The 56,277-nt window shown below is 72.0% G+C and carries 52 protein-coding genes (2 of these 52 running past the window's edge); 26 read left to right on the top strand and 26 right to left on the bottom strand.

Annotation, left to right across the window (positions count from 1 at the left end):
• The 5 genes from NNW99_RS35705 to NNW99_RS35685 form a co-directional block, all read left to right on the top strand.
• On the top strand, nt 1-885 hold the 3' portion of the coding sequence (locus NNW99_RS35705; RefSeq protein WP_215123307.1) for an ABC transporter substrate-binding protein. The gene continues 447 nt to the left of window position 1, outside the view; 885 of the gene's 1,332 nt are visible here — the last part of the coding sequence; the start codon falls outside the window, past its left edge; its stop codon occupies nt 883-885.
• A gap of 2 nt (nt 886-887) precedes the next feature.
• Nucleotides 888-1,808, top strand: coding sequence for a carbohydrate ABC transporter permease (locus tag NNW99_RS35700; protein ID WP_215123306.1), 921 nt, complete (start codon nt 888-890; stop codon nt 1,806-1,808).
• Nucleotides 1,805-2,629 (top strand): carbohydrate ABC transporter permease, encoded by an 825-nt coding sequence (locus tag NNW99_RS35695; protein ID WP_215123305.1) that lies wholly within the window; start codon nt 1,805-1,807, stop codon nt 2,627-2,629. The genes NNW99_RS35700 and NNW99_RS35695 overlap by 4 nt, the downstream gene beginning before the upstream one ends.
• An 88-nt stretch (nt 2,630-2,717) precedes the next feature.
• Nucleotides 2,718-5,183, top strand: coding sequence for a CBM35 domain-containing protein (locus NNW99_RS35690; protein ID WP_215123304.1), 2,466 nt, complete (start codon nt 2,718-2,720; stop codon nt 5,181-5,183).
• Between the two features lie 94 nt (nt 5,184-5,277).
• Nucleotides 5,278-6,282, top strand: coding sequence for a sporulation protein (locus NNW99_RS35685; protein WP_215123303.1), 1,005 nt, complete (start codon nt 5,278-5,280; stop codon nt 6,280-6,282).
• A 184-nt stretch (nt 6,283-6,466) separates the two neighbouring features.
• On the opposite strand, the gene NNW99_RS35680 is transcribed toward NNW99_RS35685, so the two are convergent.
• Nucleotides 6,467-7,546 (bottom strand): M56 family metallopeptidase, encoded by a 1,080-nt coding sequence (locus NNW99_RS35680; RefSeq protein ID WP_215123302.1) that lies wholly within the window; start codon nt 7,544-7,546, stop codon nt 6,467-6,469.
• A 6-nt stretch (nt 7,547-7,552) separates the two neighbouring features.
• Nucleotides 7,553-7,939 carry a BlaI/MecI/CopY family transcriptional regulator gene (locus tag NNW99_RS35675; protein ID WP_215123301.1) on the bottom strand — a complete coding sequence of 129 codons (387 nt, stop codon included), beginning with the start codon at nt 7,937-7,939 and terminating at the stop codon, nt 7,553-7,555.
• A gap of 189 nt (nt 7,940-8,128) precedes the next feature.
• Between NNW99_RS35675 and NNW99_RS35670 the strand changes: the two genes are divergently transcribed.
• The 3 genes from NNW99_RS35670 to NNW99_RS35660 all read left to right on the top strand — a co-directional run bounded on the left by NNW99_RS35670 (nt 8,129) and on the right by NNW99_RS35660 (nt 9,690).
• Nucleotides 8,129-8,704 (top strand): TerD family protein, encoded by a 576-nt coding sequence (locus NNW99_RS35670; RefSeq protein ID WP_215123300.1) that lies wholly within the window; start codon nt 8,129-8,131, stop codon nt 8,702-8,704.
• A gap of 81 nt (nt 8,705-8,785) precedes the next feature.
• On the top strand, nt 8,786-9,448 hold the full coding sequence (locus NNW99_RS35665; protein ID WP_215123299.1) for a hypothetical protein: 663 nt from the start codon (nt 8,786-8,788) through the stop codon (nt 9,446-9,448).
• Nucleotides 9,436-9,690 carry a twin-arginine translocase TatA/TatE family subunit gene (locus NNW99_RS35660; RefSeq protein ID WP_215123298.1) on the top strand — a complete coding sequence of 85 codons (255 nt, stop codon included), beginning with the start codon at nt 9,436-9,438 and terminating at the stop codon, nt 9,688-9,690. The genes NNW99_RS35665 and NNW99_RS35660 overlap by 13 nt, the downstream gene beginning before the upstream one ends.
• A gap of 24 nt (nt 9,691-9,714) precedes the next feature.
• On the opposite strand, the gene htpG is transcribed toward NNW99_RS35660, so the two are convergent.
• From htpG to NNW99_RS35645, 3 genes are all read right to left on the bottom strand, one after another.
• Complete coding sequence (htpG, locus tag NNW99_RS35655) at nt 9,715-11,613, bottom strand: molecular chaperone HtpG (protein ID WP_215123297.1); 1,899 nt, start codon at nt 11,611-11,613, stop codon at nt 9,715-9,717.
• An 86-nt stretch (nt 11,614-11,699) separates the two neighbouring features.
• The gene (locus NNW99_RS35650; RefSeq protein ID WP_215123296.1) at nt 11,700-12,401 is read right to left on the bottom strand and encodes a class F sortase; all 702 of its coding nucleotides are present in this window, start codon (nt 12,399-12,401) and stop codon (nt 11,700-11,702) included.
• 134 nt (nt 12,402-12,535) lie between these two features.
• Entirely contained in the window at nt 12,536-13,099 is a 564-nt protein-coding gene (locus NNW99_RS35645) for a hypothetical protein (protein ID WP_215123295.1), read from the bottom strand.
• Nucleotides 13,100-13,349: 250 nt separating this feature from the next.
• Between NNW99_RS35645 and NNW99_RS35640 the strand changes: the two genes are divergently transcribed.
• Nucleotides 13,350-13,850 (top strand): hypothetical protein, encoded by a 501-nt coding sequence (locus tag NNW99_RS35640; protein ID WP_215123294.1) that lies wholly within the window; start codon nt 13,350-13,352, stop codon nt 13,848-13,850.
• A gap of 56 nt (nt 13,851-13,906) precedes the next feature.
• Here the strand turns inward: NNW99_RS35640 and NNW99_RS35635 are convergent, their stop codons facing one another.
• Complete coding sequence (locus tag NNW99_RS35635) at nt 13,907-14,194, bottom strand: DUF3040 domain-containing protein (RefSeq protein WP_215123293.1); 288 nt, start codon at nt 14,192-14,194, stop codon at nt 13,907-13,909.
• Nucleotides 14,195-14,532: 338 nt separating this feature from the next.
• Here NNW99_RS35635 and NNW99_RS35630 point away from each other — a divergent pair, with 338 nt between their 5' ends.
• The gene (locus tag NNW99_RS35630; protein WP_215123292.1) at nt 14,533-15,498 is read left to right on the top strand and encodes a HAMP domain-containing sensor histidine kinase; all 966 of its coding nucleotides are present in this window, start codon (nt 14,533-14,535) and stop codon (nt 15,496-15,498) included.
• A complete protein-coding gene (locus tag NNW99_RS35625; RefSeq protein ID WP_215123291.1) occupies nt 15,495-16,151 on the top strand; it encodes a response regulator transcription factor in 657 nt (218 codons plus the stop codon). Before NNW99_RS35630 ends, NNW99_RS35625 begins: the two co-directional genes overlap by 4 nt.
• Before the next feature lie 112 nt (nt 16,152-16,263).
• Here NNW99_RS35625 and NNW99_RS35620 read toward each other — a convergent pair whose 3' ends face one another.
• The 3 genes from NNW99_RS35620 to NNW99_RS35610 form a co-directional block, all read right to left on the bottom strand.
• Entirely contained in the window at nt 16,264-17,559 is a 1,296-nt protein-coding gene (locus NNW99_RS35620) for a cation:proton antiporter (RefSeq protein WP_215123290.1), read from the bottom strand.
• A gap of 243 nt (nt 17,560-17,802) precedes the next feature.
• Nucleotides 17,803-19,269 (bottom strand): L-fucose/L-arabinose isomerase family protein, encoded by a 1,467-nt coding sequence (locus tag NNW99_RS35615; RefSeq protein ID WP_215123289.1) that lies wholly within the window; start codon nt 19,267-19,269, stop codon nt 17,803-17,805.
• Between the two features lie 31 nt (nt 19,270-19,300).
• Nucleotides 19,301-20,557, bottom strand: a complete 1,257-nt coding sequence (locus tag NNW99_RS35610; protein ID WP_215123288.1) for an MFS transporter — start codon at nt 20,555-20,557, stop codon at nt 19,301-19,303.
• Between the two features lie 207 nt (nt 20,558-20,764).
• On the opposite strand from NNW99_RS35610, the gene NNW99_RS35605 reads away from it, so the two are divergent.
• Nucleotides 20,765-24,733 (top strand): glycosyl hydrolase, encoded by a 3,969-nt coding sequence (locus NNW99_RS35605; RefSeq protein WP_215123287.1) that lies wholly within the window; start codon nt 20,765-20,767, stop codon nt 24,731-24,733.
• Nucleotides 24,734-24,737: 4 nt separating this feature from the next.
• Here the strand turns inward: NNW99_RS35605 and NNW99_RS35600 are convergent, their stop codons facing one another.
• The 9 genes from NNW99_RS35600 to NNW99_RS35560 form a co-directional block, all read right to left on the bottom strand.
• On the bottom strand, nt 24,738-25,757 hold the full coding sequence (locus tag NNW99_RS35600) for a LacI family DNA-binding transcriptional regulator (protein ID WP_215123286.1): 1,020 nt from the start codon (nt 25,755-25,757) through the stop codon (nt 24,738-24,740).
• 118 nt (nt 25,758-25,875) lie between these two features.
• A complete protein-coding gene (locus NNW99_RS35595; RefSeq protein WP_215123285.1) occupies nt 25,876-27,054 on the bottom strand; it encodes an exo-alpha-sialidase in 1,179 nt (392 codons plus the stop codon).
• Complete coding sequence (locus tag NNW99_RS35590; RefSeq protein ID WP_215123284.1) at nt 27,051-27,842, bottom strand: HpcH/HpaI aldolase/citrate lyase family protein; 792 nt, start codon at nt 27,840-27,842, stop codon at nt 27,051-27,053. The genes NNW99_RS35595 and NNW99_RS35590 overlap by 4 nt, the downstream gene beginning before the upstream one ends.
• Before the next feature lie 35 nt (nt 27,843-27,877).
• Complete coding sequence (locus NNW99_RS35585) at nt 27,878-28,858, bottom strand: aldo/keto reductase (protein ID WP_215123283.1); 981 nt, start codon at nt 28,856-28,858, stop codon at nt 27,878-27,880.
• On the bottom strand, nt 28,855-29,667 hold the full coding sequence (locus NNW99_RS35580; protein ID WP_215123282.1) for a dipeptide/oligopeptide/nickel ABC transporter ATP-binding protein: 813 nt from the start codon (nt 29,665-29,667) through the stop codon (nt 28,855-28,857). Before NNW99_RS35580 ends, NNW99_RS35585 begins: the two co-directional genes overlap by 4 nt.
• The gene (locus NNW99_RS35575) at nt 29,664-30,497 is read right to left on the bottom strand and encodes an ABC transporter ATP-binding protein (RefSeq protein ID WP_215123281.1); all 834 of its coding nucleotides are present in this window, start codon (nt 30,495-30,497) and stop codon (nt 29,664-29,666) included. Before NNW99_RS35575 ends, NNW99_RS35580 begins: the two co-directional genes overlap by 4 nt.
• Nucleotides 30,494-31,408 carry an ABC transporter permease gene (locus NNW99_RS35570; RefSeq protein WP_215123280.1) on the bottom strand — a complete coding sequence of 305 codons (915 nt, stop codon included), beginning with the start codon at nt 31,406-31,408 and terminating at the stop codon, nt 30,494-30,496. Before NNW99_RS35570 ends, NNW99_RS35575 begins: the two co-directional genes overlap by 4 nt.
• Before the next feature lie 2 nt (nt 31,409-31,410).
• The gene (locus tag NNW99_RS35565) at nt 31,411-32,340 is read right to left on the bottom strand and encodes an ABC transporter permease (protein WP_215123279.1); all 930 of its coding nucleotides are present in this window, start codon (nt 32,338-32,340) and stop codon (nt 31,411-31,413) included.
• Between the two features lie 3 nt (nt 32,341-32,343).
• Nucleotides 32,344-33,957 carry an ABC transporter substrate-binding protein gene (locus NNW99_RS35560; protein ID WP_215123278.1) on the bottom strand — a complete coding sequence of 538 codons (1,614 nt, stop codon included), beginning with the start codon at nt 33,955-33,957 and terminating at the stop codon, nt 32,344-32,346.
• A 219-nt stretch (nt 33,958-34,176) separates the two neighbouring features.
• Here NNW99_RS35560 and NNW99_RS35555 point away from each other — a divergent pair, with 219 nt between their 5' ends.
• The 3 genes from NNW99_RS35555 to NNW99_RS35545 all read left to right on the top strand — a co-directional run bounded on the left by NNW99_RS35555 (nt 34,177) and on the right by NNW99_RS35545 (nt 37,344).
• A complete protein-coding gene (locus NNW99_RS35555) occupies nt 34,177-35,415 on the top strand; it encodes a four-carbon acid sugar kinase family protein (RefSeq protein ID WP_215123277.1) in 1,239 nt (412 codons plus the stop codon).
• A complete protein-coding gene (pdxA, locus tag NNW99_RS35550) occupies nt 35,412-36,467 on the top strand; it encodes a 4-hydroxythreonine-4-phosphate dehydrogenase PdxA (RefSeq protein ID WP_251058018.1) in 1,056 nt (351 codons plus the stop codon). The genes NNW99_RS35555 and pdxA overlap by 4 nt, the downstream gene beginning before the upstream one ends.
• Before the next feature lie 67 nt (nt 36,468-36,534).
• On the top strand, nt 36,535-37,344 hold the full coding sequence (locus NNW99_RS35545; RefSeq protein WP_215123276.1) for a DeoR/GlpR family DNA-binding transcription regulator: 810 nt from the start codon (nt 36,535-36,537) through the stop codon (nt 37,342-37,344).
• Nucleotides 37,345-37,442: 98 nt separating this feature from the next.
• On the opposite strand, the gene NNW99_RS35540 is transcribed toward NNW99_RS35545, so the two are convergent.
• Nucleotides 37,443-37,874 carry a helix-turn-helix domain-containing protein gene (locus tag NNW99_RS35540; protein WP_215123275.1) on the bottom strand — a complete coding sequence of 144 codons (432 nt, stop codon included), beginning with the start codon at nt 37,872-37,874 and terminating at the stop codon, nt 37,443-37,445.
• A 103-nt stretch (nt 37,875-37,977) separates the two neighbouring features.
• On the opposite strand from NNW99_RS35540, the gene NNW99_RS35535 reads away from it, so the two are divergent.
• From NNW99_RS35535 to NNW99_RS35525, 3 genes are read left to right on the top strand one after another with little or no spacing between them, the layout of a single operon-like run.
• Nucleotides 37,978-38,838: a class I SAM-dependent methyltransferase gene (locus NNW99_RS35535; RefSeq protein ID WP_215123274.1), complete on the top strand. Its 861-nt coding sequence runs from the start codon at nt 37,978-37,980 to the stop codon at nt 38,836-38,838.
• Nucleotides 38,839-38,889: 51 nt separating this feature from the next.
• Nucleotides 38,890-39,600, top strand: a complete 711-nt coding sequence (locus NNW99_RS35530) for a ThuA domain-containing protein (RefSeq protein WP_215123273.1) — start codon at nt 38,890-38,892, stop codon at nt 39,598-39,600.
• Nucleotides 39,570-40,691: a Gfo/Idh/MocA family protein gene (locus NNW99_RS35525; protein WP_215123272.1), complete on the top strand. Its 1,122-nt coding sequence runs from the start codon at nt 39,570-39,572 to the stop codon at nt 40,689-40,691. Before NNW99_RS35530 ends, NNW99_RS35525 begins: the two co-directional genes overlap by 31 nt.
• A gap of 18 nt (nt 40,692-40,709) precedes the next feature.
• Here the strand turns inward: NNW99_RS35525 and NNW99_RS35520 are convergent, their stop codons facing one another.
• On the bottom strand, nt 40,710-42,188 hold the full coding sequence (locus tag NNW99_RS35520) for a glutamate--cysteine ligase (RefSeq protein WP_215123271.1): 1,479 nt from the start codon (nt 42,186-42,188) through the stop codon (nt 40,710-40,712).
• A gap of 97 nt (nt 42,189-42,285) precedes the next feature.
• Here NNW99_RS35520 and NNW99_RS35515 point away from each other — a divergent pair, with 97 nt between their 5' ends.
• Together NNW99_RS35515 and NNW99_RS35510 are read left to right on the top strand one after the other, a co-directional pair.
• Nucleotides 42,286-43,503 carry an MFS transporter gene (locus NNW99_RS35515; protein WP_251058017.1) on the top strand — a complete coding sequence of 406 codons (1,218 nt, stop codon included), beginning with the start codon at nt 42,286-42,288 and terminating at the stop codon, nt 43,501-43,503.
• 61 nt (nt 43,504-43,564) lie between these two features.
• Nucleotides 43,565-44,293 carry a maleylpyruvate isomerase family mycothiol-dependent enzyme gene (locus tag NNW99_RS35510; RefSeq protein WP_215123270.1) on the top strand — a complete coding sequence of 243 codons (729 nt, stop codon included), beginning with the start codon at nt 43,565-43,567 and terminating at the stop codon, nt 44,291-44,293.
• 21 nt (nt 44,294-44,314) lie between these two features.
• Here the strand turns inward: NNW99_RS35510 and NNW99_RS35505 are convergent, their stop codons facing one another.
• Complete coding sequence (locus tag NNW99_RS35505; RefSeq protein ID WP_215123269.1) at nt 44,315-44,710, bottom strand: MarR family winged helix-turn-helix transcriptional regulator; 396 nt, start codon at nt 44,708-44,710, stop codon at nt 44,315-44,317.
• Between the two features lie 86 nt (nt 44,711-44,796).
• On the opposite strand from NNW99_RS35505, the gene NNW99_RS35500 reads away from it, so the two are divergent.
• Nucleotides 44,797-46,278, top strand: a complete 1,482-nt coding sequence (locus tag NNW99_RS35500) for an MFS transporter (protein WP_215123268.1) — start codon at nt 44,797-44,799, stop codon at nt 46,276-46,278.
• 71 nt (nt 46,279-46,349) lie between these two features.
• Nucleotides 46,350-46,634 (top strand): DUF6332 family protein, encoded by a 285-nt coding sequence (locus NNW99_RS35495; RefSeq protein ID WP_215123267.1) that lies wholly within the window; start codon nt 46,350-46,352, stop codon nt 46,632-46,634.
• On the opposite strand, the gene NNW99_RS35490 is transcribed toward NNW99_RS35495, so the two are convergent.
• The 3 genes from NNW99_RS35490 to NNW99_RS35480 all read right to left on the bottom strand — a co-directional run bounded on the left by NNW99_RS35490 (nt 46,595) and on the right by NNW99_RS35480 (nt 49,443).
• Nucleotides 46,595-47,260: a response regulator transcription factor gene (locus NNW99_RS35490; RefSeq protein ID WP_215123266.1), complete on the bottom strand. Its 666-nt coding sequence runs from the start codon at nt 47,258-47,260 to the stop codon at nt 46,595-46,597. The two genes, NNW99_RS35495 and NNW99_RS35490, sit on opposite strands and share 40 nt — an antisense overlap.
• A 37-nt stretch (nt 47,261-47,297) precedes the next feature.
• Nucleotides 47,298-48,521, bottom strand: a complete 1,224-nt coding sequence (locus NNW99_RS35485) for a sensor histidine kinase (protein WP_215123265.1) — start codon at nt 48,519-48,521, stop codon at nt 47,298-47,300.
• 208 nt (nt 48,522-48,729) lie between these two features.
• Nucleotides 48,730-49,443: a TetR/AcrR family transcriptional regulator gene (locus NNW99_RS35480; RefSeq protein WP_215123264.1), complete on the bottom strand. Its 714-nt coding sequence runs from the start codon at nt 49,441-49,443 to the stop codon at nt 48,730-48,732.
• 155 nt (nt 49,444-49,598) lie between these two features.
• Between NNW99_RS35480 and NNW99_RS35475 the strand changes: the two genes are divergently transcribed.
• Nucleotides 49,599-50,048 (top strand): nitroreductase family deazaflavin-dependent oxidoreductase, encoded by a 450-nt coding sequence (locus tag NNW99_RS35475; RefSeq protein WP_215123263.1) that lies wholly within the window; start codon nt 49,599-49,601, stop codon nt 50,046-50,048.
• Here the strand turns inward: NNW99_RS35475 and NNW99_RS35470 are convergent.
• Complete coding sequence (locus NNW99_RS35470) at nt 50,032-51,273, bottom strand: geranylgeranyl reductase family protein (RefSeq protein WP_215123262.1); 1,242 nt, start codon at nt 51,271-51,273, stop codon at nt 50,032-50,034. The genes NNW99_RS35475 and NNW99_RS35470 overlap by 17 nt on opposite strands.
• A gap of 133 nt (nt 51,274-51,406) precedes the next feature.
• Between NNW99_RS35470 and NNW99_RS35465 the strand changes: the two genes are divergently transcribed.
• Together NNW99_RS35465 and NNW99_RS35460 are read left to right on the top strand one after the other, a co-directional pair.
• Entirely contained in the window at nt 51,407-52,762 is a 1,356-nt protein-coding gene (locus NNW99_RS35465; protein WP_215123261.1) for a dipeptidase, read from the top strand.
• A gap of 145 nt (nt 52,763-52,907) precedes the next feature.
• Nucleotides 52,908-53,285: a peptidase inhibitor family I36 protein gene (locus NNW99_RS35460; RefSeq protein WP_215123260.1), complete on the top strand. Its 378-nt coding sequence runs from the start codon at nt 52,908-52,910 to the stop codon at nt 53,283-53,285.
• A 32-nt stretch (nt 53,286-53,317) separates the two neighbouring features.
• Here the strand turns inward: NNW99_RS35460 and NNW99_RS35455 are convergent, their stop codons facing one another.
• Nucleotides 53,318-54,046 (bottom strand): response regulator transcription factor, encoded by a 729-nt coding sequence (locus NNW99_RS35455; RefSeq protein ID WP_251058016.1) that lies wholly within the window; start codon nt 54,044-54,046, stop codon nt 53,318-53,320.
• 23 nt (nt 54,047-54,069) lie between these two features.
• Between NNW99_RS35455 and NNW99_RS35450 the strand changes: the two genes are divergently transcribed.
• Nucleotides 54,070-56,277, top strand: the 5' portion of a protein-coding gene (locus NNW99_RS35450) for an ATP-binding protein (RefSeq protein ID WP_215123259.1). It continues 165 nt past the right edge of the window; 2,208 of the gene's 2,373 nt are visible here — the first part of the coding sequence; the start codon lies at nt 54,070-54,072; the stop codon falls past the right edge of the window.

The following is a 56,277-nucleotide window of genomic DNA, read 5'->3' as shown; positions in this document are numbered from 1 at the left end:
CGGTACGCGGCGATCGTCACCAGCCCCGCCATGCTCGGCGTCTACTACAACAAGGACGTCTTCAAGCAGGCGGGCATCGCCGAGAAGGACTTCCCCACGTCCTACGACGACCTGCTCGCCCTCGGCCGCAAGGTCGTCGACAAGTCCGACGCCGCCGCCTTCTACGAGGCCGGCGGCGACAAGTGGCCGCTCCAGTGGCAGATGCAGGTCCAGCTCACCGACCTCGACCAGCAGTGGTGGGCCGATCTGAACACGGGCAAGAAGAAGTGGACCGACCCCGTCGTCGTCGGCGCCATCAAGAAGTACAAGGAGAAGCTGCTCGACGCAGGGCTCGCCCAGAAGAACTACCGGACGGGCACGTTCACCGGGCAGGCCGACGCCCTGTGGAAGGGCGAGGCCGGCATGGTCCTCAACGTCACCTCCTTCCAGAGCCAGTTGCAGGCCAAGTACTCCACCGCCGAGATCGACAAGAAGATCGGCTGGTTCCCGGTCGCCAACTCCTCGGCCACCGGGCTGTACTCGCCCGACCAGACCAACGGTGTCGTCGCCTTCAAGACCGGTGACGACAAGCGGCAGAACGCGGCCCGGCAGTTCCTCGCCTTCTGGCTGGGGCCGGACTACCCGGACTACATCAAGACGATGAAGATCCCGTCCGTGCAACCGGAGGTGCCCACCCCCGGCGGACTGCCCGAGACGTCCAAGGCCCAGGTGGCGGCCCTGCCCAAGGCCATCGGCGTATTCCAGGCCAAGGCGATCGTCGCCCCGGACACCCACCTCTACCTGGCCGACATGATCTTCGGCAAGAAGAGCCCGCAGCAGGTCGCGCAGGCGATCCAGGACCAGTTCGCACAGGTGGCCAAGGCCCAGGGCGCGCCCGGGTTCTGACGATGGCGGACACGGTCGTACGTACCAAGCCCGCGCCGGTCAGGGGCGCGCCGAAGAAGGTGGGGCGGCTGCCACGCGCGGCCGTGCACCACCCCTGGTGGTTCGCGCTGCCCGCGATCGTCGTCTTCGCCGGCTTCTTCCTGGTGCCGAACCTGCTCAACTTCTACTACCCGTTCACCAACTGGTCCTCGTACCACGCGGACATCGCCTTCACGGGCCTCGACAACTTCAAGACCATCGCCGAGGACGGCTCGCTGCTGCGGGCGATCCGCACGACCCTGGTGTACGCGCTGCTGGCCGCGCTGTTCCAGAACGGCTTCGGGCTCGTGCTGGCCCTGCTGCTGGAGGACGACAGCCGCTTCAACCGGTTCTTCCGTGCCGTCTTCTTCCTGCCGGTGCTGATCTCGGCCCTGGCGACCGGCTACGTCTTCCAGGCGCTGCTCGACCAGGACGGGGCCGTCAACTCCCTGCTGGGGACGGACATCCCCTGGCTGGGTTCGACGACCTGGACGCTGGTGATCGTCACACTCATCCACGGCTGGAAGTGGATGGGCCTGTCGATGCTGATCTATCTGGCCGGGCTCAAGGGCATCCCCGGCGAGATGCTGGAGGCCGCGAAGTGTGACGGGGCGGGGCCCTGGCGGACGTTCTGGTCGGTGCGCTGGCCGATGCTGGCGCCGGCCGTCACCTTCAACGTCACCACGGCGCTCATCGGTTCGATGAACACCTTCGACATCGTGCAGGCCACGACCGGCGGCGGCCCCGCGGCCTCCACGGAGGTCTTCAACATCTACATGTTCCGGATCTTCGGACAGGGCCTGTACGCCCAGGCCTCCGCGATGAGCCTCGTGCTGTTCCTGGTGGTGGTCGCCGTGGCGATTCCGCTGGTCGTCGGGCTCCGGCGAAGGGAGCAGACGCTGTGACCGCGGTGTGGCGGTACGGCCGCCCTTCCCTCGTCGTGCTGATCGCGGTGCTGGCCGTCGGTGTACCGCTGTGGCTGGTCGCCGTCACCTCGGCCAAGCCGCAGGCCGAGGCGATCGAGCCGAACCTGGACCTGCCCGGGCACTGGCAGCCCGCGAGCAACTACGCGGACGCCGTCAGCGAGGGCGAGATGCTGCGCGGCTTCCTCAACTCGCTGCTGGTCGTGGTGCCTTCGGTGGCCCTGGTGCTGATTCTGGGCGCGGGCGCCGCCTGGGTCTTCGCCCGTCGCAAGTCGAAGCTGGTCTCGGCGGCGTACGCGCTGTGCATCAGCGGACTTCTGCTGCCGCCCGCCGTCATCACCATCGTGATGGAGCTGCGGCAGATGGGCCTGGCGAACACCAGGCCGGGCATGATCGCCGTCTACACCGGCATGTATCTGTCGACGTCGATCTTCTTCATGACCGGGTTCATCCGCGCCATCCCCACGGAACTGGAGGAGGCGGCCCGGATGGACGGGGCGACGCCGTCACGGATCTTCTGGCGGATCGTCCTGCCGCTGCTCCGGCCGGTGATCGCCACCGCGACGATCATGGTGATGCTCTACGCCTGGAGCGACGTCTTCTACGCGTTCTTCGTCCTCGGCGGCGGAGAGCGGGCGACCCTGCCGCTCAACCTCTACCAGGTCGCCAGCGCCCAGCTCTACCTCAACAACTGGCATCTCGTCTTCGCGTACGTCGTGGTGATGAGCCTGCCCATGGTCGCCGTGTTCCTCGTCGGCCAGCGAAAGATCGTGTCCGGAATCACCAGTGGAGCCGTCAAGTGACCGGAGGTCCAGCAGCGTGAGCACCCCCGCCCGCACCAGATCCCGCACCAGAACCGCACTGATCACAGCACTACTTGGAGCAACCGCCATGGCAGGCACCCTCCCCGCGGCAGGCCCTGCCGCCGCTGCCGATCCCCAACGCCTCACCGTCGACCTCAAGACCTCCGAGGGCCCGGTGATGCTGGGCGCCAACGGCTCGCTGTACGGGCTCAGCGACGACGGGGTGCCCAGCGATGCCGCGATGGCGCCCCTGAAGATCACCAGCGTGTCGCAGAAGCCGGAGGGCGGCGCCCAGCACCCCAACGGCGACGCGCTCACCGTCTCCAAGTCGTTCTTCCGCAACGGCGGCGGCGAAGTCAACGTGATGATGCAGGACATCTACGCCAAGTGGCCGTACGAGGACCTCGGCATCGACGACTACCTCCCCAAGGTCGACAAGATCGTCAAGGAGGTCTCGGCCGACCCGAACAGCGACCGTTTCGTCTACATCCCGTTCAACGAGCCCGACCAGATCTGGTACAAGCTCGACGTCCAGGACCAGGCCCAGTACGAGAAGAACCGTGACCGGTTCTTCAAGGACTGGAAGACGGTGTACCAGCGGATCCGTGCGATCGACCCGGACGCACGGATCGCCGGACCCAATGAAGCGGCTTACCACACACGCCTGTTGAAGGACTTCCTCGCCTTCGCCAAGCGGGAGAACGTGCTGCCCCAGGTGATGACCTGGCACGAGCTCGGCTCGGGATCGCTCCGCGACTTCCAGGCGCACTACGACGACTACCGCTCCCTGGAGCGCGAGGCGGGCATCGCCCCGCTGAAGATCAACATCGACGAGTACGCCAACCGCCGCGACCTGTCCGTGCCCGGACAACTCGTGCAGTGGGTCTCCATGTTCGAGCGCAACAAGGTGTACGCCAACATGGCGTACTGGGACGCCGCCGGCAATCTCAGCGGCCATGTGGTGCGCTCCAACATCCCCAACGGCGGCTGGTGGCTGTTCCGCTGGTACGCGGGCATGACCGGGAACACCGTGAAGGTGACGCCGCCGCAGCCCAACTCGATCGACACGCTCCAGGGCCTCGCATCCCTCGACACCTCCCGCCGCCAGGCGCAGGTGCTGCTCGGCGGCTCCGCCGCGGACTCGGACGTGGTCGTGCGCGACGTCCCGCGGTCGGTGTTCGGCCGTACGGTCACCGCGACGGTCGCCGAGGCGGCCTGGTCAGGTTATGAGGGGCAGCACGCGGCGCCGCGGGTCCTGGCGCGCACCAAGGTGAAGGTGGCGGACGACGGTTCGGTGACCGTCCCGCTGCGCGGACTGCACAAGATGTCGGCGTACCGGGTCGTCCTCACCCCCGGCGGTTCGGGCACCCCGTCCGCCGCCTCCGTCCCGTGGTCGGCGTCGTACGAGGCCGAGGACGCGGCCATCACCGACGGCAAGGTGTACACGCAGGGCACCGTGCAGAACGCCAACGGCTACGCGGCCTCCGGCACCAAGGACGTCGGTTCGCTCAACCAGCCCGGCAGCAAGGTCGCCTTCACGGTGTCGGTGCCGAAGGACGGCACGTACGACCTGGCGATCCTGTACGGCAACCAGTCCGGCGGCCCCGCCACGCAGAAGCTGATCGTCGACGGGGGCGACCCGGTGACGGTCGGCTACTCCTCCACCGAGAACTGGACGTACCGCGCCAAGAAGGAGGTCAGTGTCCAGCTCAAGGCGGGCACGCACCAGTTGGCCCTGTCCAAGGGCGACGCCGAGGTCACCCTCGACCGGATCGACCTGACCACGCGGACGGGCGCGGCCTCCGCGTCGTACGAGGCGACTCTGGCGGACATCAGCGGCAGGCCGTCGTACGACTACTCGTCCTCGGCCGGTGTGGGCACGGGCGCGCTGGTGCTGCGCTCGGGCGACAAGGCGGTGTTCGACGTCTACGCCCCGCGTGACGGTTACTACACGGTGACGCCGCGGGCCTCGGCGGCGGTGAAGCTCGCGCTGCACGGGGAGACGGTCACGGCCGCGCCCGGCCGGCCGCTGCGGCTCTACCTGGTCGCGGGCAACAACCGCATCGGGATGACGTCGGGCCACGCCGCCGTGCGCTCCCTGGACGTCTCCGGCGACGGTTCGGCCTCCGGCACGCTCTCCTACGAGGGTCCCTCGGCGGTGCTCGCAGGCGGCGCCAAGCTGGTCGACTCCCCGCACGCGTCCGCCGGCTCGTACGTCGGCCGGCTGGGCAACAGCGCCTCCAGCACAGCCGAGTTCACGGTGAACGCGCCTCGGTCCGGCCGCCATGTGCTGGTCGTCCACTACGCGCACAACGACCGCAGGGACAACGGCCACGCCTACAACACGGACATCATGTCCCGTACGGCGGACATCACGGTCGGTTCCGCGGCGCCGGTGAAGGTCACCTTCAAGAACACCTGGAGCTTCGACGACTACTGGACGGTCGGCGTCCCGGTCGATCTGAAGAAGGGTGCCAACAAGGTGACGTTCGGCAACGCGAGTGCCTGGGCGCCGAACATCGACCGCATCGAGCTGGGCCGGGTCGTGGGCTGAGCGGTGTGGTGACGGGAGGCGGTTGCGGAGGAGCCCTATACTTCTACATGCTTGTAGAGAATCAGTACACGCATGCGAAGGAGTGGACGCCACCATGGTGTTCAAACGACTGCTCGGCGCGCTCGGTGTGGGCGGCCCGACCGTCGACACGGTCCTCGACCCGTCTCCCGTCCTGCCCGGTGGCACGCTCACCGGGCAGGTTCAACTCGTGGGCGGCAAAGCCGACTTCGATATCGAGCACATCACCCTGGAGCTGGTGGCCCGGGTCGAGGCCGAGCACGAGGGCGGTGAGAGCGAGGGTGTCGTCGCCTTCGACCGTTTCACCGTCGGCGGCGGCTTCCGGCTCGCCGAGGGCGAGCAGCGCGGTGTGCCGTTCAGCGTGACCCTGCCGTGGGAGACGCCGGCCACCCAACTGCACGGGCAGAGCCTGGGCGTCGTCCTCGGCGTGCGCACCGAGCTGTCGGTGGCGGGGGCGAAGGACAAGGGCGATCTGGACCAACTGGTCGTCGCGCCGCTGCCGGTGCAGGAGGCCGTGCTCGAAGCCCTCGGCGGGCTCGGGTTCGGTTTCAAGTCGGCCGACCTCGAGTACGGGCGCATCGGCGGCACCGGCCAGCAGCTGCCGTTCTACCAGGAGATCGAGCTCGTCCCGTCGCCCCGGTACGCCCAGCAGGTCAACGAGATCGAGCTGACGTTCCTGGCGAATCCGGGCGGCATGGAGGTCGTCCTGGAGGCGGACAAGCGCGGCGGCTTCCTGTCCTCCGGCCACGACGCGCTCACCCGCGTCAACGTCTCCCACGAGGGCGTCGAGCAGCAAGACTGGCCCACGATCGTCGACGGCTGGATCCAGCAACTCGTCGAGCACCGGGCGTCGTACGGCTCCCCGGTGGGCTTCGGCTCCCCCACCGCGTTCGCCCCCGCCGGCCACGGTCACGGTCACGGGGATCATCACGACGGCCACCGCTCAGGCCCCGGCGTGGGAACGGCCGTCGCCGCGGGCGCGGCCGGACTCGCCGTCGGCGTCGCCGGCGGCATGGTCGCCAGCGAAGTCGTCGACGAGGTCGGGGACTTCTTCGAGGGCGAGGAGGAAGAGGAGGGCTGAGGCCGGGCTGGTCGGGCTGGTCGGGCTGGTCGGACCAGCCCGGTGCCCGTGCAGGACGCGATGCCCCGGGCTGCCGACTCCCGGGCACGCGTCCGGCGGGCAGACAGAAGCCCGACCCTCAGGCCTCGGACCGCACAGTCGAGGCCCCCCGAGGGGACCCACCTGGGCGATCCCCCCGTGGGTCTCACAAAGGCGTCGCCGCGTGCAGGATGAGCACCATCGTGACGGCGGAGTTCGCGGACGACATCGCCGACACCGCCGTTCCCGCGGCCGCGCCCCAGGCCGCGAGGCCGACCGAGGTGAAGACCGAGGGCCAGGTGCGGACGGCGGGTGCGGGGCCGAGGAGGGCCGCCACCCGGCGTGGGACCGGGCCGGGGGCGGCGAGTCCTGCGAGTGTGGGGGCCGGGGTGCCCCGGGAGACGAGGGCGGCCGTCCCGATGGCCCGGGCCACGGTGCGGCGGCTGCCGATCGCCCGGGCCGCTTCCTCGTCGGCCCAGCGCTCGGCCGTATAGGCCACGGCCGTGCGCAGGGGCCGCAGGAACGGGTTGGCCCGGGCGGCGAGCTGCACGGTGAGCAGGAACCGGTCGTGCCGGGCGGCGAGGTGGGCCCGCTCATGGGCGAACAGGGCCCGGCGCTCGGCCGACCGCAGCCGGTCCAGCATGCCGGTGGTCACCACGACACGCCCCGCACGCGGGCCACGGGCAGGACGACTGGCATCACCACGAGCGGCACCGGCGCCCCGGCGACTGCCGACGCCTGCACCCGGAGCATCACCGCGGTGACGGCGAAGGCCGCCGCGCAGGACACCACCGGCCCGACGCCCGGCGCCGACCCGCGTCGCGCCTGGCAGCGCGTACGCGTACGGCACGGCGTCCGGCAGGACGGCCACCTCCGTGTCCGGCAGTCCGGCCAGTGCGCGGTGGGCCCGGCTGCGTACGCGGGCGTGCCGCCACAGGGTGCGGCCGCAGGCGACGAGTACCGCGCACAGCGCGGGAATCGCGGCCTTGCCGACGATCTCGTCGTACGGCACCGCCGCCCGGACCTCGGGGTCCGACCAGCCGTCGGGCAGCGGGTTGCCGGGGAGCTGGGCGGTGCCGACCACCATGACCAGGCCCAGGCACACGGTGCTGCACAGCGCGAGCACCGCGGCCATCACGGTCAGCAGCCGGGTCGCGGTGCGCGGGTGCAGATGTTGTTCGGCGAGGCGGGCGACCGGCCATGCCGTGAGCGGCAGGACCAGTGGCATAAAGACGAAGACCCCCATGAGGCTTCAGTCTTCCCCTTCGCCATGTGCCTGATCCAGCAGGTCACGCAGCAGCCGTTCGTCGTCCGGGCCGAGGCCGGTGAGGAAGCTGGCCAGCACGGCCTCGCGGTCGCTCTCGGCGTCCAGCACCTTGCGCATCTTCCGCGCGGCCAGGCCCGCCTGGTCCGAGGCAGGGGTCCAGACGAAGGACCGGCCGACCCGCTCCCGGGTGACCGCGCCCTTGCCCAGCAGCCGGGTCAGGATCGTGATCACCGTCGTGTACGCGAGGTCACCGCCGAGGCGTTCCTGCACCCAGCCGGCCGTCGCCGGACCGTCCGCCGCCCGCAGCGCCTCCAGCACCAGCGCCTCCAGCTCGCCCTGCCCCCGCCGGGGTCGCTGTCGGGGATCCGTCACCGCCCTGCCTCCCTTCCACCGCCCTGCGTTGCCCGTGCCGACATCGTATAGATCCGCGGGACCGGCCCCCGCACCTTCTACAGTGTTGTAGATTTTAGTTCCGGGTTCTTCCCGGGCGCGGAACGCACCCGTCGAGAACCAGAACGCACCCGTCGAGAACCAGAACGCACACGTCACGAAGGAGTACCCGTGGGAGTTTCCCTGTCCAAGGGCGGCAACGTCTCGCTCAGCAAGGAGGCGCCGGGCCTCACCGCCGTCCTGGTCGGCCTGGGCTGGGACGTCCGTACGACCACCGGCACGGACTACGACCTGGACGCCTCCGCCCTGCTCCTGGAGGCCTCCGGCAAGGTCCCCTCCGACCAGCACTTCGTCTTCTACAACAACCTGAAGAGCCCGGACGGCTCGGTCGAGCACACCGGCGACAACCTCACCGGCGAGGGCGAGGGCGACGACGAGACCGTGAAGGTGAACCTCGCCGCCGTGCCCGCCGAGATCGACAGGATCGTGTTCCCGGTGTCCATCCACGACGCCGAGAACCGCGGCCAGAGCTTCGGACAGGTCCGCAACGCGTTCATCCGGGTCGTCAACCAGGCCGGCGGCCAGGAGATCGCCCGCTACGACCTGTCCGAGGACGCCTCCACCGAGACGGCGATGGTCTTCGGCGAGCTCTACCGGAACGGCGAGGAGTGGAAGTTCCGCGCCGTGGGCCAGGGATACGCCTCCGGGCTGGCCGGTATCGCCTCCGACTTCGGCGTCAGTGTCTGACAGGGACCTACCCGTTCCGCCGGGCCCCGCCAGCGTAGGGCGGGGCCCGGTGGCCGCATCAGCAACCGACCGGGAGACCCTGTGGCCGAATCGCCCCGCCTCCGCCCCGAGGACCGCGCGGATTTCGAAGCGGTACTGCACCTGGCCCTGAACACCGCGGACATCCGCGGCGCTCTCGACGCCGACCCGACCGGCCGGACGGCCGCGCGCCTGCGCGCCCACGCACTGGCCCACGCCGACGACATCGCGGCGGCCGCCGGTGAGCCGTACCGCGCCTATCTCGCCGTACGGAACGCGGCCCGGCACGAGGCGCGGGGCTCACGCGACACCGGCAGCCTGCTGCCGGCCCTCGCGGTGCTCACCCCGCTCGTGGCGGCCACGTCCGCCGGGGTGCTGCTCCTGCTCGGCGGACTGCTCCAAGTGGCCGCCGCCCCGGGGCCGTTGCCCGGATCGCTCCTCGCGGCCGGCTGGACCCTGGCACTCGTCGCGGCCCTCACCGGCCTCCTCGCCCTGGCCGCGCTGCTGCGCACGGCCCTGGGCCGACGCGGCGCACCGACGGCCGGCCGCGTGGAGCACGCCCGGCTGGCCTGGCAGCAGGCGCTGCTCGACCTCGGCGTGCTGCCCCACCTGCGCGGGCAGCAGGCCCTGCGACCCGAGGCGGCGATGACGCCGTCCTCCCCGCCCGATACGCTCGCGCCGTGCCCGGCCCGGGCGGGAAAGGACAGGACACCATGTTCGGACTGAGCGAGTTCGCGATCCTCCTCATCGTCGTCATAGCTGTGATCGGAGCGAAGAAGCTCCCCGAACTCGCCCGCTCGGCCGGCAAGTCGGCGCGCATCCTCAAGGCCGAGGCACGCGCCGCGAAGGACGAGGAGGCCGGGACGGGCACCGCGCCGCGGGTGGTCCAGGGCGAGATCGTCCCGCCGGGCGGCACCGGCACGACTCCGCCCGGGGCGCGAGCGGCGGGCACCCCGGACCACCCCTGATCCGTCCCGTGACCCGTCCCGGGGCTACAGCGTGCGCTCCAGGCGGTCCGCCACCAGCTTGACGAAACGGGCCGGGTCCTTGGGCTGGCCGCCCTCGGCGAGCACCGCCAGCGTGTGCAGCAGCTCGGCGGACTCGACGAGACCCGAGCGGTCCTCGCGCTCCTTGTACGCCTGGTTCAGGCCCTTCACGAGCTGGTGGCCGGGGTTGAGCTCGAGGATCCGCTGGGCGCGCGGCACCTCCTGGCCCATCGCCCGGTACATGTTCTCCAGAGCCGGGGTCAGATCGTGCGCGTCCGAGACGACACAGGCGGGAGAGACGGTGAGCCGCGCCGACAGGCGCACCTCCTTGATGTCCTCGCCCAGCTGCTCCCGCATCCAGCCGAGCAGCCCGGCGAAGTCCTCGGCCTGCTTCTCCCGGTCCTCGTCGGCCTTCTCGTCCCCCTGGGCGTCCAGGTCGATCTCGCCCTTGGCGACGGACCGCAGCCGCTTGCCCTCGTACTCGCCGACGGCGTCCACCCACACCTCGTCGACGGCGTCGGTGAGCAGCAGGACCTCGATGCCCTTGGCGCGGAACGCCTCCATGTGCGGGGAGTTCTCGATGCTCTGCCGGGACTCGCCGGTGAGGTAGTAGATGTCGTCCTGGCCGTCCTTCATCCGCTCCACGTACCCGGCCAGCGTGGTCGGCTCGTCGTCGGTGTGCGTGGTCGCGAACGAGGAGACGGCGAGGACGGCGTCGCGGTTCTCGGAGTCGGTGACCAGGCCCTCCTTGAGGACGGTGCCGAACTCGCGCCAGAACGTGGCGTAGCGGTCGGCGTCCTTGGTCATGAAGTCCTTGACCGTGGAGAGGACCTTCTTGGTCAGCCGGCGCCGCATCATCCGGATGTGCCGGTCCTGCTGGAGGATCTCGCGGGAGACGTTGAGCGAGAGGTCCGCCGCGTCGACGACGCCCTTGACGAAGCGCAGGTACGGCGGCAGCAGCTCCTCGCAGTCGTCCATGATGAAGACGCGCTTCACATAGAGCTGGATGCCGCGCTTGAAGTCCCGCGTGAACAGGTCGTGCGGGGCGTGCGCGGGGACGAAGAGCAGGGCCTGGTACTCGAAGGTGCCCTCCGCCTGGAGGCGGATCGTCTCCAGCGGCTCGCGCCAGTCGTGGCTGATGTGCTTGTACAGCTCGTGGTACTCGTCGTCGGACACCTCGTCGCGCGAGCGCGCCCACAGGGCCTTCATGGAGTTCAGCGTCTCGGGCTCGGGCGTGTCCTCGCCGTCGGCCTGCTCCGGGACCATCCGGATCGGCCAGGTGATGAAGTCCGAGTACCGCTTGACGATGTCCTTGATCTGCCACGGGGAGGTGTAGTCATGGAGCTGGTTCTCGGGGTCGGCGGGCTTGAGGTGGAGGATGACGGACGTGCCCTGCGGCGCGTCGTCGACCTTCTCCAGCGTGTACGTGGCCTCACCGCGCGACGTCCAGCGGGTGCCCTGGCTCTCGCCGGCCCGGCGGCTCACCAGCGTCACCTCGTCCGCCGCCATGAAGCCGGAGTAGAAGCCGACGCCGAACTGGCCGATGAGCCCCTCGGCCCCGGCCGCGTCCTTGGCCTCCTTCAGTTCCTGGAGGAAGGTGGCCGTGCCCGAGTTGGCGATGGTGCCGATGAGCTTCCCGACCTCGTCGTACGACATCCCGATGCCGTTGTCCCGCACCGTGAGGGTGCGGGCGTCCTTGTCGACGTCGATCCGGATGTGCAGATCCGACACGTCGGCGTCGAGCGAGTCGTCCCGCAGCTTCTCCAGACGCAGCTTGTCGAGCGCGTCGGAGGCGTTGGAGACGAGCTCCCTCAGGAAGACATCCTTGTTCGAGTAGACCGAGTGGATCATCAGCTGGAGCAGCTGACGGGCCTCTACCTGGAACTCAAACGTTTCGGTCGTCATGTCTCGCGTCTACCTCGCAGGTCCCACAGTCGCCTGAAATCGTGGCAGCAACTGTAAAACACCAAGTCAGGCCGTGGTCCCGGAAGTCAGACGAGGTGGGCGAACACCACCAGGTTCTCGGTGTAGTCGCGGGCCTTGCGGTCGTAGGTGCCGGAGCAGGTGATGAGCCGGACCTGGGCATCAGGTGTGTCGCCGTAGACGCGCTCGTCGGGGAACTCGTCCTTCTCGAAGGACTGTGCTCCGTCGACCACGAAGGTGGCCCGGCGGCCGTCGGCTCGCGTCACATGGAACCGGTCCCCCTTGCGCAGTTCGCTGAGCCGGGCGAACACGGCCAGGGACGTCGCGGTGTCCACGTGGCCGGCGATGATCGCGGTGCCGGTCTCCCCGGGTGAGTGGCCCTTGGCGTACCAGCCGACGAGGTTGGTCTCGTCGGGCGGCGGGGGCGCGAGCTGACCCGAACGGTCGATGGCGAGGGCGGTGAAGGGCGCGTCGACCGCGATCTTGGGGATGAGGAGGCGGACCGGCCTGGACCGGGGCAGATGTGGTCGGGCCTTGGACGAGCCGGCCCGGTGGGGTCCGGCGGACGTGGACGGGGCGGCCGCCGAGACGGCCGGTGGGGCGTGCGGCGGGCCAGAGGTGTCGGACGACTCGTCGCCGCCGCCGACCAGGCACAGGGTCAGGACCAGGGCGGCCACGGCCCAGAAGGCCGTCACGGCGGTGCGGAATCGCCGCCTCGACTTCTGCGGCTCGGAGCCTGAATCGGCAGGGGTGGGAGTGCTGGCTGCCATCGGGGACCACCTCATTCGGGCACGGCAGCGCATCGGGCGGGGCAGCGGGCACGACACGCGTGGACGACGAGCCGGGCCGCCGCGACGTGAGGGGCACGTGCGGCGGCCACGGCGGCTATGTGGTCAGGCATCGGTCATGCCGTGCCCCGCGAGGCCCGCTGGCGTCGCAGCGCGTACAGCCCGGTGCCGGCCACCGCCAGCACGGCGAGGCCGCCCGCGGTGACACCCGGCGAGGCGAGCGCGCCGCCACCGGTGTGGACGCCGCCGCGCGGCTTGTCGTGCTTGCCGTGCTCGTCGTGCCTGCCGTGCTCGTCGTGCTTGCCGTTCTCGTCGTGCTTGTCGCCCCAGTCCTTGCCGTGCTCGTCGCGCTTGTCCCAGTCCTTGTCGCGCTTGTCGCCGTAGGGGTCGTCGTGCTTGTCGCCCCAGGGGTCCTCGCCGCGCTCGCCGTCCTTGTAGGTGTCCGGGTCGTGCTTGGGGTTGTCCCAGTCGTCGTCGGCGTTCACGGCGGCCAGCGCTCCGCCACCCGTGTGTACCCCGCCGCGCGGCTCGTGGTGCTTGCCGTCCTTGTGGTGCTCCTTGCTGTAGGAAGTGGTGTCGTGGTCGCGGTCGCCCATGGCCTCGGCACAGGCGGTGGGTGCGGCGATCACGAGGGCCGCCGTGGCGGTTGCCGTCGCGAGAAGAATGCGGGCAGAGCGCATCGGTAGTCCTTCCGTCGCGGGCCGGGCAGCTGACGCCTCGCCAGCTCAGGAGACCCGGCCTCGACGTGAACCACCGTCAGTCATGCCGGGCGGCCCCACCATCCAGGACGATCACATGGGTTACGGCCGCACTCTTCCGGCGGCATCGGGGCGGTCACCGCGAAGATCGCAACCTCTCGCCCCTCAGGCCCGTCTCCTCCGGCGAAACGGGGCGAGGAACGCTCTCCCCGGACCGTCACGGGAGGCGCTCATGGCCATGGTCGGCCTGTTCTGGATCGGCGAGGACGCGGTGTACGTGGGGGCCGAGCCCACGGGAGCGGCCTCCGGTGTACGGCTGTCCGAGGACGGTGTCGAGGCGCCCGGGGCCGGTCGGGGCAGGTTCTGGACCTGGGACGAGGTGGTCCGGATCGAGACGCGCCACGTGGCCGTACGCTCCGGGGTGCGCAGGCTGGCGTCCATGGCCTTCGACGCCGCGTCCGTCATGGTCACGGGGGACGGCCAGCTGCCGCCCGCCTTCGAGGTGGAGGTGGCGACGGCCGAGGAGAGTGTCCTGGTCGATGTGCTCGCGGCCGTCACCGGCGGGATCTATCTGCCCTCCGAGTACGACCTGTCCACCACCCTCCTCCGGCGGCTCGCCGACGGCGGTGCCGAGATCGGCGATCTCCTCGCGTGGGGCCGTGAGCACGCGGCCGAGGGCACTCCCTCGCGCGAGGAGCGGGAGGCGCTGCTGCGGAAGTGGACCGGGGCGTAGCCCGCGCGGCCGCCGTCCCACCCGTGGGCGCGGCGGCCATGCCCCTCAGCGTGGCGTCACCGCCTTCTCGGGCCCTGACGTCCCAGGCGGCTCGGGTCCGGGTCGACCAGCTGGGCCGACATGCCGACCACGACCAGCCCGGCCGCGATGAGCAGCCCCTGGGCCAGGGCGATGCCACAGCCCAGGACGGCCACACCGAGTGCCAGCGCCCACCAGGCTCCGGTACGCCGGTACTCCCGGGGCGGGGCCGGTCGGCCGGATCGCAGGGCCCGGGCGAATCTGGGGTCTTCCCGCTCGAGTCGCGCTTCGAGGTCGACGAGACGTTCGTCTCCGGACTGGGGCACGGCTTCTCCTTCCCGGAACCCGACAGCGCTTCGAGGCAGGGCACGGCCGAGGCCATGGCGAATCCTGGGGGTGTCGGGCCACGTGACGGTGCGGAGGGAGACGGCCCGCCGACGCGCCGCGCGGCCGGTCTCACCAGGGCTTCAGCTTCTCCCCCCTCCAGCGGCCTCCGCCATCGGGCCCCACCCTCATCCTTCCCGGTGGCCGCCCTGTACGAACGCCGTGTCGGAAGGCCGGTGTTCGCCTCGAGGATGGGTGGTGTCACGGATGGCGGCGGGGCCGGGCAGCGCACACGCTGGAGGGATGACGGAGGCTGACAGGTCGGTGGAGGCGGTACGCGGTGCCCTTGTTCTGGCGGATCTTCCTGCTGAACGCCCTCGTGCTGATCACGGCGACCGCGCTGCTGCTGGGGCCCGTGACCGTCTCCACGCCGGTGCTGCTCACCGAGGCCGCGGTGCTGACGGTGGGACTGGCCGCGATGCTCGTCGCCAACGCCCTGCTGCTGCGGGTCGGACTCGCCCCGCTCCAGCGCCTGACGCGTGCCATGACGACGACCGACCTGCTGCGGCCGGGACGGCGTCCGGCGGTCGGCGGCCAGGCGGAGGTCGCCGAGCTGATCACGACCTTCAACACCATGCTCGACCGGCTGGAGGACGAGCGGGCCACGAGCAGCGCCCGGGTCCTGTCCGCCCAGGAGGCCGAGCGGCGCCGTATCGCACAGGAGCTGCACGACGAGGTCGGTCAGACCCTCACGGCCGTGCTGCTCGAACTGAAGCGGGTGGCCGGTCATGCCCCGCCCGATCTGCTGGAGGAGCTGCGCCAGGTGCAGGAGACCACCCGGGCCGGTCTGGACGAGATCCGTCGTATCGCCCGCCGGCTGCGCCCCGGTGTGCTGGACGAACTCGGTCTGGCGAGTGCGCTGAAGTCCCTCGCCACCGACTTCGGCGGGCCCTGTCTGTCCGTACGGCACCGTCTGGACGCGGATCTGCCGCCGCTGGGCCCGGAGGCGGAACTCGTCCTCTACCGGGTGGCGCAGGAGGGGCTCACCAATGTGGCCCGGCACGCGGAGGCCCGGCGCGCCGAGATCGCGCTGCGGCGGACCGCCACGGGCGTGCTGCTGTGCGTCCGTGACGACGGACGGGGCACCGGCGACGCGCCGGAGGGGGCCGGGATCCGCGGCATGCGGGAACGTGCCCTGCTCGTCGGCGCCGACCTCAGCCTGGGCCCCGGCCCGGACAAGGGCACCGAGGTGCGCCTGACCGTCCCCGTGCCCGTACGCGACCCCGACCGGAACGGCCGATCATGACCGACTCCCCCACGCGCATCCTGCTCGCCGACGACCACGCCCTGGTGCGGCGGGGTGTCCGGCTGATCCTGGACGCCGAGCCCGATCTCACCGTGGTCGCCGAGGCGGACGACGGTGCCGAGGCCGTCGCCCGGGCCCGCGAGCACCAGCCCGATCTCGCCGTACTCGACATCGCCATGCCCCGCCTGACGGGGCTGCAGGCCGCCCGGGAGCTGTCCCGGAGCTGCCCTGAGACGCGGATCCTCATCCTGACCATGTACGACAACGAGCAATTCTTCTTCGAGGCGCTCGGTGCCGGTGCCTCGGGCTATGTGCTCAAGTCCGTGGCGGACCGCGATCTGGTCGAGGCGTGCCGGGCCACCATGCGGGGCGAGCCCTTCCTGTATCCGGGGGCCGTCGACGCGCTCGTCCGCGACTACCTCGACCGCGTCCGGGAGGGCGGCGCACCGCCCTCCCGGGCCATCACGGACCGTGAGGAGGAGATCCTCAAGCTCGTCGCCGAGGGCCACACCTCGCAGCAGATCGCCGAGCTGCTGGTCATCAGCCCGAAGACGGTGGAGCGCCACCGCGCCAACCTGCTCCAGAAGCTCGGCCTGAAGGACCGTCTGGAGCTGACGCGCTATGCCATCCGTGTGGGGCTGATCGAGCCGTAGAGCGCCTGGGCCGGCTGTAGCCAAGCCGGGGCCGGGCAGTCCCTTCGTTCGACCGGTCGGGCGGCAGCGCGTGCCAGGCGTCATGGGGCAGGCGGGACCGTGCGGACCCCGCCTAGCGCTCGGCCGTCTCGGCAGGCCGAGGCTCGGACAGCGCGCTGTCGGCCTCGGGTCGGGTCCTGGTGCCGTCCGCCGCGCCTGAGCCGGCGTCGTCGTACGACGGTCCCCCGCGGCCCGGCATCAGGTCCTGGGCGGACCGGAGCGCACGGGCCAGCACGGAGGAGCGGCCGGCGGCGATGGGGCCGAGGACCGCGAGGACGAGGACGTATCCGGCGATGAACGGGGCGAGGCGGTTGTCGAGTCCGGCGCTGGCGGCCATGGCGGCCAGGATCAGCGCGAACTCCCCGCGGGCGACGAGGGTGGTGGCGATCTCGGCGGCGGGCTCGGCGCCGTAGCCGTACACGCGGGCGACGAGGAGCCCGGCGACGATGTTCATGACGACGGTCAGCGCGGCCGCCGCGGCGACCGGGCCGACGACGGACAGGATGTCGCCGGGGTCGATGGAGAGGCCGAAGGCGAAGAAGAAGATCGCCGCGAAGGCGTCGCGCAGCGGATGCACCAGTTCCCGGATGCGCGGGCCGGAGGAGGTGCCGGCCAGGATCAGGCCGACCATGAACGCGCCGATGGCGTCGGCGACTCCGAGGACCTCGGCGACCCCCGCCACGAGAACGGCCGCGCCGAGGAAGGTGATGACGAGCAGTTCGCTGTCACGGGTCGCGATCAGGCGCCCGGCGAGCTTCGTGCCGTAGCGGGCCGCGGCGGCCAGGACCAGCAGGAAGCCGAAGGCCTTGCCGCCCTGGAGGACCATGTCTCCGACGCCCTGGGCGCCGCTGATGACCGGCTGGAGCGCGGCGAGGTACAGCGCGAGGAAGATGTCCTCGACGACGATGACGCCCAGGATGAGACGGGTCTCCGGGCGGCCGATGCGGCCCAGGTCGATGAGGATCTTGGTGACGATGGCGGACGAGGAGATGCCGAGGACACCGGCGAGCACCAGCGCCTCCCGGACGCCCCAGCCCAGGGCGAACCCGAAGGCCAGACCCGCGCCGACGTTGAGCAGCAGATAGATCCCGCCCGCGGTCAGCAGACGCCGGCCGCCGCTCTTGAGGTCGTCGAGGTGGAACTCAAGGCCCAGGTAGAACAGCAGCAGCACCAGTCCGAGCGCGGAGAGCATCTCGAAGTCGTGTGCGTCCTCGACGATGACCAGGCCCGGGGTGTGCGGGCCGAGCAGGATGCCCGCGAGCATGAACAGCGGGATCGTCGGGAGTCCGATCCTGCCGCCGAGGCGGGCGAGGAACGCGGCGGCCAGGAAGGCACCGCCCATGGCGAGGAGGCTGTCAGCGTGTCCCACGGGTCACCGCCTTCGTGGGAGCGCGGTAGGCGGATCGTTTCACCTTGCGGGGATGGATAGGGGCTCCTCCTTCGAAGGGGCTCTGAACGGGCAGCGTCGTCCGCCTCTCGGCGCAGACCGAGGCCGCGGCCATGACAACCGGCACGAAAGCCTCGGCGACGCTGCCAGCCTCACACGCGCAACGATGGCGTCACCATCGGTGCCCGCACCCATCTCCGGGCGGGGACGACACCCATCCGCCCGTCATACGCCCCGGTGCTCGATGCCCAGCAGGCTCGCCGCCGCCCGGAAGTCGGCCGCGTGGTGGCCGAGGGCGAGGGACCAGTGGTGGCCGACGCCCGTGGCGCTCCACGCGTCCACCCATTCGCCCGGGTCACGGCCGAAGTCGACGCGGCTGGTGGTGTTGCCGATCTCCAGCAGCGGTCCGGGGACGACGGCGCCCTCGGAGGTGATGAAGGACAGGCTGCCATCGGCGTCCTGGCCGAGGCCGAGCAGGGTGACGGGACCGTGCCGGACGTCGAACTCGACGCTCACGCCCCAGCCGCGTTTGCCGTGGTAGACGCCGAGTCCGCGCAGCAGCGGGTCGCGGGCGCTGACGGCGAGGTGGGCGGGCCCGTCGTGGCCCATCTCCACGACACCGTCCTCGAAGTCGAGGGCCTGGATCTCGGTGAAGGAGCCACCGGCGCCGATGCGCTGGGAGGCGAGCTGGGCGACGCTGGTGCGCAGCTCGTACTCGCCGGCCGCGGGGACGCCCCGGGCGGTGAGCAGGGAGGCGCCCAGGATCATGCCGGCGCCGAGCCGCTCGTGCAGTTCGCCGTCGAGGCCGCGGTGGTAGTAGGCGAGGGTGTCGAGCCCGAAGTCCTCGACGAGGCGGTCCAGTGCGACCGACACGGTCGCGCCCCAGGCGAAGTCCTCGTCCACCACGCTGTCATCGAGGGTGAAGACCTGCCGGGCGAGCGCCATGCGCTCCCGGGACTCCGCGTCGGTCACGCGCTCCACCCGGTGCCGCAGGTCGTCGAACTCCAGCACCTCCACATGCGAGCCGAACGTGGTCGCCAGCAGCGTCGGATCGGTCTGGACGTCGAGCATGCCGGGGTAGACGTGCCCCATGAGGCCGTGCCGGGCGTGCCGGAGCGCGGCGCGGATGTGCGCGGCCCGGATCCACTGCTCGATGCGCCGCCACGCGGATTCCTGGCGCAGCCATCCCGAGACCGACCGGAAGGGGATGCCGGCGCGCCGGAAGACGTTGCCGACCTCGGGGACGGAGCACTGGGCGCAGTAGGCCAGCCAGTCACCGGTGTCGAAGGTGGCGTGGTTCATCCGCTCGGTCGGCTGAAGGTCGATAACCAGGACGGGGGTGTGCGAACGCCGGGCGATCGGCAGCACCATCGAGGAGGTCAGATACGTCGTCAGGAACAGCACGATCAGATCGCAGTCGGCCCGGCGCAACAGCTCGGCGGCCCGCGCGCCCTCCTGCGCGTCGGAGACGAATCCGGCGTCGGTCACCTCCGCGTCCATCCCTCGGAAGCGCTCGGCGACATAGCCGGCCGACTCCTTGAGCTGCGGGAGGAGCCCGGGGAACTGCGGCCAGTAGGTGCCCAGTCCGCCGGCGACCAGCCCGATCCGGGTGCGGCGCCGGGCGACCGGCGGAAGCAGGTCGTGCAGGGCGGCGGCGGTCCCTACGGCCGTACGGTCGGCGGTCGTTGCCATGGTCGGGGCTCCTTGTCAGGTCTGCTGCGGCTCAGGTGCTGGGGACGCGCAGGTCCGCTCTGTCGCGCACCGCACCGGAGGAACGCGGCACCAGGACGCGGATGATGAACACGCCCGCGAACGCCGCCACCGTCATACAGGCGGTGATCGTCCAGAGCAGGACGGTCGGGCTGTAGTCGGCGAGGGCGGGGGTGAAGAACGCGGCGACCGCGAAGACCCCCCGCGACACGGCGTAGGTCAGGCCCTGGGTGGTGCCCCGGGTGTCCGCCGGCAGCGTGAGCTGCGACCACACCTTGTAGTTCGCCTCTCCGGCGAAGGGGTGGGAGAACTGGTAGAGGACGAAGAAGACGAGCATGCCGACGAGCGCGCCCGCGGTCAGGGACGCGATGACGAAGGCGAGGATCTGCACCACAGCGGCCACGCGGAACAGCCGGTCGCGCCACGGGGTGTCGGCGACCCGGACGAAGGCGATGGTCAGCAGCACTCCGATCGGGATGAAGGCCAGGTTGATCCCGGTGGCCAGGCTCTGTGAGGCGTCGCTGACGGTGACGAGCAGATAGGTGCCGAACTGGCCGAAGGTGTTGGCCCCGAGGCCCCAGGTGACATAGAAGACGAAGGTCGCGGCCATCGGGAGCAGAGCGGCGCGCGTCCAGACGTTCTTCAGGGAGACACCCCGCGGGGCGGCCTCCGCTTCGGTCTCCGACGGCTCGTCGGACAGCTTCAGACGGGAGCGGAAGGCCCAGGTGACGAGGGCGGCGACGGCCAGTTGCCCTGTGATGAGCCGGGCCCCGGTCATGCCGGTGGTGGACAGGACGAAGCCGAGGAAGATGGCGACGGCGATGCCCAGCATCCACATGACCTGGGTGAAGGCGACGAGCCTGCCCCGGGCCCAGGAGGGCGCGGCGTCCGAGACCACGGCCAGGGACGTCGGCAGATCGGCGCCGGCCGCGAGCCCCGCGACCAGAACTCCGATCAGCAGCGTGATGTCGTCCGGCGCCAGCGTGATGACGATCGCGCCGAGGGCGAAGCAGAAGATGTCCCAGTTGTAGACGCGGCGGCGCCCGAAGAGGTCGGCGAGCCGTCCGCCGACCAGGGACCCGACGGCGATGCAGCCGGTGACGATCGCGCTGATCGCACCGGCCATCCACACGCCCATGTCGTAACTGTCGCGGTAGATGGCCAGGTTGACGGAGATGCTGACGATCAGCCCGGCATCGAGATAGGAGGCCATGCCCGACAGGGCGGCGGCCTTCCAGAGCTGTTTCGGGATGGGGCGGGTACCGGCCATGATGCGACTCCGTCGTCTGGTGACATCGCGGTTCCGAGGGCCTGGTCGCAGCGAATATAGGGCGAGAAAAACGTTGCAACAAGATGTCGCGCGCGAATGCGTGACAGGACGTCGGCCGCGCCGCCACGGTGCGCGGTATGGCGTCACCGTGCCAGGTCCCCTACGGTGAAAGTGGCCTAAAAACGTTTCAGGGGAAGGACCGCGTCCGTGATCTCCCCCGCGCTCCGGCGCCTGTTCGACGACCCGCCCCGCGACTTCGGCCCCACTCCCCTGTGGTGGTGGTCCGGCACGAAGGTCACCCGGGAGCGCCTGGCATGGCAGCTACGGGCGTTCGCGCAGGGCGGTGTCCACAACCTCGTCGTGATCAACCTGGCCCCGGCCGGTCCGACGTTCGCTGCCCGGGCCGACGATCCGGCGTGGTTCGGCGAGGAGTGGTGGGCGCGCTTCACCGACGCCTGCGAGATCGCCGCCGAACTGGGCACGCGCCTGTGGTTCTACGACCAGATCGGGTTCTCCGGCGCCAATGTGCAGGGCGGTGTGACACAGCGTCACCCCGAGGCGGCCGGCCTCTCCCTGCGCTGCCACGACCTCACGGTCACCCAGGGCACGGTCGCCGTCGGCGATGCCGAGACCCCGCTGGCCGCCTACACACGGCAGGGCCGCCGCCTCGATCTGGCCACGGACGGCCCGGGCGGCACTACAGGTATCGCCGCCGCCGACGGAACCGAGGTACGGCTCGTCACCACCGTCCCCACGGCGTTCGACTACCTCGACCCGCACGCCGTGGGCCTGTTGATGGACACCGTCCACCACGAGTACGACCGTCGTGTGCCCGACTACCTGGGCACCGTCATCGCGGGCAGCTTCCAGGACGAACTGCCGGGCACGAACGCGTGGAGCCACCGCTTCGCCGACGAGTTCCGCACCCGGCGCGGCTACGACCTGCTCGACCACCTGCCGGCGCTGTTCGGGACGAACGCCACCGTGCCGGACGGAGAGATCCGCGCCGACTACTACGCGGTCCGCGCGGAACTCACCGAAGAGGCCCTGTTCCGGCCGCTCTCCGACTGGCACCGCGAGCGCGGCCTGCTGCTCGGCAGCGACCAGAGCCACCCCGCCCGCGCGGGCTACCCGGCGCAGTCGACGCAGATCTACACCGACTACTTCCGGACCCACCGCTGGTACAGCGCCGCCGGCAGCGACCATCACGGTGACGCCAAGGTGCACTCCTCCATGGCCCACCTCTACGGCCATGAGCGGGTGTGGATCGAGGCCTTCCACTCCTCCGGCTGGGGCGGCACGCTGGAGGACACCTACCACTGGCTGCTGCCGTTCCTGCGCAGCGGCGCCAACCTGTACAACCCGCACGCCAGTTACTTCGGCACGGCGGGCGGCTGGTTCGAGTGGGCGCCGCCGTCCACCGACTGGCGCCAGCCCTACTGGAAGCAGTACCCGGCGTTCTCCCGGGCCGTGGCCCGGATCTGCTCGATCATGTCCTGGGGCGGCTACGCGGCCGACGTGGCGGTCCTGCACCCGACCGCGACCATGCAGGCGCTGATCCCGCTGGACGCGCAGGTCCAGCACTTCGGTGACGGCCGGCTGGGCGACGGTCATGCCGACGCCGACGAGACTCAGCGCCACTACCTGGACCTGTGCGGCACCAACAACTGGCTCGCCCCGCACATCGGCAGCCTGGACCGGCACGGGATCTCCTTCGACGTCGTGGACGACGACTCGGTGCAGCGCGCCAAGGCCACCGACGGCGCCCTGCGCATCAGGGACCTGGCGTACCGCGCGGTGCTGCTGCCCTCGGCGAGCGTGCTGGAGGAGGAGACGGCGCGGCGGCTGGCCGAACTGCTCGACGCGGGAGGGCGGGTCGTGGTCGTGGGACGGCCGCCCGGGACCGCAGCGGGCCGGTCCGGAGACGACGCGGTGGTGGCGGCCCTGCTGGCCCATCCACGGCTGGAACGGGTGCCCGACCCGAAGGCCGGTGCGGCGGCGGTGGCCGATGCGGCCGGGTACGCCACCGGTGAGGTGCCGCTGCTCGTCAGGCGGCAGGGGAACGAGGCGGTGGCGCTGGTCACGGCGGCCTTTCCGGAGATCGGCGCGCATCCGCTGCGTCCCGATGCCGCACCGGCAGGCCTTGCCGTCGGCATGTCGTCGGTCACCGTGCGGGCCGAGGTCGCCGAGGCCGAGGTCTGGAACCCGGCGACCGGCTCACGCTGCCCCGCGCGGGTCACCGTCTCCCACTCCGCCGACGGCGCCGTCTCGACCATCGAGGTGCCGCTGGACGGCGCCCCCGCGGCCCTGGTCGTCTGGCGTGAAGGCCGCCTGACACCGAAGGCGCCGGAACATGCCGCGCCCGACCGGGTGCTCGACCTCTCGGCCGGCTGGCACGGCCGCCTGGTCCCCACCCTGGACAACACCTGGGGCGATCTGGCACTGCCCCCGGGTACGTCCGTGGACGAGCCGCAGATCTGGACCATGGAGTGGACCGAGGGCACGGTGTGGGAACGGACCCGGGCCACGTACGGCAACCGGGTCCGGGTCCTGCCCCCGGTGCCCCTCGGCGAGGTGCCCGAGCCGCTGGACGCCGACCGCGCCGAACGCGTCCTGGCGGGCGAGCTGCCCCTCGTACCGCCGGACGCGGGCTGGGACGTCGCCGTGTACTCGTCGAGCCGGGGCATCCCGGACCCGGGCGGGCTGCTGGGCATCAAGGGGCTGGTGAACGAGGAGTTCGTCCGTGTGCCCGTACCGGTCGGCGCGACGGCCGCCCGGGTCCGGGCGATCGTGGAGACGGACCACCGGGGGCCGGCCGAACTGCATGTCGGCGCAGAGGCCGGCAAGCGGGTGTGGTGGAACGGCGAGCGGCTGGACCCGGACGCCGAAGGGTATGTGGCGTCCACCCGGATCACGGTGGCCCGCGCCCGCAACGTGCTCGAGTACGAGCTGTCAGGCGCCGAGAGCCGTCCCACGGCGATCTCGGCCGAGGACTGCACCCCGCTGGGCAGCTTCTTCTGTCTGTCCGCGCCGGGCGGGCTCGGGCCGCGTCCGCGGTTCATGCGCCCGCCGGACGGGGTGCGACCGGACGGCGGGGTGACGTACCGCGCGCGGCTGCGGGGCCCGGGCGAGGGGGCACGGGCGGTGCTCGTGGTGGGTGCCGCCTCGGCGGTCACCGTGCTGCTCGACGGGGCGGTGGTGGCTCGGCAAGAACAGGTGGAGTACTACGCGGCGGACTGGGGCGCCGTACCGCAGTTCTTCCGCCACGAACCGGCGCTCGGGGCGGGCGAGCACACCCTGGAGGTCGTGTCCGACAGTGCCGACGCCCGGGACGCGGTCTTCGTCGACCTGGTGGTGCGGTCCGGGGACGGGGTGACAGCCCTTGTCAGCGGCGCCGGCTGGGAGGCCGACACGGGCGGGTGGCGGGGGCGGACCGTCGAGGACGACCGCAGGCGGGGCGAGCTGCGGCACTGCCACGCCGCGGTGCGGCCGCACCCGCTGCCGGACACCGGGTGGCTCACCGGCCGGCCGGTCCTCGCCGGCACCGTGTGGCCGTCGCGGTCCACGGACGACGTCCACGCGACCCCGCAGCGCTTCCGGTTCACCGTCCCGGCGGGCACGGTGTCGCTCGATCTGCCGCTGGCGCTTCCCGCGAGCGTGCGGATCGGGGACGGACCGGAATCGCCCCTGGACGAACCTCGACTGACACTCCGCCAGCCACTGTCGGCGCCCACGCCGGTCGAGGTGGTCACCGAGCCGACGGCGGTGCTGCGAGGCGGCTCCGCCTGGCGCGGGCCGGTGCGCGTGCGGACCGTACCGGCGCCGCTGCCGCTCGGCGACTGGCGTGAGCTGGGGCTGGGCAGTTGGAGCGGCGGCGTGACGTACGCGCGTGCGCTTCAGGTACCGCCGGGGCCCGAACCGGTACTGGACCTCGGGCGGGTGCGGGGCAGTGTGGAGGTGTCGGTCGACGGCGAGGCGGCCGGTGAGGCGTTCTGCGCGCCGTACCGCTTCCCGTTGCGCGGTGCCGCCGGGCGTACCGTCCGGGTGGAGGTGACGGTCCGGGGGACGCTGGCGCCGTATCTCGCGGAGGCCACACCGACGGCCTGGGCGTTCGACTCCCAGTTGTCGTCGGGGCTCCTGGGGCCGGTGACGCTGCGGGTGCCCTCCGGCGACTAGTCGACTAGTCGCCGGGGAGCGGCCGGGTGGAGTCGCGCAGGACGAGGCCGGGGGCGAAGACGCGGGTCTCGTGGAGGTGGTCCGCGCGGGCCTCGATCTCGTCGAGCAGCATCTCCACGGCCGCCCGGCCGAGGTCCTCGACGGGCTGCCGGACCGTCGTCAGGGTCGTCGCCCCGAAGGTCGCGACATCGAGATCGCCGTAGCCGACCACCTGCACGTCCTGCGGAACGCGCACGCCCCGCTCGGTCAGTCCCCGGCACAGCCCGGCCGCGAGGAAGTCGTTGGTGCAGAAGACCCCGTCGGGCAGGTGCTCCAGCTCGCGCGCGATCTGTGTGCCGTACGCGACGGTCATCCGCTCGGCGACGACCTGGTCCAGCCGTGCCTCGCGCCGGCTGCGGACGGCCTGCCGGGCGCCCTGGTACCGGTCGGCGCACTGGCGTATGCCGCGTTCGCCGTTGACGACGAGGATGTCGCGCGCCCCGCTGTCGAGGAGATGCTCCACGGCGATACGGCCGCCGGCGATGTCGTCCACCGAGGCCGAGCAGCCCTCCCGGTCGGGCATCGCGCGGTCGGCCAGGACCAGCGGGATGCCCCGCTCGCGCAGCCGGGCCAGCCGTCCCGGGTCGGCGCTGAGCGGCACGACGACCACGCCCACGGCGCGCTGTTCGACGAGCATGCTGAAGTAGCCCTGCTCCCGCTCCGGGGCGTCGCCGCTGTGGCAGAGGACGAGGGAGTAGCCGTGATCGTAGGCCGCGTCGGCCGCGCCGCGTGCGATGCGCGCGTAGAAGGAGTTGGTCACGTCGGGCAGCACGAGCCCGATGGCGGAGGAGTGTCCGGTGCGCAGGCCCGCCGCTCCCGGGTGGGGGACGTAGTCGAGTTCGGCGACGGCGACACGGACGCGCTCGGCGGTCTGCGCGGTGACCCGCTCGGGCCGGTTGAGCACGTTCGACACCGTGGACACCGAGACGCCGGCGGCGGCCGCGACGTCCTGGATGCGGGCGGGGCGTGCCGGAACGGCGTCCACCCCCTCGCTGTTGCGGCCGTGCGACCAGGCACGACGGCGGCCTCCATGAGCGGCCGCAAGTATAACGTGACCGGGCGTAGAACGTTTTTCCCCGCCCGGTCTCCGTCGTCTCCGGAGTTCAGGCCGGGAATTCCCGCTTCAGCCAGTCCCCGTCCAGGCGGATGTGTTTGATGGTGCGCCGGTGGTGGGTGTAGGCGATGTGGAGGGTGCCGTCGGGTGTCTGGGCGAGGGAGGGGTAGGACAGTTCGCGGTTGAGGCCATCGCGGGAGTTGTTGGTCAGGCAGTGGCCGTCGCCGGTTTCGAGGTCGTGGCGCAGCGGCCAGGAGCGGCCGTCGTCCGGGGAGAGGGCCAGGGAGAGCGGGGCTCGGGGGGCGCCCCAGAACGCGTCGCCCGAGGGGGCGGTTTCCGCAGGTGTCCCGGCCACTCCCCCGTCGTCGATCTCGTCGTACAGCGAGACCCTGCGGGCGACGGCGTCCGCCGCGCTGCTGTGGTTGTAGACCAGGGCGAGCCTGCCGTCGGCCAGCACGGTGTACTGGATCGAGGAGTTGTTGTTCGGCAGGTCCAGGGCGCGCGGTTCGCTCCAGGTCTCGCCGCCGTCGGACGACACGCTGCTGTGCACGGCGTCCGCGCGACGGCTGCGGAAGAGGGCCAGGAGTGAACCGTCGTGCAGCGGGCGGATGTTCATGTGGACGAGGCCCGTGCTGCCCGGGACGGGGCGTTCGCGCCAGGTGTGTCCGCCGTCGTCGCTGATCATGACGGAGCTGGTGTCCCGGTCACCTGACCAGGCGATGCCGGGGGTGGCGACACAGCGGAACACGGGGAGCAACAACCGCTCGCCGTGCGGCACTTGGACGACGGGCTGGCGTACGAAGACGCCGCCCTGCTCGGTGGCCGCGAACAGGACGCGGGCCGGACCCCAGGTGGCGCCCTCGTCGTGGCTGACACGCAGCCGGACCTCGGCCGTGTCCTGGTGGCCCGCGCGCTGGGCGGTGTGCAGAAGCCAGAGTTCGCCCGAGGGGGCCGGGAAGAGGAGCGGGTTCTGCTCGGAGCGGGTGTCGTCGGCGGAGAGCCGCACGGGGAGGGACCAGGTGTCGGCACCCCGGGCGAGGCGGGAGAACCACACCGAGATGTCGGCGACGCCCTCCTGGGTACCGCCGAACCAGACGCAGCCCAGGTCCCCGCTGGGCAGGACGGTCAGGTTGGCGGCGTGATTCTGCACGGCGGGGGCGGCCAGATGAGTCTCGGCGCGGCCGGGCTGGTCGGGGTGGGGACGCAGGGTGCCGTCGGGGGTGGTCATCGGGACTCTCCCTTCTGACGCGCGGCGTCGAGGTGGGTCGTGGCGATCTGTTGGAGGTGGACGACGTCGGCGGCGATGGAGACGTAGGTCCAGCCTTCGGCGAGGCGGCGTGCGGCGCTCGCGCCGTCGGCGTTGTGGATGCCGGCCGCGATGCCCGCAGCCTCGGCTGCCTTCCTGATACGGGTCAGGGCCTGTTCGAACTCCTCTTGTACGGAGGGGTCGGTGGAGGTGGTGCCGCCGATGGCCAGGCGCAGGTCGGAGGGGCCGACGTAGATGCCGTCGAGGCCGTCGGTGGCGCAGATCTCCTCGACGTTGGCGAGGCCGTCGGCCGTCTCGATCATCGCCAGGACGGCGGTCTGGGCGTGGGTGTCAGCCGGGTTGGGGCCGATACGGAGCTGGGCGCGCATCGGCCCGTAGGAGCGGCGGCCGAGCGGCGGGTAGCGGACGGCGGCGATGGCGTCTGCGGCGTCCTGCGCGGTGTCGATCAACGGGACGATGACGGCGGTGGCGCCCGCGTCGAGGGCTTTGCCGATGTAGGTGGGGTCGTTGGCCTCCACGCGCACGATGCCGACGGCGGTGGAGCCTTTGGTGTCGGTGGCCAGGAGGTTGTGGAGCATGCCCTGGTAGCCGAAGAGGCCGTGCTGGGCGTCGAAGGCCAGGTAGTCGTAGCCCAGACGGGCCAGACGCTCGGCGGCGATGGGTGAGTCGAGCAGGGACCAGTAGCCGATCAGCTGCTCACGGGCACGCAGGGCGGCGGTGAACTCGGCTGGGGTGCGGCCGGTTGCCATGAAGGATTCTCCGTAACGGTCCGGGGTGGTGGGGGTCAGCGGTTGTATGCGGGCATCGGGCCGCGCAGCCGGGCACCGACCTCGTCGCAGGCCGCGGTGACATCAGCCGGCAACGGACCCGCCGCCGCTGCCGTGATGTTGGCGAGCAGGTGCTCCACCCTCGAACCGCCCAGCAGCAGCGCATCAGTGGACGGGCGGTCCAGCAGCCACCGCAGCGCCAGATCAGTCAGCGCCAGCCCCGCATCCGAGGCGATACGCGTCAGGTCACCCACAGCGCGGAAGAGGTCCTCGTTCCAGTACCGCTGCCGGTACATGACGGCCAGCTTCGAATCACCGAAACGCCCACCCTCCGGCGCCTGCCCGAAGGAGTGCCGGCCGGTGAGGAGACCGCCGCCGAGGGGGTTGTAGACCATCGTGGCCAGCCCGGACACGGCCGCGTACTCGACGTACTCCTCCTCCACACGCCGCGCCAGCAGATTGTGCAACTGCTGCGCGACCACCGGCCGCGGAGCCCCCACCACATCCGCCACCCGACAGAGCTCGGCGATCTGCCAGGCCGCGAAGTTGGACACCCCCAGCGCACCGACCTTCCCCTCGGCCACGAACTCGGCCACCGCCGCCAGAGTCTCGACCAGCGGCGTCGCACGGTCCGGCTGATGCAGATAGAACAGATCGACACGGTCGGTCCCCAGCCGCTTCAGACTGCCCTCCAGCGCGGCCCGCAGCCCGGCCCGCGACAACGGCGCGTGATCACCCTGGTCCGGGTGCGCAATCCCCGCCTTGGTCGCCAACACCACCCGCTCCCGGCGGCCCGCGAGCAACTCCCCCAGCAGCCGCTCACTCTCACCCCCCGCATAGCCGTTCGCGGTGTCCACGCCCGTGACACCCGCATCCAAAGCGGCATCCAGCATCAACGCCGCCGACGAACGGTCCACGGTGTCGCCGAAGGTCATCGTGCCGAGCACCAGCCGCGAGAGCGGGACGGTGGTGTTCGGCAGGGTCAGGGCGGTGGTCACGAGGAGCTTCCTTCCAGTACGCGGCGGGGTTTCACGCCGTGGATGGCGGTCGGGTCGAGGGCTGCGCGGCGCAGGGCGCGGGTGTAGGGGTCGGACGGGGCGGCGAGGACGGTCTCGGTCCGTCCGGCCTCGACCACGCGCCCGGCCCGCATCACCACCACGTCGGTGCTCATCTCGCGCACCACGCCCAGGTTGTGCGCGATGACGAGGTAGGCGATGCCGGTCTCCTCCTGCAACTCCCTGAGCAGTGCGAGCACTTGGGCCTGTACGGAGACGTCGAGCGCGGAGGTCGCCTCGTCGCAGACCAGCAGGTCGGGCCGGGAGGCGAGGGCACGGGCGATGCCGATGCGCTGGCGCTGGCCGCCGGAGAAGTCGGCCGGGCGGCGCTCCAGGGCGGACGGGGGCAGGCCGACCTGGTCGAGCAGTTCGGCGGCACGGCGGGCCCGTTCGGCGCGGTCCGACACTCCGCCGAGGCGCAGCGGCTCGGCCACGATCTGCTGGGCGGTCAGATGGGGGTCGAGGGAGCCGTAGGGGTCCTGGAAGACCATCTGGACGCGGCGCCTGAGCGGTCGCAGTCGCCGCTCCGGGAGGGTGGCGATGTCCGTGCCGTCGAGGACGATACGGCCGGACCGTGGGGTGAGCAGCCGGACCAGGGCACGGGCGAGGGTCGACTTGCCGCAGCCGGACTCGCCGACCACCGCGAGCGAACCGCCCTTGTCGAGCTGGAAGCCGACCTGGTCGACGGCGCGGAAGGGGCCGTTCGGGGTCGGGTATTCGACGACCAGGTCCTCTACGGACAACAGAGTCATGTGGCGGCTCCCGGTACGACGGACTCGTCCCAGTCGCCCAGGCGGGGCACTGCGGCGAGGAGGGCTCGGGTGTAGGGCTCGGCGGGTTGGTCGACGATGCGTTCGGCCGGTCCGGACTCGACGAAGCGGCCGTCCTTCATGACGTGGATGCGGTCGGAGACGAGTCGGGCCACGCCCAGGTCGTGGGTGATCATCAGCATGCCGATGCCGGTGCGTTCCTGGAGTTCCATCAGCAGGTCCAGGACGCTGGCCTGCACGGTCGCGTCGAGGGCGGAGGTGGGTTCGTCGGCGACCAGCAGTTCCGGGTCGCCGGCCAGGGCGATGGCGATGAGGATGCGTTGCAGCATGCCGCCGGAGAACTGGTGCGGGTAGGACTTCCAGCGGGTCTCGGGGCGGGTGATGCGCACCTGGGCGAGCAGCTCGATGCCCTTCTCGCGGGCCTGGGCCCTGGACAGTTCGGGGTGGCGCAGGCGGATCGCCTCGCCGAGCTGCCGGCCGATGGTGTGGACGGGGCTGAGGGCGGTCATCGGGTCCTGCGGGATCAGGGAGACCGTCCGGCCGCGTACCGCGCATGCCGCGCCGGGGTCGGCGACGACGTCCCGGCCGCCGATGCGGACGCTGCCCGACAGCACGGCGAGGCCCTCCGGCAGCAGGCGCAGTACGCCCATCGCGGTGGTCGACTTGCCGGATCCGGACTCGCCGATGAGGGTCACGGTCTCGCCGCGGCCGACGGTGAAGGTCACGCCGTCGACGGCCCGGACGACGCCGTGCGCGGTGATGAGTTCGATCTGGAGGTCTCGGACGTCCAGCAGGGGTGTCTCGGTGCTCATGCTCCGGCTCCCTTCCGGCGGCGGGTGCGGTCCCGCAGTCCGTCGCCCAGCAGATTGACCCCGACCACGAGGAGGGCGATGACCAGGCCGGGCAGGGTGACCAGCCACCACGAGGTGGTGATGTAGGCCTGGCCGTCGGAGATGATCCGGCCCCAGGTGGCGAAGGGCCGCTGCGGTCCGGCGCCGAGGAAGCTCAGCGCGCTCTCCAGCAGCACGGCCTGGGCGAGCAGCAGCAGGACGACGAGGCTCACCGGCCGTACGACGTTGGGCACGACGTGCCGGGTGAGGATCTGCCAGCCTCGCAGGCCCAGGACGCGGGCGGCGGCGACATAGGGTTTCTCGCGCTCGACCAGGACGAGGGAGCGGGTCAGCCGCGCCACCTCGGGCCACTGGGCGACGGCGATCACGCAGGTGATGACGGTGACGGAGGGCCCGAAGAGGGCGACGACGAGCAGCAGCATCATCAGCAGGGGCAGGGCGAGCTGGGCCTCCAGGAAGCGGGAGACGAGCGCGTCGACCCAGCCGCCGAAGAAGCCCGCGGCCGCCCCGGCGACGATGCCGATCAGCCCGGACACCAGGACCGCGAGGACGCCGACCGACAGGGAGACCTGGCCGCCGTGCAGGATGCGCGACAGCAGGTCGCGGCCGAGCTGGTCGGTGCCGAGCAGATGCCCCGCGCTGAGCGGCGGCAGCCTGCGCTCCGAGAGGTCCTGGGCGTTGGCCTCCGGCAGGGGCAGCAGGCCGGCGAGGGCGACGGGCAGGACGACCAGGGCCGTGCACACGGACCCGGCCCAGATCTTGAAGCGCGAGCCGCGCCGCTGGCGGGTCGCGGTGGCCCGGGCGAGGTCGCGGGCGCCGACGGCGCTGGGCCGCTCGGTACCGGCGACCGGGGTGGAGATGACACCGGCCATGGTCAGGCCGCCTTTCCGAGTCGTACGCGCGGATCGAACAGCGGGTAGGCGAGGTCGACGAGGAGCTGCACGAGGATCGCGAGGGTGGCCGTCACGAGGACGGTGGCCTGGATGAGCGGGTAGTCGCGGGTCTCCAGCGCCCGGACGACGAGTGAGCCGACGCCCGGCCAGCCGAAGACGACCTCGACGACCACGACACCGTTGAGCAGGGCCGCGAAGCGGGTGCCGAGGGCGGTGACGAGCGGCACGGCGGAGTTGCGCAGGCCGTACTGCCAGGTCAGGGTGCGTTCGGAGACGCCGCGGGAGCGGGCGACCGTGGTGTAGGGGGCGGCGAGCGCGGTGGTCATCTCGCGGCGGACCAGGCGGGAGATCAGGGCGAGCTGGAGGACGGCCACGGTCACCGTGGGCAGGATCAGGCCGCTCCACGAGGTGAATCCGGAGGCGGGCAGCACCGGGAGCAGCACGGCGAAGACGGTCAGCAGCATCACGCCGGTCCAGAAGTCCGGCATCGACTGCCCGGTGATCGTCAGGACGTTGGCGCCCAGCTCCCGCTTGGTGTCGGCGCGCCGTGCCATCCACACGCCGAGCGGTACGGCGACGACGGTGGTGACAGCGATGGCCGAGACCGCGAGGGTGATGGTGTATGGCAGCCGGTCCATGACCACCTGGAACGCGGAGGAGTGGAAGGAGTAGCTGGTGCCTAGGTTCCCGGTGCACAGGTCCCGCAGGAAGATCCCGTACTGGGTGATGAGCGGTTCGTCGAGGCCGAACTGGGCGCGGATGCGGGCGAGGTCGGCGGCCGTGGCGCTGGGGGCGGCGTAGGCGGCGGCCGGGTCGCCGGGAGCCAGGCGCAGCAGCAGGAAGACCGTGGTGAGGGTGAGGAAGACGGCCAGCAGGCTCTGGCCGATGCGGCGGGCGAGATAGGTGGCCACGGCTCAGCCCTCCAGCCGTACGGCGGACAGATCGTAGGAGTTGAGCTGGAGCAGGCCCAGGTCGTGCACGCGTTCGCGGCGGGCGAGCAGGGTCTTGGGGGCGAAGGCCCACAGGCTGGGCCAGGTGTTCCAGACGGCGTGCTGCGCGGCGGCCAGCTTGCGGTCGCGGGCGGCGGCGTCGGTCTCGGTGGCGGCGTCCTCCAGGCGGCGCTGGATGTCCGGGATGACGTACCCCATGTAGGTGTCGCGGGTGCGTTCCCGCTCGGGGGTGCCGCCGTACATGCCCTGGAGGGAGGTGAGGGCCTGGCCGGTGGTGCCGGGGAAGCCGTTGCCGATGACGTCCCAGTCGCCGCCGCGGCCCTGCCGCCACTTCAGGATGTCGCCGCCCGGTTCGAACTGGAGCAGGGAGGCGCGGACGCCGATGTCGCGGAACATGTCGGCGACGGCTTCCATGACGGAGCTGTCGGCGGCGAACTCGCCCGACTCCCAGATGACGCGGATCCGCAGGCCCTCGGCGCCCAGTCGCTTCAGCTGCGCCTTGGCCTTGCCCGGGTCGTAGGTGTAGGCGCCGGTACGCACCGCGCCTTCGAGGGCGAGGGGGACGACTCCCTCGGCGGCTTCGGCGGAGCCGGTGAGGACGTCCTTGGCCAGTGCCTCGCCGTCGATGGCGTAGGTGAGGGCGCGGCGTACGCGGGCGTCGGCCAGGGGGTGGTCGTCGGGCTTGCGGAAGTTGTAGAAGAGCTGGCAGATGCGGACGCCGGAGGTCTCCTCGACGGTGACGCCGGGCAGGCCGGTGAGCTGCTCGGCCGAGTCCGGGGTGAGGGTGTCGACGACGTCCAGCTCGCCGCTGCGCAGGGCGATGACCCGGCTGGACTCCTCGGGCACGAAGCGCACCCGGACGGTTTCGACGTGGGCCGGGCGGCCCCAGTAGCGGGGGTTGCGGGCGAGGGTGTACTCACCGGCGCCGCTGTTGGCCTCGATCACCTTGTACGGTCCTGAGCCGACGCCGCTCTGGAGTTCCTCGGGGCGGTTGGCGGCGGACGGGGTGATGTGGATGTTGGCCATGAGGCGGTCGAGCACGGGCACCGGCCGCTCGGTGTGCAGCTCGAAGGTGCGCTCGCCGGTCTTCTCGACGGTGGGCAGCTCCGGGAAGAGGCCGAGGAGGAAGGAGCCGTTGACCTTGCCGTACATCTCCAGGGCGGTGGCGACGTCCTCGACGGTGACGGGGCTGCCGTCGGAGTAGCGCACGCCCTCGCGCAGCCGCACGCTCCAGGTGGTCGGCCCGGTCATCGCGAACCGGTCGGCGAGGACGAGCCGGACGCGCATGGCGGGGCCGATGCTCGTGAGGGCCTGGCGGACGGCGCGCTGCACGGTGACGGCGGCGTCGAACTGGTTCAGCTTGTTGTCCAGGCTCACCAGGGAGCGGTTCAGGCCGAGGGTGAGGGTGCCGGGGCCGGGGGCTCCGGTGGGTCCTGCGCAGGCGGAGAGGGGACCGAGGGCGAGACCCGTGCCGCCGAGCGCGCCGAGGCGCAGCAGGGTGCGGCGGCGGACGGGGCGGCCGAGGGGCCGCCACTGGGGGCTGTGGTCCGGGGGTGCGTCATGGGGGCTTGGGGTCATCGTCGACCTTCTCGCGTTCCGGGGGCGACCGGCTCGTGGTGTTCGTGCGGCTCTCGCTGTGGCTCGGTCGGGGGTCCGGCCGGCGGGATACGAACAGGTGTCGCGCCGAAAAAGGTGGCACGACTGCGCGAAGTGCGCAAGAGGTCTCGCGCATTTCGCGCAACCCATGTCATCATCGGTTTCCGAGGCAGCCCGACCGGGCCGCCCGAGGAGGTACCCGTGTCCCTCTCCGCTGCCGGCTCCGGCGGCCCCGTCCAGGCCGCCCACCGGCCCGTACTCGCTCTCGCCGATGATCTGTCCGGCGCCGCCGAGACCGCGGTGGCGCTGCGCTCGCCCGCCCGGATCCTGCTGGGACCGGTCCCCGGACCGGTGGCGTCCCTGCCCGGTGAGTCCCTGGTGCTCGACCTCGACTCGCGGCAGCTGCCCGGCGCCGAGGCGGCGCGGGCGGTCCGGGACGTCACGCACGCGGTGCCCGACCGCACGGTGCTCTTCAAGAAGGTCGACTCGCTGCTCAGGGGCAACCTCGCCGCCGAGGCGGCCGCCTACGCGCGGGACGCTCGGGGCGTGGTGATCGCGACCGCGCTGCCGGCCGCCCGGCGCACGGTCCGGGGCGGGGTCGTCCACCTCGACGGGGTGCCGCTGCACGAGACGGACGCCTGGCGTGCCGAGGCGCGGCCCGCCCCGGCCTCGGTCGCCGCCGCGCTCGGTGACCTGCCGTCAGCTCCGGTGCCGCTCACGGACGTACGCGGTGCGCCCGGCGCGCTCCGGGAGGCGCTGCGTGCGTGTTTCGCGCAGGGACGGCATCCGGTGTGCGACGCGGAGACCGAGACCGACCTCGATGCGATCGCCACGACGGTCCTCGAACTGGGGCCCGGGATAAGGCTGTTGGGCACCGGCGGGCTCGCGGGCGCCCTGGGGCGGCTTCTGGGCACGCACGGGGAGAACACGTTCGACGCCGGGGACGTGGTCCGGCCGCTGCTGATCGTCGTAGGCACGGCCGAACCGTCGGCCCGCGAACAGGTCGCGCATCTCCTCGCGGACGGAGCGCACGAGGTCTCCCTCACCACCCACGAACTCCTGCACTCCTCTCGGCGGCTCGCACCTCCCGTCGCCGCCGTGACGGTCGTCCGCGTCACCGGAGCGGCCGACCCCTCCCTCGCGCGCCGTCTCGTCGCCGCGCTCGCCGACAGCGTCGCCGACGCGGCGCGCGACTGCGACCTGGTCCTCACCGGCGGCGAGACCGCCCGCCGCGTCCTGGACGTCCTGCGCGTCACCGATCTGCGCCCGGTGGGCCAGATCCACCACGGCGCGGTCCTCTCCCGCACACCCGACGGCCGCTCGGTCGTCACCCGGCCCGGCAGCTACGGCGGGGCCGACTCCCTGCGGCGCATCGTCCGGGCCCTGCGCCCCGCACCCGTACGTCACGTTCCGACCGACCCCACAGGAGTAGCCCCGTGAACGCAGCCCCCTCCTCCGCCGCCACCGCCGGCCAGACCTCCGCGGCTTCCCGGCCGCTCCCGGTCATCGCGGTGACCATGGGCGACGGCGCGGGCATCGGGCCCGAGGTCATCGTGCCGGCGCTGCTGCACCCCGACACCCTGCGCGACTGCCGCCCCGTCGTCGTGGGCGACGCCGAGCGTCTGCGCCAGGCCGCCGATACTCTCGGCATCGCCTGCGACATCGTGCCCGTCGACGGTCCGGCCCAGGCCGAGTTCACGCCCGGCCGGGTCAATGTGATCGACCTCGGGCTGCTCCCCGCCGACCTGCCCTGGGGCGAGCTGTCCGCCGTCGCGGGCGACGCCGCCTACCACTACGTCCGGGTCGCCGCCGAACTCGCCCTGCGCGGCGACGTGGACGGCATCTGCACCGCCCCTCTCAACAAGGAGGCCCTGCACTCCGCCGGTCACCTCTACCCGGGCCACACCGAACTCCTCGCCCATCTCACGGGCGTCGAGGAAGTGTCGATGATGCTGTCGACGCCCCGGGTGAAGGTCATCCACGTCACCACCCACATCGGGCTGATCGACGCCGTGAACCGCATCGAGCCCGGCCTGGTGGAGCGCACGGTGCGCCGTGGCCACGAGGCGATGGTGCGCGCCGGGACCCCCGACCCGGTGATCGGTGTCTGCGGCATCAACCCGCACGCGGGCGAGAACGGCCTGTTCGGCTACGGCGAGGAGGAGACGAAGATCGTCCCGGCGCTGGAGAGGGTCCGCGCCGACGGCATCGACGCACGCGGCCCGCTGCCCGCCGACACGGCGTTCTACCTGGCCTCGCGCGGCGACTACGACCTCATCGTCGCGATGTACCACGACCAGGGGCACGGCCCCGTCAAGGTCCTCGGCATCGAGGCCGGGGTCAACCTCACCGTCGGACTGCCGGTGATCCGCACCTCCGTCGACCACGGCACGGCCTTCGACATCGCCGGAACCGGCCGGGCCGAGCCCGGTAGCATGGTCGAGGCTCTGCGCCAGGCCGCCGAGATGTCGACCGCTCCGGCCGCCCGCTGACCGCGGTTCGCGTCAGGCACGTGTGAGACCCAGGACGGCCCAGGACTATCGAGGACCTGAAGAACCTATGTCTGTGACCGGATCCAAGGCGCGGCGCGACCGCATCGTCCACCTCGCCACCACCACCGGCCTGGCGAGCGTGGAGGAGCTGTCGCAGCTGTTCGGCGTGACGGCCTCGACCATCCGCCGCGACCTGGCCAAGCTCACCACCGACGGGCGGCTGGCCCGCACCTACGGCGGGGCCATGGCGCTGGCCGCGCACCCCGAGGCCTCGCTGCGGCAGCGCGTGGGCGAGGCCTTCGAGGCCAAGCAGGCCATCGCCCGCTGGGCGGCGGCCCAGGTGCGGCCCGGTGAGACGCTGCTGCTCGACGCCGGGTCCACGGTCGGCGCACTCGCCCATGAGCTGCGCACGGCCGAGGACCTCACCGTGGCGACCACCGGACTCACCGCCCTGCAGGCGCTGTCCGATGTCGAGACGGTGCACGTCGAGTGCCTCGGCGGCACCCTGCGCCCGCTCAGCCAGGGCTTCGTCGGGCCCCTCACGGAAGCCGCCCTGGAGCGCCTGACGTTCGACCGGGTCTTCCTCGGCACGGACGGCATCTCCCCCGAACTCGGCATCTGCGAGGCGGATCTGCGCCAGACCCGCCTCAAGGAGCTGATGGCCCGCCGCGCCGACCACGTCTACGTCCTCGCCCACGCGGCCAAGCTCGGCCGCCGCCCCTTCCACGCCTGGACGGCCCTGTGCGAGGGCTGGACGCTGGTCACGGACGACACCGCTGACCCGGCCGTCCTCGCGGAGCTGCGGGCGCGCGGGGTGGCGACCGTGACGACGACGCCGGAACCGGAGACGGCCGGCCCGCACGGCGACATCGCGTAGCAATGGGGCCGTAGCGCCGCCGCCCGGCGCGCGGCGGCAGGGCCCACTCGTGTGCCGCACGCCGCCGGGCCGTACCCGGCGAGGAGCCGGACGGGCCACTAGCCGGCGGGCGGCATCCGCCTCCTCGGAGTGGGGACACCGCCCGACGCCGCCGCGTCGAGCAGACCGCGGAAGGTGGGGCACTCCATGTGGCTGGGCGCGGGGCAGGCGGCGGCGTGCCGCAGGGAGTCGCGGAGCACGCCCAGTTCGCTGATCCGGCGGTCCAGCTCCTCCGCCTTGTCCGCCAGCATGCGCCGGTCGATCCGGGGCGGTCCGTCCGGCGCGAACATGTGCGCGATCTCGTCGAGCGAGAACCCGGCCGTCCGCCCCAGCGCGATCAGCGCCAGCCGCTCCAGTACGCCGGGATCGAACTGCCGGCGCAGCCCGCGCCGCCCCGTCGGGGCGATCAGCCCCTTCTCCTCGTAGAACCGCAGCGTCGAGGCGGGCACCCCGGCGCGCCGCGCCACTTCGGCGATGTCCAGGTCTGTCATTTCCTTGACCTCAAGTCGACTTGAAGTAGAACGCTGTCATCTCGCCCCGACCGAAGCAAGACACAAGGCAAGCAGACGGCAAGCAGAAGGAGAGCCGACGACCATGGACGCCGAGCGCAGGAACGACGACGAACAGACCGCCCGCTGGAACGGACGCGCCGGTCACGCCTGGGTGGATCTCCAGCCGGTGCTGGACGGGATGTTCAGGCCCATCGAGGACCTGCTCGTCGAGGCCGTGTCCGCCGAGGGCGTGGAACACGTGCTCGACGTCGGCTGCGGGACGGGCGGCACCACCCTGGCCGTCGCGCGACGGCTCGGACCCGCGGGGACTTGCGTCGGTGTCGACATCTCCGAGCCGTTGATCGACACCGCCCGGGCACGCGCCGAGCGCGAGGGCGCACCGGCCTCCTTCGTCCGCGGCGACGCGCAGGAGCACTCCTTCGAGCCCGGCACCTTCGACGCCGTCATCTCGCGTTTCGGTGTCATGTTCTTCGAGGACCCCGTACGGGCCTTCGCCAATCTGCGGAGCGCCGCCCGGGACGACGCCGCGCTCCGGTTGATCGTCTGGCGGGACCCCGCCGAGAACCCGTACATGACGACGGCCCAGCGCGCCGCCGCACCGCTGCTGCCGGACCTGCCCGTGCGACGGCCCGACGAGCCGGGACAGTTCGCCTTCGCGGACCCGGACAAGGTCCGTCGCATCCTCACCGAGAGCGGCTGGGCCGATATCGACATCCGGCCGGTCGACATCGTCTGCACCCTGCCCGAGAAGGAGCTGGTCCGCTACTTCACCCGGCTCGGGCCTCTCGGCATGGCCCTGCCCGAGGTGGACGAGGAGACGCGCGCACGGGTCGTCGAGACGGTCCGCGCCGCCTTCGAGCCCTTCGTGCACGGCGCGGAAGTCCGCTTCACCGCGGCCTGCTGGACGGTCGGCGCCCGGGCCTCGGCCGCGAAAGTTTCGTGAGGTCCGGCCCCCTTTTCGAAGCCCGGGCGCCCCGCGCATAGTGAGATCACGATGACGCAGAAAAGAGCCCTGGTTGTCCGAGGCGGTTGGGAAGGCCACGAGCCGGTCAAGGCGACGGAGCTGTTCCTTCCCTTCCTCCGGGACAACGGATACGCCGTCCGGGTCGAGGAGTCGACCGACGTCTACGCCGACACCGCCGAGATGGCGGCCACCGACCTCGTCGTGCAGTGCGTGACGATGTCGGAGATCACACGCGAGCAGGTGACCGGACTGAGTGAGGCGGTCGTGGCCGGCACCGGCTTCACCGGCTGGCACGGCGGCATCGCCGACTCGTTCCGCGCCTCGGCCGACTATCTCCACCTGGTCGGCGGCCAGTTCGCCACCCACCCGGGCAAGGAACCGTGCGAGCGCCGGGGCGGGGCGGAGGACAACTTCCTGCCGCACACCATCAATCTCACCGAGGCCGGCCGCGCCCACCCCGTCACGGCGGGCATCGAGGACTTCAAGCTGGACACCGAGCAGTACTGGGTGCTCCACGACGACCTCATCGACGTCCTGGCCACCACCACGCATCCCGCCCGGCCGTGGCAGCCCTGGCACCGGCCGGTCACCTCACCGGCGGTGTGGACCCGCCGGTGGGGTGCCGGGCGCGTGCTGGTGACGACACCGGGGCACAGCCTCGACGTGCTGGAGCACCCCGACGTCCGCACCATCATCGAGAGGGGCATGCTGTGGGCGACGCGCACCGCATCGGCGTCGTAGGACTCGGCGTCATCTCCCGCGCGTACCTCGACACGCTCGCCGGGCATCCCGCCGTGCGCGTCACCGCGGTCGCCGACCTCGACGCCTCCCGGTCGGCAGCCGTCGCCGCTGAACTGCCCGGCGTCGAGGCGCTGACGGTCGAGGAGTTGCTGAGCAGCCCGGACGTGGACACGGTGCTGAACCTCACCACCCCGGCCGCCCACGCCGGGATCGCCCTCGGCGCCATCGGCCACGGCAAGCACGTCTACGGGGAGAAGCCGCTGGCCGCGACGCTCGCCGACGCCCGTGCCGTCGTGGAGGCCGCCGCGAAGGCGGGCGTCGGTGTGGGGTGCGCGCCGGACACGGTCCTGGGCACCGGGGTGCAGACGGCCCGGGCGGCCGTCGAGGCGGGGAGCATCGGACGTCCCCAGTTCGCCTCGGCCGTGATGGTCACCCCGGGCCACGAACGCTGGCATCCTCACCCCGACTTCTACTACACCGAGGGCGGCGGTCCCCTGCTGGACATGGGGCCGTACTACCTCGCGTCCCTGGTCCACCTGCTGGGCCCCGTGCGTGCCGTGATCGGGGCGGCCGGCCGGCTGCGCGCCGAGCGGGTCATCGGTTCGGGGCCGCGCGCGGGCGAGCGGATCCCGGTCGAGGTGGACAGTCATGTCTCCGGAGTGCTGGAGCACGCGGGCGGGGCACTGACGACGATCACGACGAGCTTCGACGGTGTGGCCACCACGGCCGCGCCCATCGAGGTGCACGGCGAGACCGGGACCCTCTCGGTGCCCGATCCGAACCGCTTCGACGGCGAGGTCCGGCTGCACGCGCTCGGCGACACGCGCTGGCGCACCCTGCCGGTGTCGGCGGGCTACGAGGACGGCGCACGCGGCGTCGGACTGCTCGACTTCGTCGCCGCCGACGGGCAGCGGGCGCCACGTGCGAACGGCGAACTCGCCCTGCACGTCCTGGACACGATGACGGCCCTGCTGCGTTCGTCGGCCGAGGGGCGGCGGATCGAGCTCACGACGTCGGCGCAGGCGCCCGATCCGGTGCCGTGGACGGCTGCCGGGGACTGGAAGGGTCAGGTCGCTCCCGGCCGGGCGTGAGCCGGCGATGCCGCGGGGTCAGTCGACGGGCCAGGTGTGTGCGGGCGCGTTCATGTGCATGTAGTCCATGTAGGTCTTGGTCATCTGCCGCAGTGCCTCGCGCCGGTCGGAGATGCCGGCCTCCTCCAGATGGTGGACCGTCTCGGCCTGCCAGAGGGCACCGTTGCGGTCGGTGACACAGCGCTGCTCGATGATGCCGAGCAGCGGTTCGCGCCAGGCGTCGTCCATGCCGGCCAGCTCCAGGCCCCGGTGGGCGAGGGGCAGCAGGCGCCGCAACACCAGTTCCGTGACCGGCACTTCGCCCACTCCGGGCCAGTAGATGCGGGCGTCGATGCCGTCGCGGGCCGCGGTGTGCAGATTCTCCTCGGCGACGGAGAAGGACATCCGCGTCCACACCGGCCGGTCCTCGTCGACCAGGGCGCGGGTCAGTCCGTAGTAGAAGGCGCCGTTGGCGATGGTGTCGGCGACGGTGGGGCCCGCGGGCAGCACCCGGTTCTCGATGCGCAGATGCGGACCGCTGTCGGTGACGGCGTAGATCGGGCGGTTCCAGCGGTAGATCGTGCCGTTGTGCAGGGTCAGTTCGTCCAGTTGCGGAACGCCGCCCCGGTCGAGTGTCTGTTGCGGGTCCTCGTCGTCGCACAGCGGCAGGAGGGCCGGGAAGTAGCGCACGTTCTCCTCGAAGAGATCGAAGACGCTGGTGATCCAGCGTTCCCCGAACCACACCCGGGGGCGGACGCCCTGGGCCTTGATCTCCTCGGGGCGGGTGTCGGTGGCCTGCTCGAACAGGGGGATCCGGGTCTCGCGCCACAGCTCCCTGCCGAAGAGGTAGGGGGAGTTCGCCGCGAGGGCGATCTGCACGCCCGCGATGGCCTGGGCCGCGTTCCAGTAGTGCGGGAACTCCTTCGGGGCGACCTGGAGGTGGAACTGGGTGCTGGTGCAGGCGGCCTCGGGGGTGATGGTGTCGGCGTACGTCGCCAGGCGCTCCACTCCGTCGACCCGGATCCGCAGGTCCTCGCCGCGCGCCGCGAAGATCTGCTCGTTGAGCAACTGGTACCGGGGGTCGCCGGACAGGGCGGACTCGCTCACATGCGTCTCGCCCAGCGTCGGCAGGATGCCGACCATGATCAGGTGGGCGCCGACCGCCGCGGCGCGGTCCTCGGCGTGGTTGAGGGCGTCGCGGATCTCCCGCTCCCAGTCTCCGGGGCCGCCCGTCGTCAGCTCACGGGGCGGGATGTTGATCTCCAGGTTGAAGCGGCCCAGCTCGCTCGACCAGGCGGGGTCGGCGATCGCCTGGAGCACGTCGGTGTTCCGCATCGCGGGCAGTCCCTCGTCGTCCACCAGGTTGAGCTCGATCTCCAGCCCGACCCGGGGGCGCTCGCTCTCGAAGCCCGACTCGCGGAGCATCCGCGCCAGCACCTCGAGGTCGGTGTGCATCTTCTGCCGGTAGCGACGGCGGTCCTCCCGCGTGAACACCAGGGCCGGCACGTCACGTCCCATGCGTCCTCCCGAGTTGCCTCGGCTTCCCTCTGGGCGGATGCCTCTCGTCCTAGAGTCGCACCTTGTAGCCGCCTCCGCACCCACCTAGTCTGAGTTTGTGCCGCAAATAAACAAACCCCGAACGCACAGCGCCGTGCCGGGCGACGGCAGCTCTCTGACCCGACTCCGTATCGCGCTCACCGTCTTCTTCGCCCTCGACGGCTTCGTCTTCGCCGGCTGGGTCGTGCGCATCCCTGCCATCAAGGAACAGACGAACGCCTCCGCCAGCGCCCTCGGCCTCGCCCTCCTGGGCGTCTCGGCCGGTGCCGTCATCACCATGACCCTCACCGGTCGACTGTGCCGCCGCTACGGAAACCACCAGGTCACCGTCGTCTGCGCCGTCCTGCTCTCCCTCAGCGTGGCCCTGCCCCCGCTGACCCACTCGGTCCTCGCGCTGGGCCTCGTGCTGCTGCTCTTCGGCGCCGCGTACGGCGGGATCAACGTCGCCTTCAACAGCGCGGCCGTCGAGCTGGTGGCCGCGTTGGGGCGGCCGATCATGCCGAGTTTCCACGCCGCGTTCAGCCTGGGCGGCATGGTCGGCGCGGGTCTGGGCGGGCTGGTCGCGGGGGTCCTCTCCCCCACCCGGCATCTGCTGCTGCTCACCGTCGTCGGACTGCTGGTGACGGCCCTGGCGGGACCGACGCTCCTGCGGCACGAGCCGCCGACACCCCCGGAGCGGGAACGCCCCGCGCAGGACGCCCCGCGCCGACTGGACGGCCGCACCCGCGGGCTGGTGATCGTCTTCGGCGTGATCGCGGGATGCACCGCGTACGGCGAGGGGGCGCTGGCCGACTGGGGCGCCCTGCACCTGGAACAGGACCTGGACGCCTCGCCGGGCGCCGCGGCCGTCGGCTACTCCTGCTTCGCGCTCGCCATGACGGTGGGGCGGCTGACCGGCACCACGCTCCTGGAACGACTGGGACGGACCCGGACCGTCGTCGCGGGCGGCACCACTGCGGCGGCCGGAATGCTGCTCGGCTCGCTCGCCCCCTCCCTGTGGGCGGCCCTGCTCGGATACGCGATCACGGGTCTCGGCCTCGCGAACCTCTTCCCCGTCGCCGTGGAACGCGCGGGCGCCCTCGCCGGCCCCAGCGGCGTGGCCACGGCCTCCACCCTCGGCTACGGCGGCATGCTCCTCGGGCCGCCCGCGATCGGCTTCATGGCGGACTGGTTCACCCTGCCGGCCGCCCTGACCAGCGTGGCGGTCCTCGCGGCGGTGGCGGCGGCGGTCGGGGCGCTCGTGGGCGCGGCGACGCGGCGGCCTGCCGAGCACTGAGGCGACTCGGCAGCGGGAAACCCCGGGCCTGGAGCGGGCTCCATACGGCAGACTCGGCGGCATGGAGACCGCCGAGTTCCTGCACACGCTGGAGTCAGAGGGCCTGCTGCTGGCCGCGGCCGCCGAGGAGGCCGGGACGGACGCGAAGGTGCCGACCTGCCCTCAGTGGCAGGTGCGCGACCTGCTGCGACACACGGGCGCGGTGCACCGCTGGGCCGCGTCGTACGTCGCCGAGGGGCTCACCGAGCACCGCCCGCTGGGTGAGAGCCCGGACCTCGACGGCGCCGAACTCGTGGCCTGGTACCGCGACAGCCACCGCCACCTCATCGCCACCCTGGCCGGTGCCTCGCCCGGCGTGGAGTGCTGGGCCTTCCTGCCCGCGCCGTCCCCACTGGCCTTCTGGACCCGGCGGCAGGCGCACGAGACGGCCGTGCACCGGATCGACGCCGAGTCCGCACGCGGGGGCGCCCCGACCGCCGTCGCCCCGGACTTCGCGACCGACGGCATCGACGAACTGCTGCGCGGCTTCCACGCCCGCTCCAGAAGCAGGGTGCGCACCCCCGAGCCCCGCGTCCTGCGGGTGCGCACGGAGGACACCGGCGCGGTGTGGACCGTACGGCTGTCCCCGGAACCGCCCGTGACCACGCCGGGCGGGACGGACGAGGCGGAGTGCGAACTGTCCGGCCCGGCCGAGCAGTTGTACCTGGCCCTGTGGAACCGGGCCCCGCTGCCGAACGTGACGGGCGACCAGGCGCTCGCCACGCTGTGGCGGGAGACGTCCGGAGTCTGACGGCTCCGCGCCCCGGGCGGCTCAGTCGTCCGTCAGCATCCGCGCGAGCACCGCGCGCTGCACCGGCAGCACCTCGCCGTGCAGCGCGCGCCCCTTCGCCGTGAGCGCGACCTGCACGCCCCGCCGGTCCTCGGAGCACATACAGCGCTCCACGAGCCCTTCCTTCTCCAGCCGGGCGATCAGCCGCGACAGCGCGCTCTGGCTCAGATGGACCCGGTCGGAGATCTCCTGCACACGGTAGGACGGGGTGCCCTTCGGCGTCCGGCACCCGGCGAGGACGTCGAGCACCTCGAAGTCGCTGGCGCACAGGCCATGGCCGTGCAGGGCACGGTCGAGTTCGCACTGTGTTCGCGCGTGCAGCGCCAGAATGTCCCGCCACTGTTCCACGAGCGCCTGCTCGGCCTGCTTCCCCGACATGGGCCGCACCGTAACAGAGAGCCGGGATTGTTGCACCCGAATTAAGTGCACTTGCATCTCATGCATGTGCATGTAGTGTCTCGGCCATGACCTCTCCGCTCACCACCCCCACGTCCGACGGACGTTGGACTCCGCGACTCTGGGGCACCCTGCTGGTGCTCTGCGCCGCGATGTTCCTGGACGCCCTGGACGTGTCCATGGTCGGCGTCGCGCTGCCGTCCATCGGCGCCGACCTCGGCCTGTCGACCTCGGCGCTGCAATGGATCGTCAGCGGCTACATCCTCGGCTACGGCGGTCTGCTGCTTCTCGGCGGACGCGCCGCCGATCTGCTGGGCCGGCGCCAGGTCTTCCTGGTGGCGCTGGGCGTCTTCGCGCTGGCCTCGCTGCTCGGCGGTCTCGTCGACTCCGGGCCGCTGCTCATCGCCAGCCGCTTCATCAAGGGCCTGAGCGCGGCCTTCACGGCCCCGGCCGGCCTGTCGATCATCACCACGACGTTCCCCGAAGGCCCGTTGCGCAACCGGGCGTTGGCCATCTACACCACCTGCGGCGCCACCGGCTACTCGATGGGCCTCGTCTTCTCCGGCCTGCTCACGGAGGCCAGCTGGCGGCTCACCATGCTGCTGCCCGCCCCGATCGCGCTGATCGCCCTGCTCGTGGGCCTGAGGCTGCTGCCGCGCACTGAGCGCGAGCGCGGGCAGGGCGGCTACGACATCCCCGGCGCCGTCCTCGGCACCGCCTCGATGCTGCTGCTCGTCTTCACCGTCGTCGAAGCGCCCGAGGTGGGCTGGGCGGCGGCCCGGACCATCGCGTCCTTCGTCGCCGTGGCCGTTCTGCTGGTGGCCTTCGTCGCCGTCGAACGGCGCAGCCCCAGCCCGCTGATCCGGCTCGGGGTGCTGCGCTCGGGGCCGCAAGTGCGGGCGCAGCTCGGCGCGTTGACGTTCGTCGGCAGCTACATCGGCTTCCAGTTCCTGGTCACCCTCTACATGCAGCAGTTGCTCGGCTGGTCCGCGCTGCACACGGCCCTGGCGTTCCTCCCGGCGGGCGCGCTGGTGGCGCTGTCCGCGACGAAGGTGGGCGCCGTCATCGACCGGTTCGGCACGGCCCGGCTGATGGTGCTCGGCTTCGCCCTGATGGTGACCGGCTATGTCCTGTTCCTGCGCATCGACCTGAATCCCGTCTACGCGTCGGTGATCCTGCCGACGATGCTGCTGGTCGGCTCGGGCTTCGCGCTGACCTTCCCGTCCTTCAACGTCCAGGCCACCAACGGCGTGGACGAGCACGAGCAGGGCATGGTCTCCGGGCTGCTCAACACCTCGGTCCAGGTGGGCGGCGCGATCTTCCTCGCCGTGGTGACGGCGGTGGTGACCGCGAACAGCCCGGAGCAGGGCGCCGCCACCCCGCAGGCCGTCCTCGACAGCTACCGGCCCGGCCTGGTGGTCGTGACGCTCATCGCCCTCGCCGGTCTGCTGATCACCCTCACGGGCCTGCGGACCCGCCGGGACCGGCCGTCCGTCGTGGTCGCCAAGTCCAGCCCCAGGGAGGCGGAACGCGTATCCGTACGCGACTAGGGGGAACGCCTTCCACGGTGCGCCCGGCGGGACGGCTTGCCCGCCGGGCGCACGCCTGTTTGACTCGCCTCATGACGAGTCACGGGGGACGGCGTACTCAGGCCGAGCGGGACGCGGTCACCGTCGAGATCGGGTACGCGCTGTGCAGTGCGGCCTTCGCGGCGGCGGTCGTCTTCGGGGCCGTGGCGGGTCCCGCGCTGCTCTTCGCGCTTCCGCCCACATGGGGGACCCTGCTGGTGCGCGCCGGGCTGGTGCTCGCGCCGGTGCTGTTCGTCGCCCGGGTCGTCAGTGTGCTGCTCCGGTTCCGGTCGGGGGCTCAGCCCAGCCAGCCCGGCCGCACCAGCCCCGACTCGTAGGCGAGCACGACCAGTTGGGCCCTATCGCGGGCGCCGAGCTTCACCATGGTGCGGCTGACGTGGGTCTTCGCGGTGAGCGGGCTGACGACCAGCCGGCGGGCGATCTCCTCGTTGGACAGGCCGATACCGACCAGGGCCATCACCTCCCGCTCCCGCTCGGTGAGCCTCGCCAGGGCGTCGGCCGCCGCGGGCTCTTTGGAGCGGGCCGCGAACTCGGCGATCAGCCGGCGCGTCACCCCCGGCGAGAGCAGTGCGTCGCCCGCGACCACCGCCCGTACCGCGCGCAGGAGTTCGTCCGGCTCGGTGTCCTTGACGAGGAAGCCGGAGGCACCCGAGCGGATCGCCTCGAAGACGTACTCGTCGAGCTCGAAGGTGGTGAGCATGACCACCTTGACGTCCTTCAGGCCCGCGTCCCCGGTGACCTTCCGGGTCGCGGCCAGGCCGTCGAGCGCGGGCATGCGGATGTCCATCAGGACGACGTCGGGCCGCAGTTCGCGGATCCGGCGCACGGCCTCCTCGCCGTCGGCGGCCTCCGCTGCCACCTCGATGTCCGGCTGTGCGTCGAGCAGCGCCCGGAACCCTGCCCGGACCAGTGACTGGTCGTCGGCGAGCAGTACGCGGATCACCGGTCCTCCTTGCGTCGTCCTCCGGTCCGCCGACGGTTCACTCGGCAGCGGACGCCGTCAGCGGCAGTACGGCGAGGACCCGGAAACCGCCGTCCGGGCGGGGCCCCGCCTCGATGGTGCCACCCAGCGCGGCGGCCCGCTCCCGCATGCCGACCAGCCCGTTGCCGCCGCCGCCCGCGTCGGCGCCGGTCGCGGGCCCGTCGTCGTCGATCCGCAGCCGCAGCGTGTCCGCGTCGTGCGCGAGGCGCACCCGCGCGTGCCGCGAACCCGAGTGCCGTACGACGTTGGTCAGGGCCTCCTGGACGATGCGGAAGGCGGCAAGGTCCGTGCCGGGCGCGAGGCGCGGCGGCTCGCCTTCCACCTCGACCGTGAGACCCGCGCTCGCCGCCTGCTCCACCAGCTCGGACAGCCGGTCGAGCCCGGGCGCCGGGGCGCGAGGGGCGTCACCGGGCGCGCGCAGGGTGTCGAGCACCTGGCGCACCTCGCCGAGCGCCTCCTTGCTCTGGTCCTTGATCGTGGTGAGCGCCGTACGGGCCTGCTCGGGGTCGGAGTCGAGGAGCGCGAGGCCGACGCCCGCCTGCACATTGATCACGGAGATGCTGTGTGCGAGGACGTCGTGCAGTTCCTGTGCGATCCGCAGCCGCTCCTCGTCGGCCCGCCGCCGCGCCGCCTCGGCACGCTCGGCCCGCTCCCGGACCCACTGCTCGCGCCGGACCCGGAACAGCTCCGACACCGCGGCGATCGCCACCACCCAGGTGGCGACGACGATCTCCTCGCCCCAGGAGGCGGCGGAGTCCCCCGACGGCGGCAGCCACTGAAACAGCCAGTGCGCCACCAGGACGTGCCCGGCCCACAGCGTTCCCATCGCGGCCCACGCCGCCCGGCGGTGCCCGGCGACGATCGCGCTGAAGCACGCCAGTGCGACGGTGAGGAGCACCGGCCCGTACGGATACCCGGCCCCCAGGTAGAGCAGGGCGGCAGCCGCCGTGCCGAAGACCACGGCCACCGGATACCGCTTCCGCCACAGCAACAGCCCTCCGGCCACCAGCAGCAGCAAGCGCGCGAACAGGTCGAGTTCCGCCCGCTCGCCCTCCTGGCCGTGCGCGGCGAAGTTCGAGCCGACCAGCACGAAGACCGTGACGGCGACGGTGGACCGCCAGGGCCACCGGGGCGCACGCTCCCCCTCCCCCCACCGGTCCCACCACGGAGGCCCATGGCGCCACCACTGAGGCGGCCCACCCCGCGCGCGCTGCTCGTCCATACCGGCCACGCTAGACGCCGCCCGCCCGGAGCGGCGTCAGCCAGGCGTGGTGATCACGTGTACTCCCCGGGAAGTACACGGCCGCCCGTTGTCAGGCTCCCCTCACTTCCGTGGAGACACCCCGTGGAGAGGATGCGAGATGCCGTCGCCGGAGTTACCGGAGTTCCCACGCTGCTCCTGAGCGAGGGCACCCCGCCCACCGCCGACATCAGCGGCCTGGCGCTGCGCCCTCGGTAGGTCCGGTTACCAGCCCCACCCCCTGGGCGAGTCGCCCCGCCGCGTGGCGGAAGAACGTCTCCCGGTCCTCCACGACCCGGTGGAACTGCCCGAACAGCTCGAAGCCGACCAAGCCGTAGAGCTGGGCCCAGGCCGCGACGAGAGCCGCCGCCGCTGCCGGGGGGAGGTCGGGCGCGAGGTCGGCGGCGATCCGCTCGGCCTCCGGGCGCAGTTCGGCCGGCAGCGAGGGTCCGGTCAGGCCGGCGGCGTGGTGGGCGTCGCGGGCGATGCCGATGAGCAGCAGGCCGACGCGGGCGGCGGGCGGGACGGTGGTCTCGGGGGCGGTGTAGCCGGGCACGGGCGATCCGTAGATCAGCGCGTACTCGTGGGGGTGGTCCAGCGCCCAGCCCCGCACCGCCTCACAGACCGCGACCCATCGCCGGAAGGGGTCGGCCGCCGGCTCATGGGCCGCCTCGGCCCGCTCGCCGAGGGAGTCGTAGGCATCGATGATGAGAGCGGTCAGCAGGTCATCACGGCTGGGGAAGTAGCGGTACAGCGCGGAGGAGACCATGCCGAGCTCACGGGCCACGGCACGCAGGGAGAGCCTCGCGGCGCCCTCCGCGGCGAGCTGTCTGCGGGCCTCGTCCTTGATGGCCGCGGTGACTTCGATCCTGGCCCGGGCCCGGGCGCCGTGTGCGGTGCTCATACGGCGAAGTGTGCCATGAAAGTAGAGCAGTGCACACAAACGAGAGCAGTGCTCTTGCCCTGGAGTGCCGACCTCGGGCAGACTGAACCCAGCGAGAGAGAGCAGTGCTCACAAAAGAGAGCACCGATCCGCCACCCGGAGACCAGGGGGACCCCATGTCCACACACGTCCAGAAGCCCGGCTGGGTCACCGTCAACGTCATCAACCGCTTCGTGGCCTGGATGACCCGCCGCGGCATCAGCGTCTGGGGCTCCCGCGTCCTCGCCGTCCGCGGCCGCAAGAGCGGGCAGTGGCGCACCACCCCGGTCAACCTGATGACCCTGGACGGCCGCAAGTACCTGGTCGCGCCCCGCGGTCATGTCCAGTGGACGCGCAACATGCGCGCCTCGGGCGGCGGCGAACTGCACCTCGGCAAGCGCGTGGACACCTTCACTGCGACCGAGGTGGCCGACGACGACAAGACCCCGATCCTGCGCGCCTACCTCAAGCGCTGGAAGGCGGAGGTCGGGGTCTTCTTCAACGGGGTGGGCCCGGACTCCCCGGACGACGAGCTGCGCCGGATCGCCCCCGACCACCCGGTCTTCGAGATCACGGTGACGAGCTAACCTCGCCGTCCGACGCGGGACGACGGTCAACCGCCGTCAGCGCCCGCTGGGCCATGGGATGGGTACGGACGATCTCGCCCAGCGACGTGGCACCCCGCGTGATGTCCTTGAAGCCCTTCCAGGCCGGGCGGAAGCCCATCAGCGCACCGTGGAACAGACCGGGGCGACGCTCGAACGCCGTCAGCAGCCGCTTGCCGACGCTCATCTCCACGCCGAGCCCTGCCTTGACCGCGAACGCGTAGTTGAGGGCCTGCCGGCGCGTGTCCACCGCGTCGTGCGCCTCGGCGATCCGCACCGCCCACTCCCCCGCGAGCCGGCCGGAGCGCAGCGCGAAGGAGATGCCCTCGCGGGTCCACGGCTCCAGCAGCCCCGCCGCGTCGCCGCAGACCAGCACCCGGCCGCGCGACAGCGGCGAGTCGTCGGCCCGGCAGCGGGTCAAGTGCCCGGACGAGATGCTCGGTTCGAAGCCGGCGAGGCCGAGGCGGCCGATGAACTCCTCCAAGTACCGCTTCGTCGCGGCGCCTTCACCCCGGGCCGAGATCACCCCGACCGTGAGGGTGTCGCCCTTGGGGAAGACCCAGCCGTAACTGCCGGGGATCGGGCCCCAGTCGATGAGCACCCGCCCCTTCCAGTCCTCGGCGACGGTCTCCGGCACCGGGATCTCCGCCTCCAGGCCGAGATCCACCTGGTCGACCTTGACCCCGACATGCGCCCCTATACGGCTGGCGCTGCCGTCCGCCCCGACCACCGCTCGCGCGAGCAGGACCTCGCCACCCTGCAGGACGACCGCGACCGTGCGCCGGTCCGGCACCTCCGAGCCGTGCTGCTCGACCCGCTGGACGGTGACACCCGTCCGCAGCTCGGCGCCCGCCTTCTGCGCGTGCTCGACGAGCTGCTGGTCGAACTCGGGCCGGTTGATCAGCCCGAACAGCATCTGCTTGGACCGGCGGGTCCGCGTGAAGCGGCCGTTGTGCGAGAACGTCACCGCGTGCACCCGGTCCTTGAACGGCAGCTCGAAGCCCGGCGGGAGGGCGTCGCGCGAGGGGCCGATGATGCCGCCGCCGCACGTCTTGTACCGCGGCAGCTCCGCCTTCTCCAGCACCAGCACACGTCTGCCCGCGACCGCCGCCGCGTACGCGGCCGAAGCTCCCGCGGGTCCCGCACCCACCACGACGACGTCCCACACCTGCCGCGCGTCGTCCGCCGAAGAGTTCTCGCTGCTCACGATGGTCTACTGCTCCCGATCAAGCCGCCTGCCCTGCTGTCTCCCGCATCCTACGGCGGACCTGGTCAGGGCCCGCTGTGGGAGGATCTACAGCACTCAACTCTTCAACGTCGCACCCACAAGGAGCGTGCCCATGTCGTCGAATCCGGTCGCCGAGACCGTCGCCTCTCTGATGCCGGAGGCGAAGACGGAACTCACCGAACTGGTGGCCTTCCGGTCGGTGGCGGACTTCGACCAGTTCCCGAGGAGCGAGAGCGAGGGCGCCGCCCGCTGGATCTCGGACGCGCTCACCGCCGAGGGCTTCCAGGACGTGGCCCTGCTCGACACCCCCGACGGCACCCAGTCGGTCTACGGCTACCTCCCCGGCCCGGAGGGTGCGAAGACCGTCCTGCTCTACGCCCACTACGACGTGCAGCCGCCGCTGGACGAGGCCGGCTGGACCACCCCGCCGTTCGAGCTGACCGAGCGCGACGGACGCTGGTACGGGCGTGGCGCCGCCGACTGCAAGGGCGGTGTGATCATGCATCTGCTCGCGCTGCGCGCGCTGAAGGCGAACGGCGGCGTGCCCGTGCACGTCAAAGTGATCGTCGAGGGCTCGGAGGAGCAGGGCACGGGCGGTCTGGAGCGGTACGCCGAGGAGCACCCGGGCCTGTTGGAGGCCGACACGATCGTCATCGGCGACGCGGGCAACTTCCGAGTCGGCCTGCCGACGGTGACCTCCACGCTGCGCGGTATGACCCTCGTCCGCGTCAGCGTCGACACCCTCGCGGGCAATCTGCACTCGGGCCAGTTCGGCGGTGCCGCGCCCGACGCGCTCGCCGCGCTGATCCGCGTCCTGGACTCGCTGCGCGCAGAGGACGGCTCGACGACCGTCGACGGGCTCGCCTCGGACTCGGCCTGGGAAGGCCTGCAGTACGACGAGGAGCAGTTCCGGCAGGACGCCAAGGTGCTGGACGGCGTCGAGCTGATCGGGTCCGGCACGGTCGCCGACCGGATCTGGTCGCGCCCGGCCGTCACGGTCCTCGGCATCGACTGCCCGCCCGTCGTCGGCGCCACCCCGTCCGTGCAGTCGAGCGCCCGTGCGCTGATCAGCCTGCGGGTGCCGCCGGGCGTGGACGCGGGTGCGGCGACCAAGCTGCTCCAGGCGCATCTGGAGGCGCACACGCCCTGGGGCGCGCGGGTGAGCACCGAGCAGATCGGCGAGGGCCAGGCCTTCCGCGCCGACACCACCAGCCCGGCCTACCAGGCCATGGCCGCCGCGATGGCGGTGGCGTACCCGGGCCAGGAGATGCAGTACGCGGGCCAGGGCGGCTCCATCCCGCTGTGCAACACCCTCGCCGCCCTCTACCCGCGTGCGGAGATCCTGCTCATCGGGCTGAGCGAGCCGGAGGCCCAGATCCACGCGGTCAACGAGAGCGTCTCCCCCGGGGAACTGGAGCGGCTGTCGGTGGCGGAGGCCCTGTTCCTGCGGAACTACGCGGCGATCTGACGCCCCGGCGGTCACCGACCGCCGACCACCGCAACACACCCCGCACGAGGGCCGGTTGCGAACTCTTTCGGGTGAAGCCCCGTGCCGCCGCCGACGGCACGGGTAGCTCTCCGGAAAGGGCTTGAAACCGATCCTTGGAGCGCCCATGCGAGTCCGCACCCTGCTCACCGCGCTGCTCACCACGGTGGCCGCGATGTCCCCGGTCACGGCCGCCCACTCGGCTCCCGCGCCGTCAGCGGCGGCGCGAGCGCAGTGCCCACAGGGTCATATCTGTCTCTGGGAGCACGCCGACTTCCAGGGTTTCCAGTGGGGCGGCCCGCCCGTCCCGAACGAGGAGCCGAACGGCTGTCACGACTTCGCGGAGCTCTCGCCCGGATCGGTCATCAACAACTCCGACCGGGCTTACTACGTCTTCAGAGAGGGCAGCTGCACGAACCCGGGGCGCAGCCTGGAACTGCCCATCGGAGAGTCGCCGCGATTCCCGTGGCGGATCGGCTCCGTCTCCTGGTGCCGGAGCTGCTGACCGGTTTCAGCGGTCCCGACGGCCCGCAGGGGTCACATGGGGTGCGGTGAGCGGCGGTCCCGAGCGGGCGGCGGGGCGCCCAGTCCCGCGTCGCGTGCCTGGGAGACGGCCTCGGCGCGGCGGGTGACCTGGAGCTTGGCGAAGATGCGGCTCACGTTGTTGCGTACGGTCTTGTCCGAGAGGACCAGTTCCCGGGCGATGCGGCGGTTGTCGTAGCCGCGCGCCACCAGCTCCAGCACCTCCCCCTCCCGCCGGGTCAGTTCGGGGAAGGGCTGGTCGGGGAGCGCCCGGCGCGCCCCGGAGAGCAGGGCGGCGATCCGGTCGGCGATCTCGGGCCCGAAGACGGCCCCTCCGGTCGCGACGGTCCGCACGGCGCTGAGCACCGCGTCCCGCCCCGACCCCTTCACCAGATACCCACGTGCCCCCGCGCGCAACGCGGCGAGAACACTGGCGTCGTCCTGAGACATCGTCAGCATCAGGACCGGCAGCCCGGGGTGGCTCGCGGCCAGCCCGCGCACGGCCTCCGTGCCCGAGATTCCGGGCAGCCCCACGTCCATGACGACCACCTGCGGCCGGGTGTCGGCCACGAGGGCGCCCAGCGTCTCGGCGTCCCCGGCCTCGCCGACGACATCGATGTCCTCGGCGCTGTCGAGCGCGGCGCGCAGCCCTGAGCGGAAGAGGGGATGGTCGTCGACGATCAGGACCCTGAGGTGCGGGTGTTCTTCGACGGTGTCCGCCACGGGCGCATGGGTGTCTGCCACAGGCGCATGCTACTTGTAGTGGCGTGATCACAAAGGGTGGCGGCCGGGGGGCGGTCGATGCGCGGCGCCCGCGCCAGGTCGCGGCCCGGGAGCGGGAATGGGCGGCGGCGGCCTTCAGTCTTCTGCTGTGCGTGGTGTCCGTGCTGGGCTGGGGAGCGCTGTGCACCCTCCGCCCGCCCGTGGGCGGCTGGCGCCTGGACATGGGCACGGATCTGTCCACGGCCCTGGTCGGCCTGCCGTGCGCCGTCCTGGGCTTCCTGGTCCTCGTACGTCCCGCGGACCGCACGGCGGGCTGGCTGCTGCTCGCCACCGGGCTCGGGCTCACGCTGCCCTTGCTGACGGGACAGCTCGTCCTGCTGGCCGAGCCCGGTCCGAGAGTGCGCTTCGCCGCGCACCTCTTCGCCCAACTGTGCTCGCTGGCGCACGCGTACGCGATGGTCGTGCTGCCTCTCACCTTCCCGGCGCCCCGCCGCGCGGGACGCTTCGTCCGTCTCTACGCGGGGGCGCTGGCCGCGGTCCTCGTCGTGATCACGCTCGTCGCCACGGCCGTGGAGGACGCGCCCGGCGCGGGCCCGCATCCGTTGCGCGCGAGCCAGTGGGAGCGCTTGGCGCTGGCCGTTCTGGAGCCCTGTATCGCCCTGAACCTCTGGCTCGTCCTGGTGTGCGCGCTGGTGAACGCCTCCGTCGTCGCCCGTCGTTGGCGCCGGGCCGGGCGGTGGGCGCGCCGGGAGGCCGTCGCGTTCTCGGCCGCGTATCTGCCGTGGATATACGGGGACATCGCCGAGGAACTGCCCTGGATGCCGACGTGGACGGTGATCGCGGCTTTCGTCACGGGGGCGGTCGGCTGGTACACGGCGGCCGGGTACGTCATCGGCAAGGGCGGCATGTGGCAGCTCGACCGCACCAGCCGCCGACTGCTCGTGACAGCCGTCGTCGTCACGACCGTCGTCGTCGCCTACACGGCCGTCGCGGCCACGGTCTCCACGGTGCTGCCCGACGCCGACGGGCCCGGGGCGTTCGCCGTCGCGGTGGTGGCCGTGCTGATCGGCTCCGGTCTCAGGCCCCTCACCTCGTGGGCGAGCCGCCGCGTCGACCATGTCTTCCACGGCAGGAGCGCGGCGCCGTACGAGGCGGTGCGCGGGCTCGCGCGGCGGCTGCGCGAGGCGCCGGAACCGGACGACGTGCCGGTGGTCCTGTGCCGTAGCGCGACGGAGGATCTGCGCTTTCCCATGGCCCTGGTCGAGGTGGTGACCCGCTCCGGTCCCTGTGTCCTGGCCACCTCGGGAGGGGCGTGGCGGGGCGAGGGTGCGCACGAGTTCCCGCTGCGCCATCACGACGAGGTGATCGGCACACTGCGGGTGGCACCGCGCTCGGGGGAGCCGCTGCTGTCGGGGCGGGACGCCGAGCTGCTGCAGTTGCTGGGCGACCAGGCCGCTCCCGCGATGGCCGCGCTGCGGCTGGTGCAGGACGTGCGGGCGGCCCGGCGGCAACTCGTCCTCGCCCGGGAGGAGGAGAGGCGGCGGCTGCGCCAGGAGCTGCACGACGGCCTCGGCCCGCTGCTCGCCGCGGCCCGGATACACCTGGACACCGCCCTGGCGGTGCTTCCGCCCGCCGCCACACGACCGGCCCCGCCCGCCACATCACCGGCCCCGCCTGCCGCGGCCCTGCCGTCGGCGCGGGCGGCGGCGTCCGCCGGTGTCGAGACCTCTCTGCGGCCGGCCGTGGAGGCCATCGCGCAGGCGACGGTCGAGGCCCGGCGTCTCACCGACGGTCTCGGTCCGGCCGTGCTGGCCGAGCAGGGACTGGAGTCGGCGCTGCGGGACCTGGCGCAGACGCTGACGGCGCCCGGGATCGTCGTCACGGTGGTCACGGAGTCGGGGTCCGCACAGGAATCGGGGTCCGCACAGGAATCGGCAAGGCAATCGGCATCGGAATCGCCGCCGACGCCCGCACCGATGTCCCCACCGGACGGGGACACGGCAGCGGCGCCCGAGTCCGCGCTGCCCGCGGCCGTGGAGAGCGCGGTGTACCGGATCGCGTCGGAGGCGCTCGCGAACACCGTCCGGCACGCGGGGGCCACCCGGTGCGAGATCCGTCTCACCCGGCATCCCCACGCCGCCGTCCTCAGCGTCGTCGACAACGGCACGGGGCTGCCCGCCCGGGTGCGTACCGGTGCGGTGGGGCTGGCGTCCATGGCGGAACGGGCCCGGGAACTGGGCGGGGTCTGCCAG

Source organism: Streptomyces sp. CRCS-T-1, from assembly GCF_024442335.1.
Lineage (GTDB): Bacteria > Actinomycetota > Actinomycetes > Streptomycetales > Streptomycetaceae > Streptomyces > Streptomyces koelreuteriae.
The sequence above is the reverse complement of the archived record's forward strand: the minus strand, read 5'-3'. Positions and strand labels throughout refer to the sequence as shown.

What these genes read in the sequence shown, in the direction of transcription:
- NNW99_RS35560 (WP_215123278.1), bottom strand. Translation starts at nt 33,957, where the DNA reads ATGACCCCAAGCCCCCATGACGCACCCCCGGACCACAGCCCCCAGTGG.
- NNW99_RS35685 (WP_215123303.1), top strand. Translation starts at nt 5,278, where the DNA reads ATGGTGTTCAAACGACTGCTCGGCGCGCTCGGTGTGGGCGGCCCGACC.
- NNW99_RS35660 (WP_215123298.1), top strand. Translation starts at nt 9,436, where the DNA reads ATGTTCGGACTGAGCGAGTTCGCGATCCTCCTCATCGTCGTCATAGCT.
- NNW99_RS35545 (WP_215123276.1), top strand. Translation starts at nt 36,535, where the DNA reads ATGTCTGTGACCGGATCCAAGGCGCGGCGCGACCGCATCGTCCACCTC.
- NNW99_RS35485 (WP_215123265.1), bottom strand. Translation starts at nt 48,521, where the DNA reads ATGGACGAGCAGCGCGCGCGGGGTGGGCCGCCTCAGTGGTGGCGCCAT.
- NNW99_RS35610 (WP_215123288.1), bottom strand. Translation starts at nt 20,557, where the DNA reads ATGGCCGGTACCCGCCCCATCCCGAAACAGCTCTGGAAGGCCGCCGCC.
- NNW99_RS35595 (WP_215123285.1), bottom strand. Translation starts at nt 27,054, where the DNA reads ATGACCACCCCCGACGGCACCCTGCGTCCCCACCCCGACCAGCCCGGC.
- NNW99_RS35570 (WP_215123280.1), bottom strand. Translation starts at nt 31,408, where the DNA reads ATGGCCGGTGTCATCTCCACCCCGGTCGCCGGTACCGAGCGGCCCAGC.
- NNW99_RS35680 (WP_215123302.1), bottom strand. Translation starts at nt 7,546, where the DNA reads ATGGGGGTCTTCGTCTTTATGCCACTGGTCCTGCCGCTCACGGCATGG.
- NNW99_RS35465 (WP_215123261.1), top strand. Translation starts at nt 51,407, where the DNA reads ATGTCGTCGAATCCGGTCGCCGAGACCGTCGCCTCTCTGATGCCGGAG.
- NNW99_RS35700 (WP_215123306.1), top strand. Translation starts at nt 888, where the DNA reads ATGGCGGACACGGTCGTACGTACCAAGCCCGCGCCGGTCAGGGGCGCG.
- NNW99_RS35460 (WP_215123260.1), top strand. Translation starts at nt 52,908, where the DNA reads ATGCGAGTCCGCACCCTGCTCACCGCGCTGCTCACCACGGTGGCCGCG.
- NNW99_RS35530 (WP_215123273.1), top strand. Translation starts at nt 38,890, where the DNA reads ATGACGCAGAAAAGAGCCCTGGTTGTCCGAGGCGGTTGGGAAGGCCAC.
- NNW99_RS35480 (WP_215123264.1), bottom strand. Translation starts at nt 49,443, where the DNA reads ATGAGCACCGCACACGGCGCCCGGGCCCGGGCCAGGATCGAAGTCACC.
- NNW99_RS35505 (WP_215123269.1), bottom strand. Translation starts at nt 44,710, where the DNA reads ATGTCGGGGAAGCAGGCCGAGCAGGCGCTCGTGGAACAGTGGCGGGAC.
- NNW99_RS35520 (WP_215123271.1), bottom strand. Translation starts at nt 42,188, where the DNA reads ATGGGACGTGACGTGCCGGCCCTGGTGTTCACGCGGGAGGACCGCCGT.
- NNW99_RS35500 (WP_215123268.1), top strand. Translation starts at nt 44,797, where the DNA reads ATGACCTCTCCGCTCACCACCCCCACGTCCGACGGACGTTGGACTCCG.
- NNW99_RS35640 (WP_215123294.1), top strand. Translation starts at nt 13,350, where the DNA reads ATGGCCATGGTCGGCCTGTTCTGGATCGGCGAGGACGCGGTGTACGTG.
- NNW99_RS35690 (WP_215123304.1), top strand. Translation starts at nt 2,718, where the DNA reads ATGGCAGGCACCCTCCCCGCGGCAGGCCCTGCCGCCGCTGCCGATCCC.
- htpG (WP_215123297.1), bottom strand. Translation starts at nt 11,613, where the DNA reads ATGACGACCGAAACGTTTGAGTTCCAGGTAGAGGCCCGTCAGCTGCTC.
- NNW99_RS35535 (WP_215123274.1), top strand. Translation starts at nt 37,978, where the DNA reads ATGGACGCCGAGCGCAGGAACGACGACGAACAGACCGCCCGCTGGAAC.
- NNW99_RS35475 (WP_215123263.1), top strand. Translation starts at nt 49,599, where the DNA reads ATGTCCACACACGTCCAGAAGCCCGGCTGGGTCACCGTCAACGTCATC.
- NNW99_RS35580 (WP_215123282.1), bottom strand. Translation starts at nt 29,667, where the DNA reads ATGACTCTGTTGTCCGTAGAGGACCTGGTCGTCGAATACCCGACCCCG.
- NNW99_RS35575 (WP_215123281.1), bottom strand. Translation starts at nt 30,497, where the DNA reads ATGAGCACCGAGACACCCCTGCTGGACGTCCGAGACCTCCAGATCGAA.
- NNW99_RS35625 (WP_215123291.1), top strand. Translation starts at nt 15,495, where the DNA reads ATGACCGACTCCCCCACGCGCATCCTGCTCGCCGACGACCACGCCCTG.
- NNW99_RS35540 (WP_215123275.1), bottom strand. Translation starts at nt 37,874, where the DNA reads ATGACAGACCTGGACATCGCCGAAGTGGCGCGGCGCGCCGGGGTGCCC.
- NNW99_RS35645 (WP_215123295.1), bottom strand. Translation starts at nt 13,099, where the DNA reads ATGCGCTCTGCCCGCATTCTTCTCGCGACGGCAACCGCCACGGCGGCC.
- NNW99_RS35495 (WP_215123267.1), top strand. Translation starts at nt 46,350, where the DNA reads ATGACGAGTCACGGGGGACGGCGTACTCAGGCCGAGCGGGACGCGGTC.
- NNW99_RS35590 (WP_215123284.1), bottom strand. Translation starts at nt 27,842, where the DNA reads ATGGCAACCGGCCGCACCCCAGCCGAGTTCACCGCCGCCCTGCGTGCC.
- NNW99_RS35510 (WP_215123270.1), top strand. Translation starts at nt 43,565, where the DNA reads ATGGAGACCGCCGAGTTCCTGCACACGCTGGAGTCAGAGGGCCTGCTG.
- NNW99_RS35650 (WP_215123296.1), bottom strand. Translation starts at nt 12,401, where the DNA reads ATGGCAGCCAGCACTCCCACCCCTGCCGATTCAGGCTCCGAGCCGCAG.
- NNW99_RS35615 (WP_215123289.1), bottom strand. Translation starts at nt 19,269, where the DNA reads ATGGCAACGACCGCCGACCGTACGGCCGTAGGGACCGCCGCCGCCCTG.